56 protein-coding genes, 2 tRNA genes and 1 riboswitch (1 of these 59 running past the window's edge) are annotated in these 55,925 nt (G+C 56.5%); of the genes, 36 read left to right on the plus strand and 22 right to left on the minus strand.

Annotated features, from left to right (window positions below; all coding sequences use genetic code 11):
• Window positions 1-4: 4 nt before the first annotated feature.
• The 3 genes from IFU29_RS17635 to IFU29_RS17645 all read left to right on the plus strand — a co-directional run bounded on the left by IFU29_RS17635 (window position 5) and on the right by IFU29_RS17645 (window position 1,829).
• Window positions 5-81 (plus strand) — tRNA-Asp (locus IFU29_RS17635).
• Between the two features lie 165 nt (window positions 82-246).
• Window positions 247-1,038, plus strand: a complete 792-nt coding sequence (locus IFU29_RS17640; protein WP_191935072.1) for an endonuclease/exonuclease/phosphatase family protein — start codon at window positions 247-249, stop codon at window positions 1,036-1,038.
• Window positions 1,039-1,061: 23 nt separating this feature from the next.
• Window positions 1,062-1,829 carry a class I SAM-dependent methyltransferase gene (locus IFU29_RS17645; protein ID WP_191935073.1) on the plus strand — a complete coding sequence of 256 codons (768 nt, stop codon included), beginning with the start codon at window positions 1,062-1,064 and terminating at the stop codon, window positions 1,827-1,829.
• 58 nt (window positions 1,830-1,887) lie between these two features.
• Here IFU29_RS17645 and mltD read toward each other — a convergent pair whose 3' ends face one another.
• Both mltD and gloB read right to left on the minus strand, forming a co-directional pair.
• Window positions 1,888-3,267, minus strand: a complete 1,380-nt coding sequence (gene mltD / locus IFU29_RS17650) for a murein transglycosylase D (protein WP_191935074.1) — start codon at window positions 3,265-3,267, stop codon at window positions 1,888-1,890.
• A 71-nt stretch (window positions 3,268-3,338) separates the two neighbouring features.
• Window positions 3,339-4,094 carry a hydroxyacylglutathione hydrolase gene (gene gloB, locus IFU29_RS17655; RefSeq protein WP_191935075.1) on the minus strand — a complete coding sequence of 252 codons (756 nt, stop codon included), beginning with the start codon at window positions 4,092-4,094 and terminating at the stop codon, window positions 3,339-3,341.
• Between the two features lie 44 nt (window positions 4,095-4,138).
• Between gloB and IFU29_RS17660 the strand changes: the two genes are divergently transcribed.
• Window positions 4,139-4,861 carry a class I SAM-dependent methyltransferase gene (locus IFU29_RS17660; protein WP_191935076.1) on the plus strand — a complete coding sequence of 241 codons (723 nt, stop codon included), beginning with the start codon at window positions 4,139-4,141 and terminating at the stop codon, window positions 4,859-4,861.
• Between the two features lie 52 nt (window positions 4,862-4,913).
• Here IFU29_RS17660 and rnhA read toward each other — a convergent pair whose 3' ends face one another.
• Entirely contained in the window at window positions 4,914-5,441 is a 528-nt protein-coding gene (gene rnhA, locus IFU29_RS17665) for a ribonuclease HI (RefSeq protein ID WP_191935077.1), read from the minus strand.
• Here rnhA and dnaQ point away from each other — a divergent pair.
• On the plus strand, window positions 5,434-6,183 hold the full coding sequence (dnaQ, locus tag IFU29_RS17670; protein ID WP_191935078.1) for a DNA polymerase III subunit epsilon: 750 nt from the start codon (window positions 5,434-5,436) through the stop codon (window positions 6,181-6,183). The two genes, rnhA and dnaQ, sit on opposite strands and share 8 nt — an antisense overlap.
• Window positions 6,184-6,317: 134 nt before the next feature.
• Window positions 6,318-6,394 (plus strand) — tRNA-Asp (locus tag IFU29_RS17675).
• Window positions 6,395-6,444: 50 nt separating this feature from the next.
• Here the strand turns inward: IFU29_RS17675 and IFU29_RS17680 are convergent.
• Window positions 6,445-7,944: an NCS1 family nucleobase:cation symporter-1 gene (locus IFU29_RS17680; protein ID WP_191935079.1), complete on the minus strand. Its 1,500-nt coding sequence runs from the start codon at window positions 7,942-7,944 to the stop codon at window positions 6,445-6,447.
• A gap of 146 nt (window positions 7,945-8,090) precedes the next feature.
• Between IFU29_RS17680 and IFU29_RS17685 the strand changes: the two genes are divergently transcribed.
• From IFU29_RS17685 to IFU29_RS17700, 4 genes are all read left to right on the plus strand, one after another.
• A complete protein-coding gene (locus IFU29_RS17685) occupies window positions 8,091-8,804 on the plus strand; it encodes a GntR family transcriptional regulator (RefSeq protein ID WP_191935080.1) in 714 nt (237 codons plus the stop codon).
• A 2-nt stretch (window positions 8,805-8,806) separates the two neighbouring features.
• Window positions 8,807-9,547 carry an allantoin racemase gene (gene hpxA / locus IFU29_RS17690; protein WP_191935182.1) on the plus strand — a complete coding sequence of 247 codons (741 nt, stop codon included), beginning with the start codon at window positions 8,807-8,809 and terminating at the stop codon, window positions 9,545-9,547.
• Window positions 9,548-9,589: 42 nt separating this feature from the next.
• A complete protein-coding gene (gene puuE / locus IFU29_RS17695) occupies window positions 9,590-10,549 on the plus strand; it encodes an allantoinase PuuE (RefSeq protein WP_191935081.1) in 960 nt (319 codons plus the stop codon).
• Between the two features lie 169 nt (window positions 10,550-10,718).
• Entirely contained in the window at window positions 10,719-11,426 is a 708-nt protein-coding gene (locus IFU29_RS17700) for a helix-turn-helix transcriptional regulator (protein ID WP_191935082.1), read from the plus strand.
• A gap of 11 nt (window positions 11,427-11,437) precedes the next feature.
• Here the strand turns inward: IFU29_RS17700 and IFU29_RS17705 are convergent, their stop codons facing one another.
• From IFU29_RS17705 to IFU29_RS17725, 5 genes are all read right to left on the minus strand, one after another.
• Window positions 11,438-11,737: a helix-turn-helix domain-containing protein gene (locus tag IFU29_RS17705; RefSeq protein WP_191935183.1), complete on the minus strand. Its 300-nt coding sequence runs from the start codon at window positions 11,735-11,737 to the stop codon at window positions 11,438-11,440.
• A 137-nt stretch (window positions 11,738-11,874) separates the two neighbouring features.
• Window positions 11,875-12,258 (minus strand): oxalurate catabolism protein HpxZ, encoded by a 384-nt coding sequence (gene hpxZ, locus IFU29_RS17710; RefSeq protein WP_191935083.1) that lies wholly within the window; start codon window positions 12,256-12,258, stop codon window positions 11,875-11,877.
• The gene (locus IFU29_RS17715) at window positions 12,255-13,658 is read right to left on the minus strand and encodes an AtzE family amidohydrolase (RefSeq protein WP_191935084.1); all 1,404 of its coding nucleotides are present in this window, start codon (window positions 13,656-13,658) and stop codon (window positions 12,255-12,257) included. Before IFU29_RS17715 ends, hpxZ begins: the two co-directional genes overlap by 4 nt.
• The gene (gene hpxX, locus IFU29_RS17720) at window positions 13,655-13,843 is read right to left on the minus strand and encodes an oxalurate catabolism protein HpxX (protein ID WP_191935085.1); all 189 of its coding nucleotides are present in this window, start codon (window positions 13,841-13,843) and stop codon (window positions 13,655-13,657) included. Before hpxX ends, IFU29_RS17715 begins: the two co-directional genes overlap by 4 nt.
• A 21-nt stretch (window positions 13,844-13,864) precedes the next feature.
• Window positions 13,865-15,451 (minus strand): gamma-glutamyltransferase family protein, encoded by a 1,587-nt coding sequence (locus IFU29_RS17725; RefSeq protein ID WP_191935086.1) that lies wholly within the window; start codon window positions 15,449-15,451, stop codon window positions 13,865-13,867.
• Between the two features lie 216 nt (window positions 15,452-15,667).
• Here IFU29_RS17725 and hpxU point away from each other — a divergent pair, with 216 nt between their 5' ends.
• The 10 genes from hpxU to IFU29_RS17775 all read left to right on the plus strand — a co-directional run bounded on the left by hpxU (window position 15,668) and on the right by IFU29_RS17775 (window position 24,487).
• Window positions 15,668-16,507, plus strand: a complete 840-nt coding sequence (gene hpxU / locus IFU29_RS17730; protein WP_191935087.1) for a MurR/RpiR family transcriptional regulator HpxU — start codon at window positions 15,668-15,670, stop codon at window positions 16,505-16,507.
• A 264-nt stretch (window positions 16,508-16,771) separates the two neighbouring features.
• Window positions 16,772-17,557, plus strand: coding sequence for a transporter substrate-binding domain-containing protein (locus IFU29_RS17735; protein WP_062749265.1), 786 nt, complete (start codon window positions 16,772-16,774; stop codon window positions 17,555-17,557).
• Between the two features lie 10 nt (window positions 17,558-17,567).
• On the plus strand, window positions 17,568-18,233 hold the full coding sequence (locus IFU29_RS17740) for an amino acid ABC transporter permease (protein WP_191935088.1): 666 nt from the start codon (window positions 17,568-17,570) through the stop codon (window positions 18,231-18,233).
• The gene (locus IFU29_RS17745) at window positions 18,233-18,889 is read left to right on the plus strand and encodes an amino acid ABC transporter permease (RefSeq protein WP_062749269.1); all 657 of its coding nucleotides are present in this window, start codon (window positions 18,233-18,235) and stop codon (window positions 18,887-18,889) included. Before IFU29_RS17740 ends, IFU29_RS17745 begins: the two co-directional genes overlap by 1 nt.
• On the plus strand, window positions 18,870-19,604 hold the full coding sequence (locus IFU29_RS17750) for an amino acid ABC transporter ATP-binding protein (protein WP_191935089.1): 735 nt from the start codon (window positions 18,870-18,872) through the stop codon (window positions 19,602-19,604). The genes IFU29_RS17745 and IFU29_RS17750 overlap by 20 nt, the downstream gene beginning before the upstream one ends.
• A gap of 143 nt (window positions 19,605-19,747) precedes the next feature.
• Window positions 19,748-20,986 carry a pyridoxal-phosphate-dependent aminotransferase family protein gene (locus IFU29_RS17755; protein ID WP_191935184.1) on the plus strand — a complete coding sequence of 413 codons (1,239 nt, stop codon included), beginning with the start codon at window positions 19,748-19,750 and terminating at the stop codon, window positions 20,984-20,986.
• Entirely contained in the window at window positions 20,983-22,242 is a 1,260-nt protein-coding gene (gene hpxK, locus IFU29_RS17760) for an allantoate amidohydrolase (protein ID WP_191935090.1), read from the plus strand. Before IFU29_RS17755 ends, hpxK begins: the two co-directional genes overlap by 4 nt.
• Window positions 22,239-22,733, plus strand: a complete 495-nt coding sequence (gene uraD, locus IFU29_RS17765) for a 2-oxo-4-hydroxy-4-carboxy-5-ureidoimidazoline decarboxylase (RefSeq protein WP_191935091.1) — start codon at window positions 22,239-22,241, stop codon at window positions 22,731-22,733. Before hpxK ends, uraD begins: the two co-directional genes overlap by 4 nt.
• Window positions 22,730-23,065 (plus strand): hydroxyisourate hydrolase, encoded by a 336-nt coding sequence (gene uraH / locus IFU29_RS17770; protein WP_191935092.1) that lies wholly within the window; start codon window positions 22,730-22,732, stop codon window positions 23,063-23,065. The genes uraD and uraH overlap by 4 nt, the downstream gene beginning before the upstream one ends.
• Window positions 23,066-23,164: 99 nt before the next feature.
• A complete protein-coding gene (locus IFU29_RS17775; protein ID WP_191935093.1) occupies window positions 23,165-24,487 on the plus strand; it encodes a nucleobase:cation symporter-2 family protein in 1,323 nt (440 codons plus the stop codon).
• Window positions 24,488-24,523: 36 nt separating this feature from the next.
• On the opposite strand, the gene IFU29_RS17780 is transcribed toward IFU29_RS17775, so the two are convergent.
• Window positions 24,524-25,291, minus strand: coding sequence for an amidohydrolase (locus IFU29_RS17780; RefSeq protein ID WP_191935094.1), 768 nt, complete (start codon window positions 25,289-25,291; stop codon window positions 24,524-24,526).
• A complete protein-coding gene (locus IFU29_RS17785; protein ID WP_191935095.1) occupies window positions 25,279-26,439 on the minus strand; it encodes a pyridoxal phosphate-dependent aminotransferase in 1,161 nt (386 codons plus the stop codon). The genes IFU29_RS17780 and IFU29_RS17785 overlap by 13 nt, the downstream gene beginning before the upstream one ends.
• Window positions 26,440-26,686: 247 nt before the next feature.
• On the opposite strand from IFU29_RS17785, the gene IFU29_RS17790 reads away from it, so the two are divergent.
• The 3 genes from IFU29_RS17790 to IFU29_RS17800 are packed head-to-tail and all read left to right on the plus strand — an operon-like array spanning window position 26,687 to window position 28,526.
• Window positions 26,687-27,301, plus strand: a complete 615-nt coding sequence (locus IFU29_RS17790) for a methylthioribulose 1-phosphate dehydratase (protein ID WP_191935096.1) — start codon at window positions 26,687-26,689, stop codon at window positions 27,299-27,301.
• The gene (gene mtnC, locus IFU29_RS17795) at window positions 27,298-27,987 is read left to right on the plus strand and encodes an acireductone synthase (RefSeq protein ID WP_191935097.1); all 690 of its coding nucleotides are present in this window, start codon (window positions 27,298-27,300) and stop codon (window positions 27,985-27,987) included. Before IFU29_RS17790 ends, mtnC begins: the two co-directional genes overlap by 4 nt.
• On the plus strand, window positions 27,984-28,526 hold the full coding sequence (locus IFU29_RS17800) for a 1,2-dihydroxy-3-keto-5-methylthiopentene dioxygenase (RefSeq protein WP_062749294.1): 543 nt from the start codon (window positions 27,984-27,986) through the stop codon (window positions 28,524-28,526). The genes mtnC and IFU29_RS17800 overlap by 4 nt, the downstream gene beginning before the upstream one ends.
• Before the next feature lie 316 nt (window positions 28,527-28,842).
• Here IFU29_RS17800 and mtnA read toward each other — a convergent pair whose 3' ends face one another.
• Window positions 28,843-29,868 (minus strand): S-methyl-5-thioribose-1-phosphate isomerase, encoded by a 1,026-nt coding sequence (gene mtnA / locus IFU29_RS17805; RefSeq protein WP_191935098.1) that lies wholly within the window; start codon window positions 29,866-29,868, stop codon window positions 28,843-28,845.
• Window positions 29,869-29,982: 114 nt separating this feature from the next.
• Between mtnA and mtnK the strand changes: the two genes are divergently transcribed.
• Window positions 29,983-31,182 carry an S-methyl-5-thioribose kinase gene (mtnK, locus tag IFU29_RS17810; RefSeq protein ID WP_191935099.1) on the plus strand — a complete coding sequence of 400 codons (1,200 nt, stop codon included), beginning with the start codon at window positions 29,983-29,985 and terminating at the stop codon, window positions 31,180-31,182.
• A gap of 43 nt (window positions 31,183-31,225) precedes the next feature.
• Here the strand turns inward: mtnK and fadE are convergent, their stop codons facing one another.
• Window positions 31,226-33,670, minus strand: coding sequence for an acyl-CoA dehydrogenase FadE (gene fadE / locus IFU29_RS17815; RefSeq protein ID WP_191935100.1), 2,445 nt, complete (start codon window positions 33,668-33,670; stop codon window positions 31,226-31,228).
• Window positions 33,671-33,887: 217 nt separating this feature from the next.
• On the opposite strand from fadE, the gene lpcA reads away from it, so the two are divergent.
• Window positions 33,888-34,466 carry a D-sedoheptulose 7-phosphate isomerase gene (gene lpcA, locus IFU29_RS17820; RefSeq protein ID WP_062747955.1) on the plus strand — a complete coding sequence of 193 codons (579 nt, stop codon included), beginning with the start codon at window positions 33,888-33,890 and terminating at the stop codon, window positions 34,464-34,466.
• Between the two features lie 150 nt (window positions 34,467-34,616).
• Window positions 34,617-35,384, plus strand: coding sequence for a class II glutamine amidotransferase (locus tag IFU29_RS17825; protein WP_191935101.1), 768 nt, complete (start codon window positions 34,617-34,619; stop codon window positions 35,382-35,384).
• On the opposite strand, the gene dpaA is transcribed toward IFU29_RS17825, so the two are convergent.
• Window positions 35,355-36,089, minus strand: coding sequence for a peptidoglycan meso-diaminopimelic acid protein amidase (gene dpaA / locus IFU29_RS17830; RefSeq protein ID WP_191935102.1), 735 nt, complete (start codon window positions 36,087-36,089; stop codon window positions 35,355-35,357). The two genes, IFU29_RS17825 and dpaA, sit on opposite strands and share 30 nt — an antisense overlap.
• A 213-nt stretch (window positions 36,090-36,302) precedes the next feature.
• On the opposite strand from dpaA, the gene dinB reads away from it, so the two are divergent.
• Window positions 36,303-37,358, plus strand: coding sequence for a DNA polymerase IV (gene dinB, locus IFU29_RS17835; RefSeq protein ID WP_191935103.1), 1,056 nt, complete (start codon window positions 36,303-36,305; stop codon window positions 37,356-37,358).
• Between the two features lie 87 nt (window positions 37,359-37,445).
• On the opposite strand, the gene pepD is transcribed toward dinB, so the two are convergent.
• Window positions 37,446-38,903, minus strand: a complete 1,458-nt coding sequence (pepD, locus tag IFU29_RS17840; RefSeq protein WP_191935104.1) for a beta-Ala-His dipeptidase — start codon at window positions 38,901-38,903, stop codon at window positions 37,446-37,448.
• 264 nt (window positions 38,904-39,167) lie between these two features.
• Between pepD and gpt the strand changes: the two genes are divergently transcribed.
• From gpt to crl, 3 genes are all read left to right on the plus strand, one after another.
• The gene (gene gpt / locus IFU29_RS17845) at window positions 39,168-39,626 is read left to right on the plus strand and encodes a xanthine phosphoribosyltransferase (RefSeq protein ID WP_062747945.1); all 459 of its coding nucleotides are present in this window, start codon (window positions 39,168-39,170) and stop codon (window positions 39,624-39,626) included.
• 147 nt (window positions 39,627-39,773) lie between these two features.
• Window positions 39,774-41,024 carry an esterase FrsA gene (gene frsA / locus IFU29_RS17850; RefSeq protein ID WP_191935105.1) on the plus strand — a complete coding sequence of 417 codons (1,251 nt, stop codon included), beginning with the start codon at window positions 39,774-39,776 and terminating at the stop codon, window positions 41,022-41,024.
• A gap of 56 nt (window positions 41,025-41,080) precedes the next feature.
• Entirely contained in the window at window positions 41,081-41,482 is a 402-nt protein-coding gene (gene crl, locus IFU29_RS17855; protein ID WP_062747940.1) for a sigma factor-binding protein Crl, read from the plus strand.
• 115 nt (window positions 41,483-41,597) lie between these two features.
• Here crl and IFU29_RS17860 read toward each other — a convergent pair whose 3' ends face one another.
• Window positions 41,598-42,731: a porin gene (locus tag IFU29_RS17860; protein WP_274604301.1), complete on the minus strand. Its 1,134-nt coding sequence runs from the start codon at window positions 42,729-42,731 to the stop codon at window positions 41,598-41,600.
• Window positions 42,732-42,976: 245 nt separating this feature from the next.
• Here IFU29_RS17860 and proB point away from each other — a divergent pair, with 245 nt between their 5' ends.
• Genes proB through IFU29_RS17875 form a run of 3 tightly spaced genes read left to right on the plus strand, consistent with a single transcriptional unit; the run spans window position 42,977 to window position 45,998 of the window.
• Entirely contained in the window at window positions 42,977-44,080 is a 1,104-nt protein-coding gene (gene proB / locus IFU29_RS17865) for a glutamate 5-kinase (protein WP_191935106.1), read from the plus strand.
• A gap of 9 nt (window positions 44,081-44,089) precedes the next feature.
• Window positions 44,090-45,343 (plus strand): glutamate-5-semialdehyde dehydrogenase, encoded by a 1,254-nt coding sequence (gene proA, locus IFU29_RS17870; protein ID WP_191935107.1) that lies wholly within the window; start codon window positions 44,090-44,092, stop codon window positions 45,341-45,343.
• Window positions 45,344-45,371: 28 nt separating this feature from the next.
• Window positions 45,372-45,998, plus strand: a complete 627-nt coding sequence (locus IFU29_RS17875; protein ID WP_191935108.1) for a LysE family translocator — start codon at window positions 45,372-45,374, stop codon at window positions 45,996-45,998.
• A gap of 74 nt (window positions 45,999-46,072) precedes the next feature.
• Here the strand turns inward: IFU29_RS17875 and hisS are convergent, their stop codons facing one another.
• The 3 genes from hisS to hdcC form a co-directional block, all read right to left on the minus strand.
• Window positions 46,073-47,347: a histidine--tRNA ligase gene (hisS, locus tag IFU29_RS17880; RefSeq protein ID WP_342214488.1), complete on the minus strand. Its 1,275-nt coding sequence runs from the start codon at window positions 47,345-47,347 to the stop codon at window positions 46,073-46,075.
• Between the two features lie 90 nt (window positions 47,348-47,437).
• Window positions 47,438-48,574 carry a histidine decarboxylase gene (locus tag IFU29_RS17885; RefSeq protein WP_191935110.1) on the minus strand — a complete coding sequence of 379 codons (1,137 nt, stop codon included), beginning with the start codon at window positions 48,572-48,574 and terminating at the stop codon, window positions 47,438-47,440.
• A gap of 40 nt (window positions 48,575-48,614) precedes the next feature.
• Window positions 48,615-49,964 carry a histidine-histamine antiporter gene (gene hdcC, locus IFU29_RS17890; RefSeq protein ID WP_191935111.1) on the minus strand — a complete coding sequence of 450 codons (1,350 nt, stop codon included), beginning with the start codon at window positions 49,962-49,964 and terminating at the stop codon, window positions 48,615-48,617.
• Window positions 49,965-50,593: 629 nt separating this feature from the next.
• On the opposite strand from hdcC, the gene IFU29_RS17895 reads away from it, so the two are divergent.
• A complete protein-coding gene (locus IFU29_RS17895; RefSeq protein WP_342214487.1) occupies window positions 50,594-52,249 on the plus strand; it encodes an ATP phosphoribosyltransferase regulatory subunit in 1,656 nt (551 codons plus the stop codon).
• A gap of 12 nt (window positions 52,250-52,261) precedes the next feature.
• Here IFU29_RS17895 and IFU29_RS17900 read toward each other — a convergent pair whose 3' ends face one another.
• Complete coding sequence (locus IFU29_RS17900) at window positions 52,262-53,083, minus strand: shikimate 5-dehydrogenase (protein ID WP_191935113.1); 822 nt, start codon at window positions 53,081-53,083, stop codon at window positions 52,262-52,264.
• Between the two features lie 235 nt (window positions 53,084-53,318).
• On the opposite strand from IFU29_RS17900, the gene IFU29_RS17905 reads away from it, so the two are divergent.
• The gene (locus tag IFU29_RS17905; protein ID WP_191935114.1) at window positions 53,319-53,954 is read left to right on the plus strand and encodes an alanyl-tRNA editing protein; all 636 of its coding nucleotides are present in this window, start codon (window positions 53,319-53,321) and stop codon (window positions 53,952-53,954) included.
• Here the strand turns inward: IFU29_RS17905 and IFU29_RS17910 are convergent.
• Window positions 53,951-54,874 (minus strand): pyridoxal-phosphate dependent enzyme, encoded by a 924-nt coding sequence (locus tag IFU29_RS17910; RefSeq protein ID WP_191935115.1) that lies wholly within the window; start codon window positions 54,872-54,874, stop codon window positions 53,951-53,953. The two genes, IFU29_RS17905 and IFU29_RS17910, sit on opposite strands and share 4 nt — an antisense overlap.
• Window positions 54,871-55,584, minus strand: a complete 714-nt coding sequence (locus IFU29_RS17915; RefSeq protein WP_191935116.1) for a helix-turn-helix transcriptional regulator — start codon at window positions 55,582-55,584, stop codon at window positions 54,871-54,873. The genes IFU29_RS17910 and IFU29_RS17915 overlap by 4 nt, the downstream gene beginning before the upstream one ends.
• 125 nt (window positions 55,585-55,709) lie before the next feature.
• Window positions 55,710-55,780, plus strand: a riboswitch (Fluoride riboswitch).
• A gap of 79 nt (window positions 55,781-55,859) precedes the next feature.
• Between IFU29_RS17915 and crcB the strand changes: the two genes are divergently transcribed.
• Window positions 55,860-55,925 carry the beginning of a fluoride efflux transporter CrcB gene (gene crcB, locus IFU29_RS17920; RefSeq protein ID WP_191935117.1) on the plus strand. It continues 312 nt past the right edge of the window, so only the first 66 of its 378 coding nucleotides appear in the window; its start codon is at window positions 55,860-55,862; its stop codon lies off the right edge, out of view.

Below are 55,925 nucleotides of genomic sequence, written 5' to 3' on the forward strand. Positions count from 1 at the left end.
CGGTGGAGCGGTAGTTCAGTTGGTTAGAATACCTGCCTGTCACGCAGGGGGTCGCGGGTTCGAGCCCCGTCCGTTCCGCCACTAAAACAGGAAGCCCTGACTCATAAGAGTCAGGGTTTTTTTGTATTTGCATTTCCTTACGTACAATCCACGCCGAATTAGCGCCCGCCGATTGAAAGTCAGTGGTAAAGTCCCTATAACTGGTAGATGGTTAATCTACCCGGTTTCAAAAGTGCAGGCGGTAACGTGCAAAAAAAGACTTATGCCATGAGATATGTAGCAGGTCAGCCAGCGGAGCGCATTTTTCCTCCCGTGGCGATGCTTCATGTCGGCCAGGCATTACCGCCAGGAGCACCCCTCACCACCGAAGCTCGTTTAAAGGTGCTGGTGTGGAATATCTTCAAACAACAGCGCGCGGAATGGCTCTCAGTTCTGCAAAACTTTGGTAAAGATGCTCATCTTGTCCTGTTGCAGGAGGCACAGACTACGCCCGAGCTGGTGCGTTTCGCGACTTCAAACTATCTTGCTGCCGACCAGGTACCCGCGTTCGTTCTGCCTCAGCACCCTTCAGGGGTGATGACGCTGGCTTCTGCGCATCCGGTTTACTGCTGCCCACTGCGTGAGCGTGAGCCACTGCTCCGACTGGCTAAATCTGCGTTGGTAACCGCCTATCCTCTGCCCGGGAACCAGATGCTGATGGTGGTAAATATTCATGCGGTGAACTTCAGCCTGGGAATAGATGTGTACAGCAAGCAGCTTGGGCCTATCGGTGAGCAAATCATTCACCATAAGGGGCCGGTGATCATGGCCGGTGATTTTAACGCCTGGAGCCGCCAGCGCATCAATGCCCTGTACCGTTTTTCCCGCGAGATGGGTCTGCGTGAGGTGCGATTCACCGACGATCACCGGCGTAAAGCTTTTGGCCGTCCGCTGGATTTTGTTTTTTACCGCGGGATGGGGGTGGCAGAGGCCTCTGTGCTGGTCACCAGCGCCTCGGATCACAACCCGCTGCTGGTAGAGTTTGACGCCGGGGCCTAATTTCGCCGTAAAAAGAGCGCCTTATGATAGAAACGAAGCACCACGACAACGTTGAAAAACAGTTTGGTGAGCAGGCGGGGGCCTATCTTACCAGTACCGTGCATGCCAGCGGCCGCGATCTCGAACGGCTCGACAGCTGCCTGGCGGGTTCAGCGGGGGCCCGGGTGCTGGATTTGGGGTGTGGTGCCGGGCATGCCAGCTTTACGGCTGCCCGGCAGGTAAAAGACGTCGTGGCATACGACCTGTCAGCAAAAATGCTCGCCGTTGTCCGGGACGCCGCAGTGGAACGTGGCTGTCATAATCTGCTCACTCAGCAAGGGATGGCAGAAAATCTGCCGTTTGAAGATGCCACGTTTGATGCTGTGATTAGCCGCTACTCGGCACATCACTGGCATGATGTAGGTAGTGCGCTGCGTGAGGTCCGCCGGGTTCTGAAGCCCGGAGGAAAGGTCATTTTTATGGATGTCGCTGCTCCGGGGCACCCGGTGCTGGATATCTGGCTGCAAACCGTTGAAGCCTTACGTGACACCTCCCATGTCCAGGATTACAGCCCGGGGGACTGGATGAGGATGATGACGGAAAGTGGTCTGGTCATAGACAAGGTATCTCAGGATAAGCTTACGCTAGAGTTCAGCAGCTGGGTGGCACGGATGCGTACCCCCGAGGTTATGGTGCAGGCGATACGTGCCTATCAGCGGTCGGCATCAGATGAGGTGCAGCGCTATTTTGCGTTACAGCCCGACGGCAGTTTCTGCACTGATACCCTGTTTATTGAAGCCATACGGCCATAAAAAAAGCCCGTCAGAGACGGGCTTTTTATTGTGCCATTCATTCGGCGGGGTATGACTGCTAACTGTCTGGCGTCGCATTATCAGAAACAAACAGCGTTAGCTTATCGCCTGGCTTGATGTTTCTGGTGTTACTGGCGACGCTATTCCAGCGCACAACATCTTTGATGTTAACGCCGTGACGTTTTGCGATACTGGCCAGAGAATCACCCTTACGTACCTTATAGGTGATGCTGTCGCCGTTATCTGCCAGCCGCGTACCATTGCTGCCCAGACTTAACGTCTGTCCCGGTTTGATATTGGCACCACGCAAATTATTTGCACGCTGCAGATCTTTTACCGGTACACCAAGACGTTTTGCTATGCCTGACAGCGTATCGCCACTGCGCACCTTATAAGAGGCAGGAGAAACACTGTTCTTCGCAAGTGAAGTAGGCTGTACCGCTGCGATATCACCGCTTGCCAGTGAGTTACGCAGTTTTGCTACGTTGGATTTCGGCACCATAATGTAATGAGGACCATTAGGGGCTGTCTTTCCACGCGTATAGCCGGAGTTAAAGCTCTTCATCTTACTCAGTGACATACCCGCCATTTCAGCGGCCTGTGTCAGCTCAATTTGCTGGCTTACTTCCACTCGCGCCAGAGCGCGTGCTTCGTTAGGTGCCGGCAAACGTACGCCATAACGCTTGCTGTTTTTGAGGATTTGCCCCAGAGCCAGCATTTTAGGGACATAAACCGTCGTTTCTCGTGGCAGCGCAAGTGACCAGAAATCCGTAGGTCGACCTTTAGCCTTATTGGCTTTTATCGCTTTCATTACACGCCCTTCACCGCTGTTATACGCGGCAATGGTCAGTAACCAGTCACCGTCAAACATGCCGTTAAGGCGCTGTAACATATCCAGAGCAACTTTGGTCGATGCCACAACGTCGCGTCGTCCGTCATACCACTGGGTCTGTTTCAGACCATAATTACGTCCCGTCTGCGGCACAATCTGCCAGATGCCAGCGGCATTTGCAGATGATGTAGCGTGGGGATTAAAAGCGCTCTCCACTATGGGTAGCAGTACCAGTTCCATCGGCATTTTACGTTGCTTAATCTGCTCGACAATCCAGTACATATACGGCTCTGCCCGTAATGTTACATCGTGGAGATAGCTCTTGTTACTCAGGTACTTCTGTTTTTGTTCGCGTATCCGGTAATTATCCGGAACCTTCATCTTCAGCTCGTCGCTAATGAAATTCCACAGATCTTTGTCGTCCGCAAGCGTCGTTCCATCGTCCTGCCAGCGCGGCGACAACATCTCATCTGAGTACTGTCCATTTTCACCTTGACCTGCCGAAGACAAACTCTGTGCATGCTGTTCGGGGATGTTAGCATCGTGCCTTGACGCCTGGCATCCGACCAGCAAGACTGAGGCGAGTAATATCGCTTTAGCCTTCATGTGTGTGTCAATAGTTCGCTTAAAAGACGAGCAATAATACGTGCTCGACCCCGACAACACAACCTATAAAATCAAAAAGCGTCTTTCTTCTCGCGTAGAGCGGCAAATACCTGCCATTCATGTTGCGGAGTTGTTTCTATTCCAATTTTTCTTTGTAATTCAACATCTTTTGTCATCAGGAAAATATTTATTTTACGCTCCTGAGCCAGTTTTGTAGGCAAAGTAATGCCATTTTTTGCGCGTAACTCCTTAATTTCTCGATAGTAGCGGGCTATTTCTGCATCTTGTGGGTAAATTGCCTGTGAAAAGGTTAAATTAGATAACGTATATTCATGCGCGCAACAAACCAGAGTTTCTGCTGGTAGCTGGTTAAGCTTCTGAAAAGAATCAAACATTTGCTTTGCAGTACCTTCGAAAAGCCTTCCGCAGCCGCCAGAAAAAAGCGTATCTCCGCAGAAAAGGTAAGGGAAGCTGAAATATGAGATATGTCCTAAAGTGTGGCCGGGGGTGGCGAAAATCGTAATATCTTGACCCAAAATGGACAGGGTATCGCCATCACCAACGATATGCTTCGCACCTTTTGTGCGGGTTTCTTCCGGGCCATAAACCTCCAGATGCGGGAAGCGGGACACCAGTTCGGCTACGCCTCCCACATGATCCTGATGGTGATGGGTGAGCAAAATGGCAACCGGCTGCCACTGATTTTTCTCCATCACACGCAGTACCGGGCCCGCTTCGCCAGGGTCAACAATCAGGCAGCGACCGGCATCATCATTTAAGGTCCAGATGTAGTTATCCTGCAGGGCGGGAATACTGGTAAGATTCATTTTTGTCACTCCTGGATGCTCGAAGGGAAAGAAGATGGTAAAGCATGAAGCCTGCTAAAACACGCCAATTCCGCCAGATACCCGAGTCCTGGTCGCAGATCCCCTGCGGTGAATATTATCGTGACGCACTGTCTCACCAGCTGCGCCCCTGCCTCAGTAAACTTTATGGCTTCCATCTGCTGAAAATTGGCAGTCTGAGTGCGGAGATTGATACGGAGTGCTGCGCTATTTCCCATCAGGTGAACGTCGGGCTGGGCGGCGAGTTGTTACAGGTCAGGGCCGATCCCCTCAGTCTGCCGTTCGAGTCAAAATCGGTGGATGCCTGCCTGCTGGCGCACACGCTGGCGTGGAGCAGTGACCCGCACCGCATCCTGCGTGAGGTCGATCGGGTCCTGATCGATGATGGCTGGATGATTATCAGTGGGTTTAACCTGTTCAGCGTTCTCGGGATAGGGAAACTGATCCCCGGGGTGCATCGTCGTGTTCCCTGGAACAGCAGGATGTTTACCCAGATGCGCCTGCTGGACTGGCTGAGTCTGCTCAATTATGAAGTCATGCAGCGCACCCGTTTTCAGGTACTGCCGTGGAACCGTCAGGGTGGCAAGATGATTAGCACGCATTTACCGGCCCTCGGCTGCCTTAATCTGATCGTTGCACGTAAGCGAACGTTCCCTCTGACGCGTAACCCCGCGAAGAAAAGCGCCAGTCAGCGACAGCTGCAGGCGGTAGGGGCGACCAGCCAGTTCAGAGAAGAGCGGAAAGGGTAAGTATGAAACAAACACAGGCAGGGGCTGACCTTTTTTCCGGGTCAGCCCGCGATTACGCCCCGGCCTGATACCCGACATCATCGGCAGTCGGGTTACCTGCCGCTGAACGCGCGAGTTCATCACAGCGCTCATTTTCAGTATGACCTGCATGGCCCTTAACCCACTTCCAGACAATCTGATGATGGCTGAGGGCCTCGTCCAGTCGCTTCCACAGGTCGACATTCTTGACCGGCTTTTTATCGGCGGTTTTCCAGCCGCGCTTTTTCCAGTTATGGATCCAGGTTGTGATCCCCTGGCGTACATACTGACTGTCGGTACTGAGCACTACCGCGCAGGGCTGCGTCAGGGCTTCCAGAGCCACGATGGCCGCCATCATCTCCATGCGATTATTGGTGGTCAGATGAAAGCCAGCGCTGAAAATTTTCTCGTGTTTGCCATAGCGCATAATGGCACCGTATCCCCCGGGACCAGGGTTGCCAAGGCACGATCCGTCGGTGAAAATTTCTACCTGCTTAAGCATCTCTGGTAGACTCCCTGAAGTAAAAACGCCAAGTCTGCCATAAACGGGTCCTATGAGCACAGTAAATACAACACGTCAGATCGTTCTTGATACCGAAACCACCGGTATGAATATGATCGGTGTCCATTATGAAGGCCACCGGATTATTGAAATTGGTGCCGTCGAGGTCATCAACCGCCGCCTGACCGGCAATAACTTTCATGTTTATCTGAAACCCGATCGGCTGGTGGATCCAGAAGCGTTCGGTGTTCACGGTATTGCGGATGAATTCCTGCTGGATAAGCCCACCTTCGCGCAGGTCGCGGATGATTTCCTCGCTTATATCGATGGCGCGGAACTGGTGATCCACAACGCCTCGTTCGATATCGGCTTTATGGACTACGAGTTTGCCAAACTCCAGCGCGGCATTCCGAAAACAGAAACCTTCTGTCAGATCACCGACAGCCTGGCCATGGCGCGTAAGCTGTTTCCCGGCAAGCGTAACAGCCTGGATGCGCTCTGTTCACGCTATGAAATAGACAACAGTAAACGTACGCTGCACGGCGCACTGCTTGACTCCGAAATCCTGGCGGAAGTCTTCCTGACCATGACCGGCGGGCAGACCTCACTGACTTTCTCCATGGAAGGCGATCGTGAAGAGCAGGAAGGGGGGGAGACCATTCACCGTATCGCGCGTCCGGCATCCGGCCTGCGGGTGGTGCGCGCCACTGAACAGGAGCTGGCCGCCCACGAGTCGCGTCTGGACCTGGTGCAGAAAAAAGGCGGCAGTTGTTTATGGCGTCCGGCTGAAGCCAGCGAGTGATAAGTGATTAAAATGCGGATGAAAACCGCGTTGCGGTGAAAAAGAGAGCAGTTGAGATGTTTCCCCATAAAAAGCGTTGACGAAATTCGGGCGGGCCCGTAATATTCGCCTCGTTCCCGACGGGGAACATCGGTGGAGCGGTAGTTCAGTTGGTTAGAATACCTGCCTGTCACGCAGGGGGTCGCGGGTTCGAGCCCCGTCCGTTCCGCCAAACATTCAGAGAAAGGCCGATTCGAAAGAATCGGCCTTTTTCGTTTTACGTCAGGACTCTTTCTGCATCGCGACTTTCGCGGTATAGCCTTGTGTCGCGACATTCTCCACATCGCCACGGGCGATCCAGCGATAGCTGCCCGCACCCAGCGCCACGCCAATAAACCAGCTAAAGTTTGCCACCGCATGCAGCGAGGGGATAAAACTGATCACCAGGCCAATCGCCACCGACGGCAGCAGCGCCACAATCGCTTTTGGGTTGAAGCCGCCGCGATACCAGTATTTGCCCTTTGGGGTGGCGTCAAACAGATCATCGACGGAGATCTGGCTGCGTTTGATCAGATAGAAATCCGCCAGCAGGATGCCGAACAGTGGCCCGATAAAGGCGCCCAGCACGTCCAGGGTATAGTGGATCAGCTCGGGAGACTGGAACAGGTTCCACGGGGTCAGCAGTACCGAACCGACCGCTGCGATCATTCCACCGGTACGGAAGCTGATTTTCTGCGGGGAGCAGTTAGAAAAATCGAACGCCGGGGAAACGAAGTTCGCCACGATATTGATGCCGATGGTGGCGGTGATCATGGTCAGCAGGCCAATCGCCACCGCCAGGTCGTTGCCCACCATACTCACGGTCTCAATCGGGTCAGTGATCATGCGGCCAAACAGGGACTGAGTGCCGGAGACGATCACCACAGTGACCAGTGAAAACAGCAAAAAGTTAAATGGCAGGCCCCAACGGTTTCCGCGACGGATCTCACCCATGCTCTTACCGTAACGGGAGAAGTCGCCAAAGTTCAGCAGCGGGCCGGAGAAGTAGGAGACAACCAGCGCGGTTGCTGTCAGCATCTGCCACGCCTGCTCACCACCGGAGAGTGCTTTACTCGCCAGAGTGAAGGAAATACCGTCAAAACCGGTTTTGTATACAATCCAGCCAGCCAGCGCCACCATCACCACGTAGACTGCCGGGCCGGCAATATCTATAAAACGCTTAATCGCGTTCATGCCGTGCCAGAAGACCATTGCCTGTAGTAGCCACATAATGCCGAAGCATATCCAGCCGAGCTGTGACAGACCCAGCCAGGAGGCGTGCGTCAGGGACGACAGAGCGGGCCAGAACTTCAGCGAGACCAGCATCAGCGCATTGGCCGCCAGATAGGTCTGAATACCATACCAGGCAAACGCAATCAGCCCACGTATCACCGCCGGAATATTGGCACCAAAGACGCCAAACGCCTGGCGGCAGATCACCGCATAAGGGACGCCGGCCATCTGGCTCGGTTTCGCCACCAGATTGGCACAGACCTGCACGATGCAGATACCTACCAGCAGACAGAGCAGAACCTGCCAGCTGGCGAGGCCCAACGTAAAGAAGCTCGCCGCCACCACATAGCCGCCCATACTGTGTACATCCGACATCCAGAAAGAAAAAATATTGTACCAGCTCCAGTTCTGGTCACGTGTCGGGGCCAGATCCTCGTTGCACAGCCGCGGGCTGTAGTGTGCAGAGGCGTCGGTCGCCGCTGCCTTAGAAGAAATTTGAGTGTTTGGCATGAAACCTGCTCCTGTGAATACAGCAATCAATAAACCGGGTTAAGAGAGGTATTGCAGGATCCAGGCCAGAATAGAATTTCATGTATACAAAAATCAGTATTCCTGTGTACGATTGTTGACGGAAATGAGGATGACCGGAGTAGGGAATGAAGAGTGAAATCGGGCTGAAAACGGCCTCCGACCTGGGCGACAAGGATGAGCCTATCTACCAGGCACTGATGACAGCCATTGTCGAACATCAATTACCACCGGGCAGCAAATTACCGGAAGAGGCACTTTCTGAGGTGTTCGGCGTCAGCCGCACCGGGATTCGCAAGGTGTTACAGCGCCTCGCCGCAGTGCAAATGATCACCCTGACGCCCAAGCGTGGTGCACAGGTTGCCACGCCATCGGTAGAGGAAGCGCAGGATATTTTTCGCACCCGCAGCCTGATTGAATGCGCCAACCTGCCTGACGTGCTGAAGCACTGTCAGGCTCCCCACCTGGCCGCGCTGGAAAAGCTTAATCGCCAGGAGCAGCAGGCTCATGAACAGCACGATGGGGCCGCAGCAATCCGTCTTTCTGCGGCATTCCACATTCAGCTTCAGGCGATATCTGGCAACCAGGTGCTGACCGACATGGTGACGCGCCTGACCCAGCGTTCTTCGCTGGTGGTCGCCGCCTACGGCGCTCCGTGGCAGCAGGGTTGCCGCTGTGACGATCACGATCGGCTGGTGCGTCTGCTACGGGAAAATGCGCTGACCGGGCTGACTGACTCACTACGGCAACATTTTGATCATATTGTCGCCAGTCTGCGCTTTGAACGCAGTGGTGAAACATTGCCGGACTTCTCCCGGCTGTTTGCCTCGAAAGGAGCGTGATGATGAGTAGCAAACAGATCATCCAGGTGATCAACCCCAACACCAGCCTGGCGATGACGGAGACGATCGGTGCGGCGGCAAGGGCGGTGGCCGGGGCGAATACCGAGATTCTGGCGGTTTGCCCGAGCCAGGGCGTCCCCTCCATTGAAGGCCATTTCGATGAAGCGGTTGCCGCGATTGGCGTGCTGGAGCAGATTAAAGCCGGACGTGAACAGGGCGTGTGCGGGCACGTCATTGCTTGCTTCGGCGACCCCGGGCTGCTGGCGGCACGCGAGCTGGCGCAGGGACCGGTGGTGGGCATTGCTGAAGCAGCCATGCATATGGCCACGCTGGTGGCGACACGCTTTTCCATCGTCACCACGCTGCCACGAACATTAATTATTGCCCGTCATCTTTTGCAGCAATATGGCTTTGAACATCACTGTGCGGCGCTGCACGCTATCGACCTGCCCGTGCTGGCACTGGAAGACGGCAGCGGTCTGGCACAGGAAAAAGTGCGCCAGCGTTGTATACAGGCCAAACGTGAGGATGGCAGTGGTGCCATCGTACTCGGCTGCGGCGGTATGGCTGACCTGGCCCGGGCGCTCACGCAAGAGCTTGGGGTGCCAGTCATTGACGGCGTTACTGCGGCGGTAAAAATGGTTGAGTCGCTGGTGGCACTGGGTCTTGGTACCAGCAAGCATGGCGATCTGGACTATCCGTTGCGAAAAAATCTGTCTGGCCAGTTTGAGCGCCTAAACTAAAAGCCGGGTCCCCCTTGTTTTGCGACGTTAAGGACTGAGACGATGACTAATACTGCGGAAAAAAAAGAGTACAGCTTCAACAAGAACTATCCGCGCGATCTGCGCGGTTACGCGGGCCAGCCTCCCCATGCGGCCTGGCCGGGTAAGGCGAAGATTGCCGTGCAGTTCGTCCTCAATTACGAAGAGGGTGCAGAGAATAACGTGCTGCATGGTGATGCAGGCTCCGAGCAGTTTCTTTCCGATATTATTGGTGCCGCCAGCTATCCTGAGCGGCATATGTCGATGGACTCGCTGTATGAATACGGCTCACGTGCCGGCTTCTGGCGTATCCACAACGAATTTCAGAAGCGGGATTTGCCGCTAACCATTTTTGGCGTCGCCATGGCGCTGGCACGGCACCCGGAGATCGTCGGGGCGATTAAAGCGGCGGATTATGATGTAGTCAGCCACGGCTGGCGCTGGATCCACTATCAGGGAATGGATGCAAAAACGGAACGGCAGCATATGCAGCAGGCGCTTGATACGCTGACAGACCTGTTTGGTAAAACGCCTACCGGCTGGTACACCGGTCGTGATAGCCCTAACACGCGGCGGCTGGTGGTTGAACAGGGAGGGCTGACCTACGACAGCGACTACTATGGTGACGATCTGCCATTCTGGACTCAGGTCACCTGTCAGGACGGCACGGTAAAACCGCATTTGATTATTCCCTATACGCTTGAAACCAATGATATGCGTTTTGCCACACCACAGGGTTTTAATACCGCCGAGCAGTTTTATACCTACCTGAAAGACAGCTTTGACGTGCTTTATGCTGAAGGCGATGAAGCCCCGAAAATGTTGTCCATCGGCATGCACTGTCGCCTGCTGGGCCGTCCCGGCCGTTTCCGCGCGCTGCAACGATTCCTCGACTATATCCAGCAACACGAGCGCGTCTGGATTTGTACCCGCCAGCAGATTGCCGACCACTGGATAAAAGCGCATCCCGCCCCAACGCTGTAATCGCTGAGGCGAGGTTCCTCCTCGCCCTGTTTTTATCCCTCCCACGATAAAATGGATTTATATCGATACAAAAATAAGGCTTATCTCGTTTCGCTTGTGAAACTATCTGAAATAATGGATGAAGTTACACTAAGCCCTAATGCTTAGGTGATTTTTAAGGGATTAAGCAATGAACAAAGAAAAAAAAGACGGTGAAATTCTCAGGATCATTAAGCCACTGGTAAAGTTCTGGGAAAACAGTCGCGAACCCTGGTGGGTTAAGAACGCCGAATCACAGTTTGTTTATGCCAATAAACGACTCTGTGAGTTTCTGGGATTACCGAAGGGATATAATCCGGAAGGACGGTATGATGGTGAACTTCCTGTGGCTATCAGTGAGTTTGAAGCCCAGTTTCAGGCGCACGATCGGATGGTACAGACAGCACGCGATCGTATTACCTCCATTGTGATCCAGCAATTTAATGGTCTGGATTATCTGCAGCCTTATTATGCTGACAAAATTCCCCTGATGAATGAAAAAGGCGAGGTGCTGGGCGTTATCCCTCACTGTCGGCCGGTTGAGGCCGTGTTTATTACCCGGTTATCGAAGGTTAAAATGCCCACATCGCTGGTGTTTACACCTCCCAGTAAGCAGTTTACTGAAAAAGAGTGGGACGTCATCTTTTACACCTGTCAGTCATTCACCCCGAAAATGATTGAGAAGTCTCTCGGGGTGTCCAACCGTACAGTTGAAGATATTCTGTGTCGCATTTATAAAAAGGCTGGTGTTGGAAATAAACGTGGATTGATCGATTACTGTATTGAGCAGGGCTTTAATAATTTTATCCCTAAAAATATTTTTCAGCAGTGTGAAACGATTATGCCTTTTGAACGATAAAACCTGAACGATCAGGGGGAGTCATTACCCCCTGACGGCGCTTTTGTTTTTTTTACACCCGGCTGGCGGTGTTTTTTGGCTTTACGTGCTTCATAGCGACTGGGCCATATATCCGCTGGCTCCAGCCCCAGCAGTGAGGCAATAATCTTTTCACCTTTAGGCCAGGGCCGGGTCAGGGCATTAGCCAGCGTGCCGCCAGCCAGTCCATTTGCCCGTGACAGCGAGGCGATAGAATAACCTTTTAGTCGAATAGCACATTTTATTTCTTCACGATGCCAGTCACCCGCAGGGGGAGGGCCTCGGGTCGTCATGGTGGGGGTTAGGGGAGCTAACAGCGTCATCTTTCTCTCCTATGTGGATAAGTGAAGGGGAGTTTTATCATTCGCTGCCAGCCTGCACCACCGTGAGAATTACGGAGCATCGAAACCGGCGGGTTTACTGCGGTGGATCAGGTCATCAAACTGACCTGCGCGGCCACAATGCGCCAGCCGCAGGGGAATTTCACCCAGGTCTGCTGCTGACGTCCGATGCGGTCACTACCCTCACGGGTAAACTCGGTACTGCATACGGCGAAATCGTCGCCATAGGTGGTGATCACCGTATTTCTTAAGCGGCGATCTAACCCTGCGGAGGGGCGCGAAGCGCGAAAATCGCGGATCGCCTCAATCCCATAAAGGTTCTCCCCGGCACCCAGACGTACCGTGCGGCGATCATGCCAGAAAAGGGCATCCAGCACGGAGATATCATTGCTGACCAGCGCCGCTTCATAACGATAAAACGCGGCGGTGACTTCAGCCAGGATCGCCGGGCGATCACTATATTCACTGTTCATTTTTGTGGTTCCATTCTGGCCGGGTCGGCCTGTGTGATGCCCATCTGCTCCAGGGCTCTGGCGGCCCGCAGGCACGCGGCTTCGTTAAAGGGTGCTGCAATCAGCTGCAGGCCAATGGGCAGGCCGTGAGCAGTACGCAATGGAACTGTGGTCACCGGCAGGCCGAGAAATGAAACAGGTTGGGTCAGCATGCCCATGCTGGCGCGGATCGGCAGGTCAGTGTGGTTAATGCGCATCGTCTCCTGGCCAATGTACGTGGCGCTGGCTGGTGTCGCGGGTGCAATCAGCACATCCACCTGCTCAAAGACAGGCAGCACCTGCTGCTGGAAATGACGACGAAAACGCTGCGCCTGTACATACCAGGCCGCCGGGATCATCGCCCCGGCAAGCAGACGCTCACGCGACAGCGGTTCAAACTGTGCCGGAGAATGGCGCAGCGCGGGCAGGTAGTGATTTCCTCCCTCGGAGGCGCTAAGAATAAACGCTGCGGTTCTCGCCAGCTCCGCTTCCGGCAGCACCACTTCCTCGCGGGCATTTAGCGCGCTGGCGGCCCGTGCCACTGCGGCACGGGCATCATCATCGCACCACTGCTGAAAGTACCCTCCCAGCACGCCGCAGCGCAGGCCATCAATGCCCTGTTCCAGCTGCGGGCTGACGGTTTGCACAGGGCGATCGGCCTGGAAGCCGTCAGCAGGATCGTGACCCTGCAATAAATCATAGACGTGCGTAAGGTCGCTGACGCGGCGGGCAAGCGGGCCGATATGATCAAGGCTGGCGACAAACGGATGGCTACCGCTGCGCGACAGGCGGCCAAAAGTCGGTTTCAGACCAAAGATGCCGCAGAGTGAAGAGGGCACGCGAATCGACCCGTTGGTGTCGGTGCCGAGAGAAAAGTGTACCAGTCCTGCGGCGACGGCCGCTGCGGAGCCTCCGGACGAACCACCGGCAATACGCGCCGGATCGTGGGGGTTGCGGGTGGCACCGTAATGCGTGTTTTCCGTGGTGAACCCGTAGGCGTAAGCATCCATATTCAGCATGCCCGACAGTAACCCCCCGTGGCTGGCCAGCTTCTGTACCGCCCACGCATCCTGCTGCGCCGCCGGACGGTTGCTGAACAGGCGGGCACCGGCCAGCGTAGTGTGTCCTGCCACATCGAACAGGTTCTTGACAGCGTAAGGGATCCCGGCCAGCATCGGCAGCGGCTGGTTTTGATGTTTCAGACGATCGAGGCGATCGGCTTCCTGTAACATCCGATCCTGAGTGATAGCGGTCCAGGCATTGAGTGACGGATTATGCCGCTCAATCGCGGCCAGCGTGTGCCGGGCGATCTCGCGTGCGCTGAGATCGCCACGGGCCAGGGCCCGGGTCAGCTCGCCAATGGAAAGGGAGGCCAGATTCATGCTTTATACACTCCTGCCACTTCCAGGCGGTCATCCAGCGGAAACACCATCAGCGGCACCGCCATAACGGCAATGCGGTTGAACTGCACCTGCAGTTCAGCACGACGTGCATCGTCAAGCTCCAGCGCCAGCACCTGCTCCATCTGTGTGATATAGGCTGCCCAGTCGGGCGTCGTTGGTGTCATGCTCATCTCCTGTTTATTCTGTCAAAATCCGGCCGCACTGCCGTTGCTGCGCGGATCGAATGCCCCTTCGAGCATCCCGTTGATATGCCGAACAATGGCCCCGGCGTGGCCCACGGCTTCGCTGTAGTCAGGCAGCAGTTCGACCTCGTGTCCCAGTGCCCTGAGCGTGGCGACGGTGTCAGCGGAAAAACGGCCTTCCAGCTTGAGCGAGTCGGAAGCCTGGCCCCAGGTACGTCCCAGCAGCCAGCGGGGGGCGCTGACGGCCTGCTGCAATCCCATGCCCTGTACCACATGGCGGGTGAAAATCGCCGCCTGGGTCTGGGGCTGACCGTCTCCTCCCATGGATCCATAAACCATCGTCCGGCCGTCGTTCAGCCTGGCCGCGGCAGGGTTTAGCGTATGGAAGGGTTGCTTACCGGGCAGCAGCGCCAGCAGATGATCGGGATCGAGACTGAAGGCCGCACCGCGATTTTGCCAGGTGATGCCGGTACCGGGGAGCACCACGCCGCTGCCAAACTCGTGGTAAATGCTTTGAATAAAGGAAACTGCCAGCCCGCTGCTGTCCATGACCCCCATCCAGACCGTATCTCCCGGCCCTTTACCGCTGCCCCACGGTGCCGCCTGACTGATATCGATCTGTGCTGCCATCTGCTGCAGGCGATCGCTGTCGAGCAGCGTCTGCATCTCTTCGCGCATGTGCAGGGGATCGGTGATGTACTGGTCGCGCAGGCCAAAGGCCAGTTTGGTGGCTTCAACGATGCGATGCACGGTCTGGGCTTCGTCAGCCTCTGCCATCTGCAGGTGGTCGGTCATAGCGAGAATGGCCAGTGATACCACGCCCTGAGTGGGCGGGGTCATATTGAAGACCTCACCGTACTGGTGGCGAATACGCAGCGGTGTACGGCGTGCGGCGTGCTGACGGTTCAGGTCTTCCAGCGTCACGGGCATTCCCAGGTGTGACATTTCACTGGCCATCTGGCGAGCGAGCGGGCCGCGATAAAAGCTTTCCAGCCCCGCTTCCGCCAGATGAATCAGGGTGTTTGCCAGGTCTGGCTGGGTGAAGCGGCTGCCGCAGCGGGGGACCTCACCGTCGGGTAAAAAGGTGGCTGCGAAACCGGGCTGGTGTATCAGCTCTGCCTGTTTACTGGCGGTGGCATCGGCCTGAGAGGCGGTGACCGGGATGCCGTCGGCGGCATAGCGTATAGCATCGGCCAGCAGGCGCGGCAGGGTGCGCTGCACGCCGCCCATCTCTCGTGAGATTGTCAGTGCTTCAGCCCAGCCGCTGACGGTACCGGCCACGGTCAGCGCAGACTTCGGACCGCGATGGGGAATGGTGCTGCTGCCCTGGTAGAAATCGGGCGATGCCAGCGCGCCAGCCGCCCCGCTGGCATCAATGGCCACCGGATCGCCCTTAGGGGGGACGATCAGCCAGAAACCATCGCCTCCCAGTCCGTTCATATGGGGATACACCACCGCGATGGTCGCGGCGGCGGCCACCATCGCCTCAATGGCGTTGCCACCTTCACGCAAAATACTCAGTGCGCTCTCACTCGCCAGGTGGTGCGGCGTAACGGCCATCCCCAGAGGAGCCATATTGCTTTGATTCATTCGATTCCCGTCAATCGGATTACAGATGCGTTGACTAAAGCAATAGCCGTTCCAGTTTGTCGAGGATCAGGCTGTTACCAATTGAATATGTGTCGGCCAGCTCCGGTTTTGAGATAAAAGTTTGCTGATTTCTTTCCGCCAGCGTCCCCCGCTACAGACAGGCACGTTATTTGTATATCATTCTGAGGATGAAACAAACGTTACAGGGTCAACACCATGATGCAGCTTGATGAACGCCTGCGCAGTCAGTACGCGCAGCTTTCCCCCCAGGAACAGCGTATCGCTGATTTTGTTTTCGACCATTTCGATGATTTGATCAGCTACAACAGTGCCGATCTGGCACGCCTGAGCGGGGCGTCTAAAGCTACGGTCAGTCGCCTGTTTAAACGCCTGGGCTATGAAAAATATAAAGATATGCGCGATGAGCTGCGTACCTTGCGCCAGAGTGGGATGCCGCTGACGGACAACCGCGATGCGGTGCAGGGGAATACGCTGCTGGCACGCCATTACAAGCAGGAGATGGCCAACCTGACCCGGTGGGTTAACGGCATTGATGCCGGACATTTTGGTGAAGTCGTACAGGCGCTGGCAAACAGCAAACGCATTTTTATCATCGGGATGCGAAACGCCTATCCGGTTGCTCTGCATCTGCGCCAGCAGCTGTTACAGGCGCGGACTCAGGTTCAGGTTCTGCCGCAGCCGGGGCAGACGCTGTCGGAAGAGCTGGTGGATCTCACCCCGGAGGATCTGATGGTGGTGATGGCTTTTCGCCGCCGACCGCGCATTATCCGGCCGCTATTGCAGCAGCTACAGCATAACGGTATCCCGACGCTGGCGCTGTGCGAGCCTCAGGCGCAGGCGGTAATGACGCTGACGCGCTGGCAGCTCTGCGCCCCACTGGACAGCGTGTCGGCCTTTGACAGCTATGCGGCAGCCAACAGTCTGATCAACCTGCTGGCCAATGCGGTATTGCACGAAAGGTTAAGTGACGGACGCCAGCGTATACATCAGATTGCTGACCTCTACGGCCAGCTGGATGAGCTGGAACACCGCTAGTGGGGCACTGTTATGGTGCTTTGCATGATTTTGGGGCGCATTGCCGCGCCCCTTTTTATGGCCTTTTAACGGGCAGTCAGGTCAGGAACTGTCCTGCTTTCCCCGACTCTTTTAAGGTTAATAATCTGCTGCAGCAGGTTTTTTCTCACCCGGTATGCACCGGGCAGCAGAAATTTTTATCCCCTCTCACGCGCTGGCACATTAGTTGCAATTAAGTTCTTTAAGAATCTTTCGTTTCATGATGTATTAACCGGGGAAGTGAAGATGAAAAAAGGCTTATTTGCATTACTGGCAGGTGCCGTACTGTTTTCTCAGGCAATAGTGGCCCATGCCGACCAGCTGCAGGATATTGAAAAACGTGGCGTTATCCGCATTGCAGTCCCGCAGGACTTCCCGCCGTTTGGTTCGGTCGGCACTGATTTACAGCCGCAGGGCTACGACATTGATATGGCAAAGTACCTGGCGAAACAGATGAAACTTAAGTTGCAGCTGGTGCCGGTGACCAGCGCCAACCGCGTTCCTTATCTGCAGACGGACAAAGTGGACCTGGTGATCTCCAGCCTGGGCAAGAATCCGGAGCGCGAGAAAGTGATCGACTTCAGTCGCGCCTATGCGCCGTTCTTCCTCGGCGTGTTCGGGCCAAAAGACGGGGCGCTGAAAGAGGCTGCTGGCCTGAGTGGCAAATCCATCGGTGTCACCCGGGGGGCCGTTGAAGACATGGTGCTGACGGGGATCGCACCGAAAGACGCCCAGGTGAAGCGCTACGAAGACAATAACACCACGCTGTCGGCTTACCTTTCCGGTCAGGTGGAGTATGTTGCCACAGGCAACCTGGTGGTGGCCGCCATCGCCCGCCAGCAGGCAGATAAAGCCCCGGTCGCGAAATTTATGCTGAAAGACTCCCCGTGCTTCATCGGTATGAAGAAAAATGAGCCCGCGCTGAAAGCGAAAGTGGATGCTCTGATCGTACAGGCGATTAAGGATAAAACCCTGAACGGGCTTTCAGAGCAGTGGCTGAAGGCTCCGCTGCCCGCCGATCTCGGCGCGTAAGGGCTGACCAATGATTGGGCAACTGAATTTTCCTGCGCTGTGGCCCTTCTGGCCGGAATTACTTTCCGGCCTGTGGGTGACCATTCAGCTGACAGTAATGGCGACGGTAGGCGGCGTAGGGCTGGGCATTCTGGGGGCAGCGCTGCGCAGCGGCAGGCCTTCACTGTTCAGCCGCCTATGGGGCGTGTATGTCGAACTTATCCGCAATACGCCGTTTGTGGTGCAGCTGTTTTTTATCGTGTTTGGTCTGCCCAATCTCGGTCTGAAGCTGACCGCCGGCGAAGCGGCGCTGCTGGCCATGCTGATTAATCTCGGGGCCTACAGTACGGAAATAATCCGTGCCGGCATCCAAGTGACACCGAAAGGGCAGTGGGAGGCTGGACGCGTACTGGGCCTGACCCGCACGCAGACCTTTATCCGGGTGGTGCTGCCGCCGTCAATGAAGCGTATATATCCGGCGCTGGTCAGCCAGTGCATTATTGTGATGCTTGGCTCCTCGGTGGTATCTCAGGTCTCCTATGAGGAGCTGACCTTTGCCGCCAACCTGATCCAGTCGCGCACCTTTTTAAGTTTTGAGGTTTATCTGGTGACCACGCTGATGTATCTGGCGCTGTCGATTGCCATGCGTCAGCTGTTACTGGCCGCGGGGCGCAAGTGGTTTGGAGAGCAGCCATGATGACAACCTTTACTGACTGGGACATTCTGCGCAATCTGCTGCTGGCGGCCCGCTGGACCATCGCTCTGTCGCTGACGGCCTTTTTCGGCGGCACGCTGGTGGCAATGCCGCTGGTGATGGTGCGCCTGAGTGGGCGTCGCTGGCCAAACCGGATGATCCGCTGCTATATCGAACTGTTCCAGGGTACGCCGCTGCTGATGCAGCTCTTCCTGGCCTTCTTCGGCGTGGCGCTATTTGGCCTGGACGTGTCGCCGTGGACGGCGGCGTCGCTGGCGCTGACCTTCTACACCAGTGCTTTTCTGGTGGATATCTGGCACGGCAGCATTAAAGCCCTGCCGAAAGGGCAGTGGGAGGCGTGTCGCTGCCTCGGCCTGAGCTTTGGTCAGACGCTCTGGCGTGTGGTATTGCCACAGGCGCTGCGCGTGGGGATCGCCCCCACTGTCGGCTTTGCCGTCCAGGTGGTGAAAGGCACCGCGCTGGCTTCCATTATCGGCTTTATAGAGCTGACCAAGGCCGGCACCATTTTGAACAATGTGACGTATCAGCCTTTTAAAGTGTTCGGGTTAGTGGCCCTCGGCTATTTCCTGATGTGTTATCCGCTGTCACGCTACAGCCAGTATCTGGAGAAGAAATTCAATGCCGCTCATCACCATTAATCAGGTGCAGAAATACTATGGCGACAATCACGTACTGAAAGGCGTGGATCTCGACGTCGATATGGGTGAAGTGATCTCCATTATCGGCCGCAGCGGATCGGGGAAAAGCACCCTGCTACGCTGCATTAACGGGCTGGAAGGCTATCAGGAGGGCAGTATTAAACTCGGCGGGATGACCATTACCGATCGCGATGCCCAGGCGCGGGACATCAGCCGTTCCGTCGGGATGGTGTTCCAGAACTTCAACCTGTTCCCGCATATGACGGCGCTGGAAAACGTGATGCTGGCCCCCCGGCGGGTGCTGAAAAAGAAAGAGGCAGAATGCCGCGAACTGGCCGCCCGGATGCTGGAAAAAGTCGGTCTGGGCGACCGGATAGATTACTATCCTGCCAACCTCTCCGGCGGGCAGCAGCAGCGCGTGGCGATAGCGCGGGCGCTGGCCATGTCGCCCAAAGTGCTGCTGTGCGATGAGATCACCTCGGCGCTGGATCCGGAACTGGTGGGGGAAGTATTGAAAGTGCTGGAGCAGCTGGCAAAAGAGGGCATGACGCTGATCCTCGTAACACACGAAATGAATTTTGCCCGCGAGGTCGGTGACCGCGTGGTGTTTATGCACCAGGGGCGGGTGTGGGAGCAGGGCGACAGTAAAACCGTCTTCTCTGACCCGCAAACGAATGAATTAAAACAGTTTATCTCCTCGGTGCGTGGGCTTTAGGCTACTTTGTTTGTCATTTTGAACCTGGGCAGTGCTCAGAATCCTCACGTACGACGTGTACGCTCCGGTTCTTGCGCGCTGTCCGTGTTCAAACTGCCTGCACCAGTAACGCCTAAGGGGTTATTTCAATACAGGAATCGATGATGGATTTATCTACATTTACCCAGATTAACCCGCCGCAGCGCCTGCTGATGGGGCCGGGACCGATCAACGCCGATCCGCGCGTACTGCGTGCGATGTCCAGCCAGCTGCTGGGGCAGTACGATCCGGCGATGACGCAGTACATGAACGAAGTGATGGCGCTGTATCGCGGCGTGTTCCGTACCGAAAACCGCTGGACGATGCTGATCGACGGTACCTCACGCGCCGGAATTGAAGCGATCCTGCTGTCGGCGATCCGCCCCGGCGATAAAGTGCTGGTGCCGGTATTTGGCCGCTTCGGCCATCTGCTGTGCGAAATTGCCCGCCGCTGCCGTGCAGAAGTCCATACCATTGACGTGCCGTGGGGCGAGGTATTTACCCCGGACCAGATTGAAGACGCGATTAAAAAGGTCAGGCCACGGCTGCTGCTGACGGTGCAGGGGGATACCTCTACCACCATGCTGCAGCCGCTGGAAGAGCTGGGAGCAATCTGTAAAAAATATGGCGTGCTGTTCTATACCGATGCCACCGCTTCACTCGCCGGCAACAGGCTGGAAACTGACGCCTGGGGCCTGGATGCGGTCTCAGTCGGCATGCAGAAATGCCTGGGCGGGCCATCGGGGACCTCGCCGATTACCCTCAGCCCGGCGATGGAAGAGACGATCCGTAAGCGCAAATGCGTGGAGGCGGGGATCCGCACCGATGCTCATCAGGATGGTGATGACGAGATGATCTGGTCCAATTATTTCGATCTTGGCATGATCATGGACTACTGGGGCCCGGAGCGTCTTAACCACCACACCGAAGCGACCTCGGCGCTGTTTGGCGCGCGCGAGTGTGCCCGCCTGATCCTTGAGGAGGGGCTGGATAACGGCATCGCCCGCCACAAGCTGCACGGGGACGCGATGCTGAAAGGCATTCAGGGTATGGGGCTGGATACCTTCGGCGATCTGAGCCACAAAATGAATAACGTGCTGGGCGTGATGATCCCTCAGGGAGTGAATGGCGACCAGGTGCGCCAGCTGATGCTGGAAGATTTCGGTATTGAGATCGGTACGTCCTTCGGCCCGCTGATTGGCAAGGTATGGCGCATCGGCACGATGGGATATAACGCCCGTAAAGACTGCGTTATGCAGACCCTGAGCGCGCTGGAGTCGGTGCTGAATTATGTCGGTTTCCGCAGTACTCAGGGGGCGGCGATGCAGGCCGCCTGGGACCACTACAACGGGAGTCGCGGATGAGCGAGTGCCTGATGAATGCCACGGCCGCTGCCGCCGCTGCGGCGCGCGTCATGGCCCGCTGTGATGCACTGGCTGAAATCAGTGAAACCCCGGGTTACCTGACCCGCGTCTATCTTTCGCCGGAGCACCTGCGTGCGAATGCGATGGTCGGCAAGTGGATGAAAGCGGCTGGCATGCAGGTCTGGCAGGACAGCGTGGGCAATATCTGCGGGCGCTATGAAGGACAGCGTGAGGATGCGAAGGCGGTGCTGCTGGGTTCACATCTGGATACGGTACGCAACGCCGGGCGCTATGACGGCATGCTGGGCGTGCTGACGGCGATTGAAACGGTGCAGTATCTGCACGATCGCGGTCAGCGCCTGCCGCTGGCGGTCGAAATTATCGGCTTTGCGGACGAAGAGGGCACGCGCTTTGGTATTACCCTGCTGGGCAGCCGGGGCCTGACGGGTACCTGGCCAGCACACTGGCTCACCCATCCGGATGGCAACAGCATTACCGTCGGACAGGCGATGAAAGATATTGGCTTCAACCCCGATCTGCTATGGCAGGCGGCGCGCGACGTTGAGGATTTCGTTGCTTACCTGGAGTTACATATTGAGCAGGGCCCGTGCCTGGAGCAGGCGCAGCTGGCGCTGGGGGTCGTGACGGCAATTAACGGCGCGCGGCGCCTCAACTGTCGTTTTACCGGGGAGGCCGGACACGCCGGGACGGTGCCGATGAGCCACCGCAAAGATGCGCTGGCGGCGGCGGCAGAGTGGATGGTGTTTATCGAACAGCGCACACCGCAGCTGGATCCACAGCTGGTCGCGACGGTAGGAACCCTACAGTGCCAGCCCGGGGCGGTGAACGTCATTCCGGGAGAGGTGACGCTGACGCTGGACGTGCGCGGCCCGGAAGACCAGCTGCTGGCGGCGCTGCTGTCTGAACTGCTGGTTCAGGGAGAAGCCATTGCCCTGCGGCGTGGCCTGAGCTTCAGCGCAGAGGAGTATTACCAAATCCCGGCCACGCGCTGTGATGAAGGCTTACAGACTGCGCTGACGCAAGCCGTCGGCACCGTTCAGGGCCGCAGCCTGTCGCTGCCCAGCGGAGCCGGACACGATGCCATTGCCATCGCTGAACGCTGGCCGGTCGGGATGTTGTTTGTGCGCTGCGATCGCGGCATCAGCCACCATCCGGCGGAATCCGTGACCCCGCAGGATGTGGCTCTGGCCGTACAGGCTTACGTGCAGGCCGTGGCGGCGGTGGCCGAAAAATGAATCTGACGCAGTTCAACCAGGCCAGCGCTGACGAGGCGCAGCGTAGCATTGCGCACTGCGTGGCACTGCCTGAGTGGGCCGCGCGGCTGACGGATGCGCGGCCCTACGTCTCGCTGGCAGAGCTGCTGAAACAGGCGGACAGCGTGGCACAGCAGTGGGACAGTACCGCGCTGATGCGGGCACTTTCTGCTCACCCGCGCATTGGTGAGCGGGCAGCGGGCGGCGGAAAAGAAGCGGCCATGTCGGGTAACGAACAGGTCCTGGTGAACAGCGCCGATGCGGAACTTGCCCGGGCCTTACGCGCGGGCAATGCTGACTATGAACAGCGTTTTGGCCGGGTGTTTCTGATCCGCGCCAAAGGGCGCAGCGGCGAGCAGATCCTGGCCGAGTTACAGCGTCGCCTGAACAACGATATGCAGCAGGAGGAGCGCGAAGCGCTCGACCAGCTGCGTGAAATTACGCTTTTACGCCTGCAGGAGGCCTTCCGGTGAGCACTATTACCACGCATATTCTGGATACCGCGCGCGGGAAACCCGCCGTCGGCGTAACCATCGTCCTTGAACAGAAGGGCAGCGAAGGCTGGCAGCGACTTTCATCTGGCGTCACCAACGCCGACGGCCGGGTCAGCGATCTGACGCCCGACGGACTGGCTGCGGGCCGCTATCGCCTGACAGCCGCCATCGGCGACTATTTTGCCGCCGACGGGCGGGAAACGCTCTACGTCAACGCCCGGATCGACTTTGTCATTACCGCCCCCGGCAGCCACTACCATTTACCCTTTCTGATCACCCCGTGGTCCTGGTCCACCTATCGTGGGTCATAAACCGTACCTGTGACGGCAGCGGGTGGCCGGAAAGCCTCCCTGGGCGAACCCGCTTTTCCGGGCCGCCCGTCAACCTGCATAAAACGAAAAGGCATCATTATGAGCGTCAGGCCAGAAGATACGCGTTATCCGGCAGGCAAGGCTTTTGCCTGGGGTTTACAGCATGTGTTAACCATGTACGGCGGAATTATTGCTCCCCCACTGATTATTGGTTCAGCCGCCGGGCTGAGTGCCAGCGAGCTGGGTATCCTGGTGACGGCTGCGCTGTTTGTCAGCGGCTGCGCCACGCTGCTTCAGGCGCTGGGTATGCCCGGATTTGGTTCACGGCTGCCGCTGGTGCAGGGCGTCTCTTTTGCCGGGGTGGCTACCATGGTGACGCTGGTCACCAGTGAAGGCGGTCTGCCGGTGGTGTTCGGCGCGGTGATGGCTTCCTCGCTGCTTGGTCTGCTGATTGCCCCGCTGTTTGCGCATATCATTCGCTTTTTCCCCCCGGTGGTGACCGGGACGGTGATAGCGGTGATCGGCTTGTCGCTGATGCCGGTGGCGGCACGCTGGGCGATGGGGGGCAACCCTCATGCGGCAGGCTGGGGGTCAACCGACAATATCGGTCTGGCGGCGGTGACGCTGGTGATGGTACTGCTGTTAAATCGTCTGGGCAGTGCCGCGGTAAGACGGCTGGCGGTCCTGCTGGCAATGGCCTGTGGAACCGGTGTCGCCCTGTTCACCGGGCAGGCAAGTTTTGCCGGCGTGGCGCAGGGGGACTGGCTGGCTCTGCCGGGAGTGATGACCTTTGGCATGCCGGTATTTGATGTGGCGGCCATAGTCTCGATGACGCTGATTGTGCTGGTGCTGCTGACCGAAACCACCGCCGGACTGATAGCGATTGGCGACATTGTGGGTACGGATGTGGACGGAAAGCGCATCGCCCGTGGCCTGCGCGCCGATATGCTGACCAGCGCGCTGGCACCGCTGTTCAACTCCTTCCCACAGAGTGCCTTTGCGCAGAATATCGGGCTGGTGGCGATGACCGGGGTGAAGAGTCGCTTTGTGGTCGCGGCGGGGGGCGTCATTCTGGTGATTCTGGGTTTTTTACCGGTGCTGGGCAGAGTCGTGGCAGCCATACCGCTGCCCGTTCTCGGTGGAGCGGGTGTGGTGCTGTTTGGTACCGTGGCGGCCAGCGGCATTCGCACCCTGGCAAAGGTGGATTATAAAGACAATATGAACCTGGTCATTGTTGCCACCTCGATTGCCTTCGGCATGATCCCAATTGTCATGCCGACCTTCTACGATCAGTTTCCCGGCTGGGTGCGGACCCTTTTTCATTCCGGTATCAGCGCCGCCTGCCTGGTCTCGGTAACGCTGAATCTGCTGTTTAACCGGGTATCATCGGGACGAACGGAAAAAGCTGTGGCCCGCCCGTAGGGGCGGTCATCTGTTTCTGCCCGTCCGCCAGCGGTTTCACCAGCTGAAGCTATCCGCATCGCGCCACGCCGGGAACGTCTCGCGGTAGTCGCGCAGCGTCTCCAGCGACAGCGTGGCCTCCAGGCGTGCAGGCTGGTGCGGTTCACCTTCTGCCAGAATTTCACCCTGCGGGCTGATTATCCGGCTGTTACCGCTGTACTGATGGCCGTTTCCGTCGCTGCCCACGCGGTTGCACCCGGCGATATACGCCTGGTTTTCAATGGCGCGCGCCTGCAACAGCGTCTGCCAGTGCAGGGCGCGTGGCGCAGGCCAGTTAGCCACATACAGCGCCAGATCGTAATCATTTTGGTTGCGGGAGAACACCGGGAAGCGCAGGTCGTAACAGACCTGAGGCAGGATGCGCCAGCCGCGCCACTCAATCACCTCGCGGCGCTCCCCGGCCAGATAGTGTTCATGTTCTCCGGCCATGCGGAACAGATGGCGCTTGTCGTAGAAATGCACTTTGCCTTCCGGTTCGACAAGGAAGAAGCGGTTTACCGCCCCGTGCTCAACCTGAATGGCGGCGCTGCCCGCCACCATCGCATTTGCTGCACGGGCTTTCTCCTGCAGCCAGGCAATCACTTCAACTTCTGGCAGTGAACGGGTCGCCGCCTCCATGGCAAATCCGGTGGTGAACATTTCCGGCAGGATAATCAGGTCACGGCCCTGGATATCGGCCAGCAGGTCGTTGAAAAAGGCCAGGTTAGCCTGGCCGTCCATCCATACCAGCGGCTGCTGAAGAACAGTGATGTTTAAAGTTGACACAGGCGCTCCGCAGCAGCGTCCAGCGTGGCTTCCTGTTTGGCGAAGCACAGGCGGATCAGTTTATGAGGAAAGGCGTCGGCGCAGAACACCGACAGCGGGATGGCTGCCACGCCGACTTCTCTGGTCAGCCACTGGCAGAAGGCGACATCATCAAGATCGGAAAGGGCGCTGTAATCAGCCAGCAGGAAGTAGGTGCCTTCGCAAGGCAGGATCGTAAAGCGGCTGCCCGACAGGGCTTTCACAAAGCGGTCGCGTCGTGCCCGGTAGAATTCCGGCAGTTCCCGGTAGTGTTGCGGCTCCTGCGCCAGCATATCTGCCATCGCCAGCTGTGCCGGGGTATTCACCGAGAAGGTCAGATACTGATGTACCTTGCGTACTTCGGCGCTCAGGGCCGCCGGGGCCACGCAGTAGCCCACTTTCCAGCCGGTCATGTGAAAGGTCTTACCGAATGAAGACACGGCAATCGCGCGCGCGCGCAGTTCCGGGTGTGCCAGCACGCTGGCATGGCCGTTAGCGTCGAAGCAGATATGTTCATAGACCTCATCGCTCAGCACGTAAATCTCCTGCCGGGCAATGGCCTGCCAGAGTTGGGCGAAGTCGCTCTGCTGCCACACCGTGGCCGTCGGGTTATGCGGAGTATTCAGGATCACCAGGCGGGTACGCGCTGACAGCAAAGCGGAAAAGGCCTGCCAGTCGGGGCGAAACCCCGGGGGCTGAAGGGCGATGCGTTTCATCACGCCACCCGCGAGGGTCACGGCCGGTGCATAGCTGTCATAGCTGGGATCGAAGCAGATCACTTCATCCCCCGGACGCACCAGCGCAGTGATGGCGGCGAACAGGGATTCGGTAGCACCGGCCGTGACGGTGACTTCGGTGTTTGCATCGGGGGTGTGGCCATAAAGTTCAGCCGTTTTTTGGGCAATCGCCTCACGCAGCGGAGCCACGCCGGTCATCGGTGCATACTGGTTCGCGCCCTGGCTGACGTGATGTGCCAGGCGCTGTTGCAGATACAGCGGGCCGTCAAAGTCAGGAAACCCCTGCGACAGGTTGATGGCGTTGTACTGCTGCGCCAGTGCGCTCATCTGGGTAAAAATAGTGGTGCCCAGCGCAGGTAGCTTGCTTTCTGGGGTAAACGACGTCTGGCTCATATGACTCAACCCTTGTAGCACGTTTTTTCCCTGACTGTCTGAAGCTGCAAGGGCGGTGGTGCATTTCTCCCGGTCACTGCCTGTTGTAAGCTCCCCGGGACGCATCGATTTGCCGCCTTGCTGCAACCCCAGCGAGTGGGGGGAAATGGATGTTATTGCTGCCAATATAACACGGTGTTAGTATTTGGCAATCAAGACGCTTAGACGTCTATAATCATCCTTATCATCTTTCACACTAAGGAAAGAGATGACACAACGCTCTCAGTTAGATCAATTAGTTGATGCCTGTCACTGGATTGGCGAACGCGGCTGGGCACCGGCCACCGGCGGCAATATGTCCGTACGCCAGGACGCGCAGTTCTGCCTGCTGAGTGAGTCCGGCAAAGACAAAGGCAGCCTGACGCGCGACGACTTTATCCAGGTTGAGATCGTCAGCAATTGCGTTCCGTCCGGCCGTAAACCCTCGGCAGAAACCGGTTTGCATACGCTGATCTACCGTCTGTTTCCTGAGGCGGGTGCGGTGCTGCACACCCACACGGTGAACGCCACCGTCCTGTCCCGGGTGGAAAAAAGCGCAGCGCTGGTGTTACAGGGCTATGAAATGCAAAAGACGCTGGCCGGGCAGACTTCGCATCAGGGCAGTGTGGCGGTGGCGCTGTTCGATAACGATCAGGATATTGCCGGGCTGTCACAGCGTATTGCGCAGTTTGCTGGGCATACGCCGCTGCGTTATGGTTTCCTGCTGCGCGGCCACGGACTGACCTGCTGGGGGAAAGACGTGGCCGAAGCACGTCGTCATCTTGAAGGGCTGGAGTTTCTCTTCCAGTGTGAATTACAACGCCGCATCCTGGAGAAATCATGATCCGCGCCATCGTCACCGACATTGAAGGGACCACCAGCGATATTCGCTTTGTCCATAACGTTCTGTTTCCTTATGCGCGGCAGCATCTGCCGGACTTTATTGCGGAACATCACTCACAGCACGCTGTGGCACAGGTGCTGGACGATCTGCGTACCGAGATTAATCAGCCGCAGGCCAGCAATGATGACCTGGTCGCCGTGCTGTTCGGGTTTATGGATCAGGACCGAAAATCCACCGCGCTGAAGGCGCTGCAGGGCATGATCTGGCGCGCGGGTTACGAGAACGGCAGCTTTACCGGTCATCTCTATGCTGACGTGCTGCCGGCGTTAAAACAGTGGCAGCAGCAGGGCATCGCGCTGTATGTTTATTCATCTGGCTCCGTTGCTGCGCAGAAATTGTTATTTGGCTACAGCGACGCAGGTGATATCACTGGGCTGTTTAGCGGCTACTTTGACACCCACGTCGGCGCCAAACGTGAGAGGGAGTCTTACCGCAACATTGCCAGCCAGATTGGTTTACCTGCAGAGGAACTGCTGTTCTTATCCGATATTCATCAGGAGCTGGACGCGGCGCAGGATGCAGGCTGGAAGACCGTGCAGTTAATACGCGGCGACGCGGATGCTGAGAGCCGTCATCGCCAGGTGGCAGGTTTTGATCAGATTAACCAGGAACTGTTGAACTCATGAGCGCACTGACTATTTTTACCGATACCGAAGCGACCACCCCGGTGTGGCACAGCACTGACGCCGCCGCAATCGCTGAAAAACTGAAGGCAAAGGATGTGCGTTTTGAACGCTGGGAAGCAGACCGCGATCTGGGTGAAAACCCGGATGCGGACACCGTGATCAAAGCGTACCAGCATGCAATCGATCGTCTGGTGGCAGAAAAAGGTTATCAGAGCTGGGATGTGATCAGCATGCGTGCGGACAACCCGCAGAAAGAAGTGCTGCGCACTAAGTTCCTCTCTGAGCATACCCACGGGGAAGATGAAGTTCGTTTCTTTGTGGAAGGGGCCGGACTGTTCTGCCTGCACCTTGACGGGCATATCTATCAGATCTTATGCGAGAAGAACGATCTGATTTCAGTCCCGGCAGGCACGCCGCACTGGTTCGATATGGGCTCGTCCCCTAATTTTACTGCTATCCGTATTTTCGACAATCAGGAAGGCTGGGTGGCGAAGTTTACCGGCGATACTATCGCTGATGCTTATCCGCGCTTACCGTAATACCCGTCATTCTTCAGGCTGCAGCGGCGTTGGCTGCAGCCGCTCGCCCTGGTCACATAGTGATCTATGCTCCCAGGGACTCGCCGCTTTGCCGCCTTGCTGCAACCCGAATAATTTAGGGTATTATTTTCCGTCATTCTTCAGGCTGCAGCGGCGTTGGCTGCAGCCGCTCGCCCTGGTCACATAGTGATCTATGCTCCCAGGGGACTCGCCGCTTTGCCGCCTTGCTGCAACCCGAATAATTTAGGGTATTATTTTCCGTCATTCTTCAGGCTGCAGCGGCGTTGGCTGCAGCCGCTCGCCCTGGTGAGACCCCTTAACGACGCGGCTGAAATTCGCCCGCCTTTACCTGGGCCGGGGTGACCACGCCAGTATCCAGCACCCAGCCGCTAATCAGGGCGGCGGGTGTGACGTCAAACGCCGGGTTGTACACCTGTGCATCCTCCGGTGCCCACTGCACATCACCAAAGCTGCCGGCAACGCCCGTCACTTCGCGCCCGGCGCGCTGTTCAATCGGGATGGCATCGCCGTCCGGGCATTCGCGATCCAGCGTGGTATGCGGTGCCGCGACGTAGAACGGAATGTCGTGATATTTCGCCAGCACCGCCAGGCTGTAGGTGCCGATTTTATTCGCCACGTCACCGTTAGCGGCAATGCGATCCGCCCCCACCCAGACAGCATCAACCTCTCCCCGGGCCATCAGGCTGGCGGCCATCGAATCACAGATTAACCGGTAAGGGACGCCCAGTTCGCCTAATTCCCACGCCGTCAGGCGTCCGCCCTGTAATAGCGGTCGGGTTTCATCCACCCATACCTGGCTGACCTTGCCTTCCGTCCAGCCGCGGGCGATAACACCCAGCGCGGTGCCGACGCCTGCCGTGGCCAGCCCGCCGGTGTTGCAGTGGGTCAGCAGGCGGCTGCCGGGGGTAATCAGGGCGCTGCCGGCGGCGGCAATGCTGTCACACAGGGCTTTATCCTCATCAATCAACCGCAGTGCTTCTGCCCCCAGCGCGCTGACAAAATCATCCTGGGCCAGCGCCAGCTTCATGCGATCCAGGTTATTCATCAGATTCACCGCTGTCGGACGCGCAGCACGCAGCACCTCCAGCGCCTTCGCCAGTGCCGGTCTGGCCATGCCGTTTTCAGCCAGCAGTGCCAACAGCAGGCTGGCCGACAGGCCGATCAGCGGTGCGCCGCGGACCCGCAGCGCTTTAATATGGCTCACCAGTTCGGCAACATCCGGCGTCGGGCACCAGACTTTCTGCTGTGGCAGGGCCTGCTGGTCAAGGATCCAGAGCTGATTGTCACGAACCTGTAAACTGGTGGTGCTGAGTGTTTGCATGAGTTAAATCCCGGTTGCTTTAATGCGTCATATTGTGCCAACATGGCTGACGGATGTATAGACGTCTGAACGGCTTATTACAACGAAACATGTCTTATTTTGGGGGTCAGGTCAATGTCGCAATACCGTACGTTCACCGCAGCGGATGCCGTGGAATATGCCCGTCAGTTTGGCGGCGTGGATAATCCCCAGTCTCTGGTTGATTCGCAGGAAGTGGGCGATGGTAATCTCAACCTGGTATTTAAGATTTTTGATACTTCAGGCGTCAGCCGGGTGATCGTCAAACAGGCGCTACCTTATGTGCGCTGTGTGGGCGAATCCTGGCCCCTGACCCTTGACCGCGCAAGGCTGGAAGCCGAAGTGCTGATTGAACATGGCAAATTTTGCCCGCAGCACACGGTCAATATCCTGCATTATGACCCGGAGCTTGCGGTCATGGTTATGGAAGATCTGTCAGATCACGCTATCTGGCGGAGTGAGCTGGTGAACGGTGTTGAATATCCGCAGGCGGCAGGGCAGTTGGGGGAGTATCTGGCACAGACCCTGTTCCACACCTCCGATTTTTTCCAGCATCCGTATAAGAAAAAAGCGGACGTGATCCGTTTTACTAACCCGGAGCTGTGCGATATCACCGAAGAGCTGTTCTTCAACGAGCCATATGAAGTGCACGAGCGCAACGCGTATCCGCGTGAGCTGGAGCCGCTGGCAGAATCTTTGCGTGACGATGCTGAACTGCGGGTGGCGGTCGGGGGCCTGAAGCACCGGTTTTACTGCCATGCCGAAGCGCTGCTGCACGGAGATGTGCACAGCGGTTCAATCTTCGTGGCAGACAACCGTCTGAAGGTCATTGATGCAGAATTTGGTTTCTACGGCCCGATGGGCTTTGATATCGGCAGTGCGCTGGGCAATCTGTTGATCAGCTACTGTGCTGCACCGGGGCTGCTGCCACCGAGGGAAGCAGCAGCCGCGCGTGAAAATCGCCTTAACGACGTGCGCGACGTGTGGCGGAGCTTCAGCGATCGCTTCCTTGCCCTGGCGGCAGAAAAGAGCCGGGATCGGGCGCTGGCGGTGTCAGGCTATTCGCAGGCGTTTCTGCGTAAGGTCTGGAGCGATACCATTGGCTACTGCGGTACTGAGCTGATCCGCCGTACCGTGGGCATGTCGCAGGTGGCGGATATTAAGAAGATTGACGATGATGCGATGCGTGTTGAATGCGTGCGTCAGGCGATAACGCTGGGTCGCAGTCTGATCCTGCTGGCTGACCATATCCCGGACAGTGAAGCGCTGATTGCGCGTATCCGTCAGAACGGATAACGGCAGGGGCCGATCGTTGACGATCGGCCTCCCGGGTTAAACGCTATGCCGCTTCAATCTTTCGCGGCAAAACGTCCCCTCTGATCGGCTGGGTCGCCAGCGCATCGGCAGCAAACTCATCGACGTTAATGGAGCGCAGGCGGCTGGCTTCGGCACGGACCAGTACGTCGGCCTCTTCCTGAGTCACCCATCCTTTTTGCAGTCCTTCAGCCGCCAGCGCATCCAGGCGGGTAAATGACAGATGTTTTTTCTGCTGTTTACACAGACGATCGTGAATAACTTCAGCGGCCATCACATGCTGCAACGCCTCTTCCAGCTGGCCCGCCGGGTTATGCTCGCTTGGCGTCAGGTACTGGCCGCGCCCCAGGCGGGTGCGGGTGGCTGACGGTACCTGCAGGATCTTCGCCAGCTGGTGGTCAAGACGGTCAGACGGTGCCCGGCTGTGACGACCGGTCGGGAACACCACCAGGCGGACCAGGCCCGCAACAATGCGGTTCGGGAAGTTACGCAGCAGGTCGTCAATGGCGGTTTCCGCCTGGTTCAGTGCATCCTGAACGCCCCAGTGCAGCAGCGGCAGATCGGCTTCGTTGCGGCCCTCATCTTCATAACGCTTCAGCGCGGCCGACGCCAGATAGAGCTGGCTCAGGACATCACCCAGACGTGCGGAGATGCGCTCACGGCGCTTCAGACTGCCGCCCAGCACCGACATCGAGACATCCGACAGCAGCGCAAGGTTCGCACTGATGCGGTTCAGATGCTGGTAGTAGCGACGGGTGGCATCGCGTGTCGGGGAGGTGCTGGTCAGCCCGCCGGTGATGCCCAGCCAAAGGCTACGCATTGTATTGCAGCCCACGTGGCCGATATGGCTGAACAGTGCCTTATCAAACGCGGTAAGATCGTGATTCTGTGCGGCAGCCATCTCGGCCAGCACGTAGGGATGGCAGCGGATCGCCCCCTGACCAAAGATAATCATACTGCGGGTCAGGATGTTTGCCCCTTCCACGGTGATGGCAATGGGGGCTCCCTGATAGGCGCGGGCGAGGAAGTTACTGTTGCCCAGCATAATGCCTTTGCCTCCGGCAATATCCATCGCATCCACAATCGCCCGCTGACCGCGGTGGGTACAGTGATATTTTACAATAGCCGACAGCACCGCCGGTTTTTCGCCGAGCATGATGCCGCTGGTGATCAGCGTTGCCGCTGCATCCATCACATAGGCGTTGCCCGCAATGCGCGCCAGCGGTTCCTCAATGCCTTCCATTTTACCAATCGACAGGCGGAACTGACGGCGAATATGGGCATAGGCACCAATGGCCAGCGCAATGCTTTTCAGGCTGCCGGTCGAATTAGAGGGCAGAGTGATCCCCCGCCCTACTGACAGGCATTCAACCAGCATCCGCCAGCCCTGTCCGGCCATTTCCGGGCCGCCGATAATATAGTCGATGGGCACAAAGATATCGTTACCGCGCGTGGGGCCGTTCTGGAACGGGACGTTGAGCGGGAAGTGACGCTGACCAATTTCGACGCCCGGCGTCTGGGTGGGGATCAGCGCACAGGTAATCCCCAGCTCTTCCGTGTCGCCCAGCAGGCGATCGGGATCGGAAAGTTTAAATGCCAGGCCCAGCACGGTGGCGACAGGAGCTAAGGTGATGTAGCGTTTGTTCCAGGTGAGGCGCATTCCCAGCACCTCTTCACCCTGCCAGTTACCCATGCAGACCACCCCGGTATCCGGAATGGCACCGGCATCCGAACCCGCTTCCGGGCTGGTGAGGGCAAAGCAGGGGATCTCCTGGCCGCGTGCCAGACGGGGCAGGTAATGATCTTTCTGGGCGTCGGTACCGTAATGCTGCAACAGCTCGCCAGGCCCGAGGGAGTTAGGGACGCCCACGGTGATAGCCAGAATACCGGAAACCCCCGCCAGTTTTTGCAGCACCCGCGCCTGAGCGTAGGCTGAAAATTCCAGTCCGCCATACTCTTTCTTGATGATCATGGCGAAGAAGCGATGCTGTTTCAGATAGGCCCACAGTTCGGGGGGCAGGTCGGCCATTTCATGGGTGATCTGGAAATCGTTGGCCAGACGGCAGGCCTCTTCCACCGGACCGTCAATAAACGCCTGCTCTTCAGGCGTCAGGCGCGGCTGCGGATACGCATGCAGTTTTTTCCAGTCCGGGGTACCACGGAACAGATCGCCTTCCCACCAGGTGGTCCCGGCATCAATGGCTTCTTTCTCCGTGCGCGACATCGGTGGCATTACCTTCTGGAAGGTGGCCAGTGTCGGTTTAGAAAACAGCGCACGGCGCATCGACGGCAGCGTGAACGGTAGCAGGATCAGTGCCAGCGGTACCAGCAGCCACAACGTCCACAGCCCGGCGATGCCGAAGGCCGCCGTCCAGATAAGCAACACTGCGCTGGCAGCCATCAGGCTGACGCGGTGATAAAACAGGGCACCGATCAGCACGATCGTCGCCACAACACTGAGAACCATCATAACGTGTGCTCCGTAAGTAGTAAGAGGTCTGACCTGTTGGTTATATGTTTAGATTACCCCGACGCCAGGTGCAATCTGTTTACATAATAATTACAACCTAGCTCACAAAGCGGGGGCACGAAGCGTTAATCCTTTCGCCCCTCAGGGAGATCGCTTCCCGGCTCTCTGGCAACTTGGTAAACTCCGGCAGTAACTCTTTCCTAAAAAGGACACCCCTATGTATCAGGACATCATTCGCGCCGAGCTGAACGAAGCGGCAGACACGCTGAATAAATTTCTAAGTGAAGAGGCAAACATCGACGCGATCCAGCGTGCGGCCGTTTTGCTGGCTGATTCATTTAAAGCGGGCGGGAAGGTCCTCTCCTGCGGTAACGGCGGTTCTCACTGTGATGCAATGCACTTCGCGGAGGAACTGACGGGCCGCTATCGTGAAAACCGCCCGGGCTACCCGGCGATTGCCATTTCTGATGTCAGCCACCTGTCCTGCGTTAGTAACGACTTTGGCTACGATTTTGTGTTCTCCCGCTATATCGAAGCGGTCGGGAGCGCCGGGGATGTTCTGCTGGGGATTTCTACCTCCGGTAATTCCGCCAACATTATTAAAGCCGTAGAGGCCGCGCGTGCGAAAGGGATGAAGGTGATCACCCTGACCGGCAAAGACGGCGGAAAAATGGATGGAGTGGCAGACGTGGAGATCCGCGTGCCGCACTTCGGCTATGCCGACCGCATCCAGGAAATTCACATCAAAGTGATCCATATTCTGATGCTGCTCATCGAAAAAGAGATGGTCGCTTAATCCCCTTCATCCTTCACGCCGCAGGTGCGTTGGTTGCTCTCGTGAACCCCGGTCACTTACTCGTGTAAGCTCCCGGGGATTCACGCGTTTGCCGCCTTCCTGCAACGTGAAATCCATTGGGGATAGAATCTATTTTCACGAGGTAATCCTGTGTGCGAACTATTAGGGATGAGCGCGAATGTCCCGACGGATATCTGTTTTAGCTTTACCGGGCTGGTGCAGCGCGGGGGCGGGACGGGGCCGCATAAAGACGGCTGGGGCATTACCTTCTATGAAGGGAAAGGCTGTCGCACCTTTAAAGATCCGCAGCCCAGTTTCCAATCACCGATTGCCCGTCTGGTGCAGGACTACCCGATTAAATCCTGCTCAGTGGTGGCACATATCCGCCAGGCGAACCGGGGCGAGGTGTCGCTGGAAAATACGCATCCGTTTACCCGCGAACTGTGGGGGCGTAACTGGACTTACGCGCACAACGGGCAGCTTACAGGCTATAAAAACCTGGATACCGGTCCGTACCGTCCCGTTGGCGAAACGGACAGCGAACTGGCCTTCTGCTGGTTGCTGCATAAGCTGACCACCCGTTATCCCCGCACGCCGGGTAACTGGCCGGCGGTATTCCGCTACATTGCGGAGCTGGCGGGAGAGATGCGTGAAAAAGGGGTGTTTAACATGCTGCTGTCAGACGGGCGGTACCTGATGGCATTCTGCTCGACCAATCTTTTCTGGATCACCCGGCGTGCGCCGTTCGGCAAGGCCAAACTTCTGGATCAGGACGTGGAAATTGATTTTCAGAAGCAGACCACGCCAGATGACGTGGTCACGGTTGTTGCCACTCAGCCGCTGACGGCGAATGAAACCTGGCACAAGATTGAGCCAGGTGAGTGGGCACTATTTTGCCTGGGTGAGCGCCAGGGCTGATTCCGGTGCGCCTGGGCTGGCCATCATTGGTCGGCCCAGTACGTACTTGCCGGCGCTCACGCTGACCGACGGCGGCTGTTTCGTCTGCACGAACTGTGCATAGCCCGGCTGCAGCTGCTTCCAGAAATTGATATAGGTGGAGTAGCGGTGGCGCTGCATATTGCTTTCCGTCATGCGGAACGGATAGATGCTGACCTCAACGCGCGGCTGGCCGTTTCGTAACGCGGCTTCCACATAGTGATAAATCTCGTCCATATAGGCGTCGGTCATGGCATAGCAGCCCACGGACACGCAGTTGCCGTGGATCATCAGGTATTTACCCTGATAGCCCTGCTGACGATCGTACTCATTCGGGAACCCGACGTTAATCGCGCGATAAAAGCGGCTGTCAGGCTTGAGCTGTGAAAGCCCTACGCTGTAAAACCCTTCCGGACTTTTGAAGTCGCCCTGAACACGCTTTGGCCCGAGTCCGCCGGAAAAATTACAAATGCGGTAACTGTTCAGCAGGCGGTATTCATTACCGATCTTGCCGTAGAGTTCCAGCGTGCGCTCTTCTTTGAAGATTTGCAGGTACACGGGGGTGCCAATTAATTGTTTCTTTAACTCTTTGCTTACCGGGGCCAGGGGTGTAACCGAATCCGGTACGCTGGCAAAGACAACGGCTGGCAGAAAAATCATCGCAAACAGCAGTGCGATTTTGCCCATTCTGGTTCCCTTGAAATGTAGGGTTGGAAGCAACGCCGGAGGCGTCTGTTGACGTGCAATATCGGACAATTCCGCTATCGCTGCGTCACCTTAGCATTGTCTATTTTTTTATCAAGACAGGGAAGAACAAAAACCTTTTTTTATGCGTGTTTTGCTGTGCATTGAACTCTGGTAATTTAACTGTATACTTATCCAGTATTGTCGGAGGGGGCTATGCGTAAAATCATTCACGTGGATATGGACTGCTTTTTTGCCGCCGTGGAAATGCGCGATAACCCCAGCCTGCGCGACATTCCAATCGCCATCGGCGGCAGTGAAAAGCAGCGCGGCGTGATCAGCACGGCCAACTACCCGGCGCGAAAATATGGCGTACACAGCGCCATGTCGACGGCGATGGCGCTCAAGCTCTGCCCGCATCTGACAGTGGTGCGTGGCCGCTATGATGCCTATAAAGAAGCCAGCGCCCATATCCGTGAAATATTCTCCCGCTATACCTCTCTGATTGAACCGCTCTCGCTGGATGAAGCCTATCTGGATGTCACCGACAGCCCGCACTGCCAGGGTTCCGCTACGCTGATTGCGCGTGAAATCCGTGACACCATTCAGCAGGAGCTTAACCTCACTGCATCTGCCGGCATCGCGCCCATCAAATTTCTCGCCAAAATCGCCTCCGATATCAATAAGCCCAACGGTCAGTTTGTGATCACGCCGCCCGAGATGTCGGATTTCCTGCTTGGCCTGCCGCTGGCGAAGATCCCCGGTGTGGGAAAAGTGACGGCGCGAAAGCTGGAAGAGCTGGGGCTGACCACCTGCGCGGATGTGCAGAAAACCGACCTGGCGAGGCTACTGAAGCGTTTTGGTAAGTTTGGCCGCGTGCTTTGGGAGCGCTGTAACGGCATCGACGAACGAGAAGTGATTACCTCACGTGAACGGAAATCGCTGGGTGTTGAGCGGACGCTGTCGGAAGACATCCATCATTGGGATGACTGCCTGACGATCATCGACCTGCTATACGACGAGCTGGCGCGGCGGCTGGATAAAATCAAACCTGACCGGCAGATTGCCCGGCAGGGGGTCAAACTCAAGTTTAACGATTTCCAGCAGACGACCCAGGAACATGTCTGGCAGGTACTGAATAAGGACGATTTGATTGCGATTGCACGGAAAAGCTGGGATGAGCGTCGCGCAGGTCGCGGCGTCAGGCTGGTGGGGCTGCATGTCACGCTGCTTGATCCCCAGATGGAAAGGCAGCTGCTGTTGGGACTGTAAATATGCCACAGGAAGCGGGCGAAAAAATAGCGGCTGCAGGAAGGATCCGGGCGGATCGGCTGTTCGATCCGCCCGTCACATCCGGTATTACTTCACCGGGATCGCTTTCAGCAGTGCGGTCAGCAGCTGCCAGTAAAGCCCGACGCTGGCAATATGTACCTGCTCATCCGGCGAGTGTGGCCCGGTGATGGTCGGTCCAATCGAGACCATATCCATCTGCGGATAGGGCTCTTTAAACAGACCGCACTCCAGACCTGCGTGGATAACCTGAATGTTCGGGGTTTTATCGAACAGTTTTTCATAGGTTTCACGCACCAGCGCCATGACCGGCGAACTGGCGTCCGGCTGCCATCCCGGGTAGCTGCCTTTGGCAAGGGTTTTCGCGCCGGCCAGCTGGCCCAGTGCGGTGAGCATTTCCACCACATACTCTTTACCGCTGTCGATCAGGGAGCGGATCAGGCAGTTAATTTTTGCTTCATTGCCTTCAAATGTCACCACGCCCACGTTCAGGGAGGTTTCTACCACCCCTTTCATGACGTCAGACTGACGGATCACGCCGTTCGGGGTGCTGTTCAGCAGGGCGATAAAGCGGTCACGGCTGGTGTTGTTCAGCGCCTGAGGAGCCTGCGCCAGGTCTTCCACCACCACGGCGATATTTTTTTCTTTCAGGCCCAGCTCATTTTGCAGTGTCAGCAGATAGCCTGCCGCCAGGGACTTTAGCTTGTCGAGGCTGGCAGGCGAAACCGCCAGCGTGGCAAACGCCTCACGCGGAATCGCGTTGCGCAGCGTACCCCCGGCAAAGTCAACCAGACGCAGGTCGAGTTCTTGCGCATGCGTAAACAGGAAGCGCGCCAGCAGCTTATTCGCGTTACCCAGCCCGACATGAATATCACAGCCGGAATGTCCGCCTTTCAGGCCTTTCAGCGTCAGTTTGACCGTCTGGTAGTCTGCCGGAACCGCTTCATGGGTCAGGGGCAGGGTGCTGGTGAAGTCGATGCCTCCCGCACAGCCCATGTAGATCTCACCTTCCTCTTCGGAGTCGGTGTTGATCAGAATATCGGCCTGCAGCCAGCCGGCCTGCAAGCCGAATGCACCCGCCATACCGGTCTCTTCGGTCATGGTCAGCAGCACTTCCAGCGGGCCATGCTCCAGGCTGCTATCAGCAAGTACCGCCAGTGTAGAAGCCATGCCAATGCCATTATCGGCACCCAGCGTGGTGCCGCGTGCTTTCACCCACTCGCCATCTATCCACGGCTGAATCGGATCTTTCGTAAAGTCATGCACCGTATCGTTATTTTTCTGCGGCACCATATCCAGGTGTGCCTGCAGGGCCACGGGCTTACGGTTTTCATAACCCGGCGTAGCCGGTTTACGGATCAGGATGTTACCCACCTGGTCGCGCTCATTCCATAAACCCTGCTCCGTCGCCCAGGCGATGATATGGGCTGCTAACTCTTCTTCGTGATAAGAAGGGTGGGGAATGGAGCAGATTTTGGCAAAAATATCCCACAGCGGCTGTGGGGATAATTGAGACAATTCAGACACGATAACTCTCCTGTGTCAGCATCACCTGGCTGCCGTAATGGCAGGGGGGATGCCTTGATATCGGTTGGGAAAACTCCCGCCAGCGAATCTGACGCGATGGCAAAAGAATATCACCGATTTCTGGCTCATGCTCACGCTGCCCCAGGAAAAATGGGCTGACAGGGCGCAGCGGGCTGGTTTTTAGTGCTTCAGATCACTATAATTTCGCGCAACCGCTCCCCTTGCACAATTTTTAAGCCAATTTTACTGGCCGGGATCCTTTTAATGAGTGAAAAATACATCGTCACCTGGGACATGCTGCAAATTCATGCCCGTAAACTGGCCGAGCGCCTGCTGCCTGCCGACCAGTGGAAAGGCATTATTGCTGTTAGCCGTGGGGGGCTGGTTCCTGCCGCCTTACTGGCGCGTGAACTGTGCATCCGCCATGTTGATACCGTCTGCATCTCCAGCTACGATCACGACAATCAGCGCGAAATGACCATCCTGAAACGTGCCGAAGGCGACGGAGAAGGCTTCATCGTGATTGATGACCTGGTTGATACCGGGGGCACCGCGCAGGCAATTCGCAATATGTACCCTAAAGCGCATTTCGTGACCATTTTCGCTAAACCAGCCGGTCGGCCGCTGGTGGATGATTATGTTATTGATATCCCGCAGAACACCTGGATTGAACAGCCATGGGATATGGGCATTGCCTTTATTCCTCCGCTGGTGAAGGGCTGATACCTTTCCCCTCTCTTCAGCGCTATTTAGCCTGTTCAGATCAAACCGTGCCCGATTCTGTCGGGCACGTCTGTTTTTACCCTTCGCGTCAATCTCCTGGCTACGGTAGACTCATTTTCTACCCGTACGCCGGAGGAAATCCCTGTTATGTCGCCGAAAAATCTCAGCGAAGAACTCTTCAAGCCGCGTTTCAAACACCCGGAAACCTCATCGCTGGTCCGACGTTTGCATCACCATCGCCCGTTGAGCATTCACTCTGCGCTGGATGGTGAAACCCATGCCGGCTGGTATCGCATGATCAACCGCCTGCTGTGGACGTGGCGCGGCCTGTCACCGCAGGAAGTGAGCGAAGTGCTGGCGCGTATTGCCGTCAGCACCGTAGAGCATACCGACGACCAGCTGCTGGATACGGTGATTGGCTATCGCGGCGGTAACTGGATTTACGAATGGTCGACTCAGGCGGCGCAGTGGCAGCAAAAAGCCAGCGAGTGCGAAGACGATCTGCTGGCGGGCCAGCACTGGCTGCATGCTGCCCATCTTTACAGCGTGGCGGGTTACCCCCACCTGAAAGAGGACGAACTGGCCGAACAGGCTCAGCTGCTGGCCAGCCGGGCTTATCAAGAGGCCACTCACCGCCTGCCTGGTGAGCTGAAAGAGCTGGAGTTTGCCATCGAGGGTGGCAGCCCGGTGACCGGTTTCCTGCATATGCCTCCAGAGGTGAAAGCCCCTTATCCGACGGTGCTGCTGTGTGGCAGCCTGGATGCGTTGCAAAGTGACCATTACCGGTTGTTCCACGATTATCTTGCGCCGCGTGGCATCGCGATGCTGACGCTGGATATGCCCTCGGTGGGCTTCTCTTCCAAGTGGAAGCTGACCCAGGACTCCAGCTTCCTGCATCAGCAGGTGCTGCGCCAGCTGGAGAATGTGGCCTGGGTGGATCACACCCGGGTGGCGGCCTTCGGTTTCCGTTTTGGTGCCAATATTGCGGTCAGGCTGGCCTATCTGGAAAGCCAGCGTCTGCGGGGCGTGGCCTGCCTGGGACCGGTGGTACACAGTCTGTTAAGCAATACCAATTTGCAGGACCGCGTGCCCGAGATGTATATGGATATGCTGGCCAGCCGCCTGGGAATGTCCGGCTCCTCAGACAGTGCGCTGCGTACTGAACTGAGCCGCTTCTCGCTGAAGATTCAGGGCCTGCTGGGCCGCCGCTGTTCGACCCCGATGTTGTCAGGATACTGGGCCCACGATCCGTTCAGCCCGGAAGAAGAATCGCGCCTGATCGCGAACTCCTCGTCTGCCGGGCGGCTGTTAAAAATTAATACGTCTCCGGCGATGGCGAACTTCGATAAAGGGCTGCGCGATATTTGTGACTGGCTGGCGCAGCGGCTGGACGAGTGAGTTGCTAATATTCAATAGTTTGCTACAACTATAAGCTTAACTAAGGAGTTTAAACGATGACGTTACCGAGTGGACATCCGAAGAGTAGGCTGATTAAGCGCTTTCACTCTTTAGGTCCTTACATCCGTGAAGGCAAATGTGAAGGCGAGCGCTTCTTCTTTGACTGCCTGGCAGTTTGCGTCAATGTGAAACCTGAACCGGAGTTACGTGAATTCTGGGGCTGGTGGATGGAGCTGGAAGCACATTCAGACCATTTCACTTATGAGTATCACTTTGGGCTGTTCGATAAAGAAGGCAACTGGAAGCCGGGTGCGGTGAAGGGTAAGGATAATAATGCCCGCGTTGAAGAGACGTTACGTAACTTCCATGTGCGTTTAAAAGCACAGCTGGCGGAAATAGAGCTGGGGCTCATCCCGGCCGACGGCTTCGCTGACCAGCCGGTTAAGCTGACTGAATAACACACTCAGCGCAGAATAAGGAAAAGGCTGGATTGCTCCAGCCTTTTTTTTAGACACATAACGAGGGGTAGCGCTTAACCCGCTGCCGCAGTGGCGTGTTGCAGCGAGTGTGGCATCAGAACTGGTACATCACACCAACGGCAACGATATCGTCGGTATTCAGTCCCAGCTTATTGTCATCATTCAACAGGTTAACCTTGTAATCGACGAAGGTAGACATGTTTTTATTGAAGTAATAGGTGGCACCGATATCAACGAATTTATACAGGTCAGCATCACCAATGCCATTTTCCATATCTTTAGCTTTGGTCTGCACGTAAGCCAGTGATGGACGCAGGCCCCAGTCAAACTGGTACTGAGCGACCACTTCAAAGTTTTGCAGTTTATTCACGTAGCCTGATACTGACGACGTGGTGCCGTTTGCCGCGGTAAACGTTGCACCGCTGTTGATCGGGTTCATGTTGCGGGTTTCAGCATAGGTGCTCGCAAGATACACACCGTTTGCATCATATTTTAAACCGGTTGCCCAGGCTTCGGCTTTATCACCTGAACCAAATGCCGCGTCTTTCTGGGTTTGAATCAGGCGGTTTGAAGATGACATCGCACCATTGACTGTCAGACCATCGATGATTTGATAGGAAACGGAGGCACCGTAACCGTCTCCGTTCGAGACGTTGCCATTACGTGTAGATGATGCATCGTTTTTGCCCTGATACTGCAACGCAAATTTCAAGCCGTCTACCAGACCAAAGAAGTCGGTATTTCGGTAAGTCAGCATGCTGTTGCCGCGCGTCAGCATATAGGTGTCAGCACGGGTATAACCGGTTGCACCAAACTCCGGCATCATGTCCGTGAATGCTTCTACATCGTAAATAACGCCGTAGTTACGACCATAGTCGATCGCACCGATATCTTTCATTTTCAGACCGGCAAAGCCCAGACGGGTTTTATTGCCTGCCTGCGCATCAGCGCCGCCTTCAGAGTTGCTGGCACTGAAGTTATATTCCCACTGGCCGTATCCGGTCAGCATGTCACTGATCTGGGTCTGACCCTTAAAACCAATACGTACGTAGGATTTGTCAGCGTTGTTGCTGGCGTTGGTGTCTGCATCGCTCATGTAACGCATTGCTTTAACTTTGCCGTAGAAATCCAGCTTATTGCCGTCTTTATTATATACTTCTGCGGCTTGTGCAGCGGTGGACAGAGCCAGAGCTGCGGTTAAGATTGCCAGTGCGCTTTTCTTCATCATTTTCGATCAATCCCGAAAGAGTAAAATTTATAAACGGCCCGGAGGCTCGGTTCGAAGCACGGACTTTTTACCCTTTTCCTATTAAAGATTTATTACAGTTTTCAACACTTCTGGTTAATTCCGAACTTTTAGACGAGCGCGTGGTCAGGCCTTTTTCGCCCTTTTCCCGCGCTGGCTGTTGGCTTCGGGCACCACACCTGCTAAAACGTTTCTTTGTACTCTTTTTTACGAAATGGCAGGAAATAATGAGCAGCAGCCAGACCCTGGTGGTGAAACTGGGGACCAGCGTACTGACCGGCGGCTCACGTCGGTTGAATCGGGCACATATCGTGGAGCTGGTGCGTCAGTGCGCACAGCAGCATGCGGCGGGACACCGCATTGTCATTGTTACCTCAGGCGCAATGGCGGCCGGACGTGAGCACCTTGGCTATCCGGAACTGCCCCCGACCATCGCCTCAAAGCAGCTGCTAGCTGCGGTGGGGCAGAGTCGCCTGATCCAGCTGTGGGAGCAGCTGTTTTCGATTTATGGCATTCATATCGGTCAGATGCTGCTGACGCGTGCCGACCTGGAAGATCGTGAGCGCTTCCTTAACGCCCGCGACACCATGCGGGCGCTGCTCGACAACCATATTGTTCCTGTCATTAACGAAAATGACGCGGTGGCGACCGCGGAAATCAAAGTCGGTGATAACGATAATCTCTCGGCGCTGGCGGCGATCCTTGCCGGAGCCGATAAGCTGCTGTTGCTCACCGATCAGCAGGGGCTGTTTACCGCCGATCCGCGTAACAACCCTGACGCTGAACTGATCCGCGACGTTCACGGTATTGACGACGCGCTGCGTGCGCTGGCGGGCGACAGTGTATCCGGTCTGGGCACCGGCGGGATGGCCACCAAATTACAGGCGGCCGACGTGGCCTGCCGTGCCGGCATCGACACCATTATCGCGGCGGGTAATCTGCCGGGGGTGATCGGCGATGTGATTGCCGCCAATCCGGTCGGCACCCGTTTTCATGCTTTTGAAACGCCGCTGGAGAACCGCAAACGCTGGATCTTTGGCGCGCCCCCGGCCGGTGAGCTGGTGGTGGACGACGGAGCACTGTCGGCGATCCTCGAGCGTGGCAGCTCGCTGCTGCCTAAGGGGATCCGCGAGATCAGCGGCAACTTCTCCCGGGGGGAAGTGATCCGCATTCGCAGCCTGCAGGGCCGCGATGTTGCCCACGGCGTCTCACGCTACAACAGCGATGCCATGCGTATGATTGCCGGGCACCACTCCCAGCAAATCAGCGAAATTTTGGGTTATGAATATGGTCCGGTGGCCGTACACCGTGACGATATGATTGTTGCTTAAGGAATTCTGATGCTTGAAGAAATGGGTAAGGCTGCGAAGGCCGCGTCGTATCAACTGTCGGTACTGTCGACCACGCAAAAAAATCAGGTACTGATGACCATTGCCGATCACCTTGAGGTGCAGAGCGCCGCCATTCTGGCGGCCAACGAACTCGACCTTGCGGATGCCCGCCAGAATGGCATGAGCGCCGCGCTGCTCGACCGTCTGATGCTGGATCAGACACGCCTGAAGGGCATAGCCGATGACGTGCGTCAGGTCTGCCGCCTTGCCGATCCGGTGGGGGTGGTGATCGACGGCGGTAAGCTCGACAGCGGACTGCGTATTGAGCGTCGCCGCGTGCCGCTGGGCGTGGTGGGGGTCATCTATGAAGCACGGCCGAACGTCACCGTCGATGTGGCCAGCCTGTGCCTGAAAACCGGTAATGCGGTGATCCTGCGCGGCGGGAAAGAGACTTACCGCACTAACGCTGCCACCGTGCGGGTGATCCAGGCTGCACTGCAGCAGCACGGGCTGCCGGCCGGGGCGGTGCAGGCAATTGACAGTCCTGATCGTGAGCTGGTCAGCCAGCTGCTGAAGCTTGACCGCTACGTGGATATGCTGATCCCCCGCGGCGGTGCCGGCCTGCACAAGCTGTGCCGCGAGCAATCGACCATTCCGGTGATCACCGGCGGGATTGGCGTCTGCCATATCTATGTGGATCGCAGTTGTGAGGTAGACGCGGCGCTGAAGGTGATCGTTAATGCCAAGAAACAGCGCCCAAGCGCCTGTAATTCTGTGGAAACGCTGCTGATAGACGCGGCCATTGCCGATACCTTCCTGCCCGCACTGAGTGCCCGTATGGCCGGGGAGGGCATCACGCTTCATGCCGATCCGCGATCGCTGCCGCTGTTGCAAAACGGGCCGGCCCGCGTGAGCGCTGTAACAGAAGAGCAGTATCGCGACGAGTGGCTGGCGCTGGATCTGAACGTCAGGCTGGTGGACTCGCTGGATGAGGGGATCGCCCATATTCGTGAATACGGCACGCAGCATTCTGACGCGATCCTGACCCGCACCCTCGGCAACGCCGACCGTTTCGTCAATGAAGTGGACTCCTCTGCCGTCTATGTGAACGCCAGCACCCGCTTTACCGACGGCGGTCAGTTTGGTCTGGGGGCCGAAGTGGCGGTCAGTACGCAGAAGCTGCATGCGCGTGGCCCCATGGGGCTGGAAGCACTGACCACCTATAAGTGGGTGGCCTGGGGTGACGATACGGTGCGTGGTTAACGATAAATAGTGTAAACAGGCGGTGAATATGGTCACGCTTTCTCAGCTTTTCCCCTTTGCCGCCATTGCCCTCGGCATGGTGCTGACGCCCGGGCCGAATATGATCTATCTGATTTCGCGCTCGCTTTGCCAGGGGCGGCGGGCAGGATATATCTCACTCTGCGGCGTGGCGCTGGGCTTTATGTTTTACATGGTCTGCGCTGCGCTGGGGATCACCGCACTGCTGATGGCGGTGCCGGTGGCCTATGATGTGCTGCGTTTTGCCGGGGCAGCCTATCTGTTGTGGATGGCGTGGCAGGCCCTGTTCGGTGGAAAATCGCCGTTTCAGCTGCGCGATCTGCCGCCCGACAGCCCGCGTAAGCTGTTCACGATGGGGTTGCTGACCAATCTGCTCAATCCTAAAACGGCGGTGATCTATCTGACGCTGCTGCCACAGTTTATCCACCCGGCGCAGGGCAACGTGCTGGCACAATCCCTGACGCTGGGCTTTACCCAGATCCTCACCAGTATGCTGGTCAACAGCCTGATCGTTTTCGCTGCGGGCACCATTGCCACCTTCCTGGCCAGCCGTCCCGGCTGGCAAAAGGCCCAGCGCTGGTTGATGGGGACGGTACTGGCCGGGCTGGCGGTAAAAATGGTGGTAGACAAGCGTTAACCCAAATGCTTGCCGGTGGGGAAAGTACGGGCCTGAGTGCGCCCTTTGCTGGGCCAAACCACCGGGCAGACTGTTCAGCGTGAGGGCGATTTTCCGGCTGCGCTGATGCTCTTCCAGATTTCTTCCAGTCTCAGCGTTTCATGACGATTGTTCACCAGATCCCACAGGCCGAGACGGCGATCGGCATTCAGGGTGACAATAAAACGGCAGCCGCTTTTCAGGGCGTGGCTGTGCTGACGTTTCAGTCTTGCCCCGCTGAAATCACTGAATATTTTCTGCGCAGGAAGCTGCTGACGTAAAGTATTTGCCAGCAGGAGGGCATCAATGTTCTGCTGCGGATCTTCGTAGGTCACCACAATATCGGGATAGTTAGTGATATTGCTGTCACCGCCGGTGGTTTGCAGCAGCAGCAGCAGGCGTTCAATACCGATGGCAAATCCCGAAGCGGGCAGCTTTTTGTCACTGAACAGTTCGACCAGACCATCATAGCGTCCACCGCCGCAGACCGTTCCCTGCGATCCCAGTTCGTCCGTAATCCACTCGAAAACGGTGCGGGTATAGTAGTCCAGCCCTCTGACCAGCCGTGGATTGACGCGGTAAGCGATGCCCGCGTTGTCCAGCAGGGTGCGCAACGTGTCGAAATGCTGCCGTGACGCATCGCCGAGGAAGTCCAGCAGCTGCGGGGCCCCTTCGATCATCTCCTGCATCGCCGGATTTTTGCTGTCGAGGATCCGCAAGGGATTACTCTCCAGGCGGCGCAGGCTGTCCTCATCCAGCAGGGCATGATGCTGGTTAAACCATCTGACCAGCGCCTGACGGTGCTCTTTGCGCTCGGGCAGGGTGCCCAGTGAGTTGATCTCCAGACGAATAAAGCGGTCAACGTTTAACGCTTTAAAAATATCCCAGGCCATGTAAATCAGCTCTGCGTCAATATCGGCTCCCGGCATGCCGAAGGTCTCAACGCCAAACTGGGTAAACTGCCGCAAACGGCCCTTTTGCGGCCGCTCATAGCGGAACATCGGGCCCTGATACCACAGCCGCTGCGTGGTGTTATAGCACATGTTGTTTTCCACCACGGCGCGGACGCAGCCGCTGGTGCCTTCGGGCCTCAGCGTAATGTGTTCCCCGCTTTTGTCCTGGAAGTTATACATCTCTTTCGACACGATATCAGTCGACTCGCCGACGGCGCGTTCGAAAAGCGAGACTGGTTCCAGAATCGGCAAACGAACTTCCTGATAACCATACCGGTGGGCGATAGTGCGGACTTTACTCTCCAGCCACTGCCACACCGGGGTTTCCTCCGGCAGAATGCTGCGCATTCCCCGGATGGACTGAATTTTACTCATGATAAATCCTTATCCTGTGTATCGCGTGCTACCTGCCCGCCGCTGCCGGACGGGCAAGGTTCACCCCGGCAGCGGCGGGCAGGCAGCCATTTTTTACGCGGCGCTCATCAGATTGTCAGCAATCACATCGTCGATCAGCTCATCGATTTTACTGGTGTCGAGATGGTGGGCCGTGGTGATCAGGTGGGCCACCTCGCCAGAAGTGGCAAGGCAGTGTTTCTTCCAGACGGCCTCAGACGGGCAGGGGAAAACTACGGTAATCGAGTTCTTATTACACCAGGCATTGATGCCTGCTTCCTGCAGGCGACTGACGGCGTACTGGGCCATCTTCAGGCTGTGTGCGATCCGGCGTTTCCAGTCGGCATGGCTGTGGCTGCGGATTGCCTCCCACATCATCATTGGGGTGTGGCCGTTACGGGAGCCGGTGATGGTTTTATCGTGGCCGGAAATGTAGTCAATCTCAACGGAGATCCGATCCACATTAGATTTTTTCGCCACGACAATGCCGCAGGGGATAGGTGATCCAATCATCTTATGGCCGGAGACGCCGATCGAGTCAATGCCGTCTGCAAAGGTAAAACCCTGCGGATCATCGACAAACGGCAGGATCATGCCGCTGAGTGCGGCATCGGCGTGCAGGTAGTAGTCTTCACGTTTGAAGCCCGCTTCTTTCAGGCGCTGCTGGATAAGGCCAATATCATCAATGGCGCCGCGAACGGTAGTACCAATATTGGCGAAAATAATCGGATGCTGCTCTTTATCCAGCGTGATTTTTTTAATTAAATCGTCGTAATCCACTTCACCATTCGGCAGCGATTCCACCAGCCGTGACTTGATGCGCAGCAATTTAACAATTTTGGCCACCGAGTAGTGGGTATCCTTTGAATAATAGAGTGTGCCATCAGGGAAAATTTCACGGCCAAGATAGCAGCCAAACATATTGCCTTCCGTACCGCCGTTCGTTACATAGCCCCAGCTTTTTTCGAACGGAATTTTGAACAGGTGAGCAAAGTATTCCATCACTTCTTTTTCAAAATCGAAGGAGTTCAACAGATAATTACAATATTCACTCCAGTCCCCACAGTTATTGATTGAAAAGCGCATAAAGCGTTCGAGGTTGGTGTAGTTGAAATCCGCTGACTCAGGATACCCGATATTAAAATATTGGTTTTTTACACAGTACGACCAGAAAGCATCCAGCTTGTTTTGATCTTCAATAGATAACGTCATTTGCTATTCCTTCTTTCGGTTAACGGATAAAGTAACGTTTTTATTTTTCATCCAGATAAAGTATGTCGACGCCTTTTTTGCTGCGTCCTGCGGCAACGAAGCAGAAAAGGGGAATGGTAATCATGATCATGACGACGCCCCAGAACATGGAGTCCGTACCGGATCCGAGCATGGCGAAGATGCTGTAGATCATCCCGATAACAACCATCACGCTGTAAAAAATAAAGCTGCGTCCACGGTTCATCTTTTTGGATACCATAATAATAGGCAGGGAGATCAGGGCGTACATATAAGGCAGCAGTGAGGCAAAAACCGACATCAGAATGACGGTCTGGAACTGTTTAGCCAGGTTGGGGGAGGCCGTCATCAGTAATACCAGCGTCATCAGTACCCCGGTAAAAATCAGGCTTTTCATTGGGACGTCATTTTTATTTACGTCAGAGAATAATTTCGGGAAAAGACCCTGTTGAGCCCCTGCGCGGGGTCCTTCCGACTGTAAAATTAACCAGCCAGATATGGAGCCGAAACAGGCAATAATACTCAGCGCAGAGGCGATGTTTCCGGCGGTTTTACCGAACATATAGCGGGCAGCATCGGCGAAAGGCGCAGCGGAGTTCACCAGTTCGTTATGCGGTACCAGCCCCATAATCACGGTACAACTGCCAACGTAGCAGACGGAGGCGATAAGCAGGCCATATACCGTGGCGCGGGGAACGGTGTATTCCGGCTTTTCCACCTGACCACTGGATACCACCGCAGATTCAACGCCCAGAAAACCCCAGAGCGCGATGGATGCCGCTGTGATAATGGCAGAGGTGTCGCTTTTACCCGTTCCGTTATAGACCTGAGAGAACAGGGTGGGATCGAACCAGAACCAGCCGACGACGCCAATCCCCAGCACCACCACCAGCATGCAGCTGGCCGTAAAGGATTGTGCCCGTCCGGCGACGCGCGCGCCGAAGCTGGCCAGCACAATAAACCCCCACAGGATGACAATTGCCACGACGCTGCCGATTGACGGGTTTTTCAGTTCAGGGAAGAAATAGCTGAGATAACCGACCCCGGCCACCAGTAATGCCACGTTACCGACCCAGGCGCTGATCCAGTAGCAAACAGTGGTCTGAAAGCCGATAAAAGGGCCGAAAGCATCACTGGCGTAAGCGACAATGCCTCCGGTACGTGGAGTAATCAGACTCGTCTTAGAAAAAACCAGTGCTAAGGCAATAACACCTATTATGGTGAAGAGCCATCCCCACAGCGAAATATAACCAACCCCGGCAAGGTTAGTCGGAAGCATAAATACCCCTGACCCCATCATATTTGACGCGGTCACCAGCGTTAGTGCTACGACGCCCATCTTATGTGCTTTAGCCGCACTCATGGTTCCCATATTGAATGTCCTGTAGTCGTTGCCATAAAAAAGTGATAACCAGGGGGATATCACCGAGATGCAGTGATTCTAAGAAAGCAGGTGCGGGATTTTTAGAGGATGAAGGGAATAAAAGGCACGTTATGTATTTTGCGGCTGAAAAATAGCGCGAATTTTATACAAAATATAACTTAATGACTCCGTCCCATTTTTTATTTACTTTATTTTGTCGTGGGTGGGTAACTTGTCTCATTTTTTTATTTATTAATTAACATTAATTTCACATGACGAGAGTGTGTTTAATTTACAGTTGTTATATTGACAGTTGGGCGCTGTTTCATGCACCCTTTGATAACAGCTTATTAAAATAAATGGCGACAGAAATTTAATATTCATTTTATTTTTATAAATGTCAGGGTGATATGTCGAGAAAAGAGCGTATTTATATTCAGGGGCTGCCGCAGCTTATACAGCTAAAAGGGCATAATCATGATTTTATCTTTATAGATGAGAAAGATTGTGATGTTTTTCTTAATAGTCTTGATCGGGCGTTAGCACTCTATTCCTGCGCGCTGCATGCTTACTCCCTCCATGTAAAAGAATTTTTTCTGCTATTAACCCCCGGGAGTAAAGAGGATCTTAGCCGACTGGTGCAGCATATCGGACGCAGCTATGTCCGCTATTTTAATCAAAAATATCATCGCAGTGGCGCGCTATGGGAAGGGCGCTACAACAGCTGCCTGATTGAACCGGGCGCTTATTTCCTCCTGGTCCAGCAGTTTGTTGACAGTGCGGGATCAGATAAGTCGGCCTTATCAAACGGCAGTAGCTACCCGCATTACACTGGTGGGGAGCCCATCGCCCGCCTTACTGCCCATGAAGAATATGCAAAACTCGGGAAAACCCACGCCGATCGGGCGGCACAGTACCGTCGCTTTATGCAGATCCCGCTCAGTGCAGCGGTGTCCGAAAAAATTAAACACAGCCTCAGTCAGAACTGTGTGCTGGGAACGCCGCAATATTGCCAGCAGCTGGAGATGTTTCTCCACCGCCGGGTCAGACCGCGCCAGTGTGGCCGGCCCAGAAAGTATTATCACAGTCAGGTAATGGATTGGGTGTGGCTTGAAAGTCAGGCGTCTCAGCTGCTGCAGCGTTACTGCTATCAGGAAATACGCCTGCCTCTGCTGGAAAGAGAGGGGGAATTAAAACGCATTCCTGATTTTGCCCAGGGGGACGCGGGGGCGTGTCGGATTACCGCAGGGCACCCGACTTTATTGCGTCGTGAGGGAACGCTGGGATGCCTGCATGCCATAGAAGCGCACCGGGATTTACAGTCAACCAGCAAGCTCTGGTATCTGGGGACCATGTTTCGCCTGCGGAAAGATGAGCACGCCCCTGTTGAACAGTATCAGCAGCTCGGCGTAGAGGCCTTTGGTTATCCCCGGGTTGATATCGAGCTGGAACAGTTCATCATGCAGTATGATTTTTTTAAATCCCTGCGGCTGGACAGCCATATAGAATTGAAAATCAATACGCTGGGAAGCGCCAGGGAGTTTGCCGCGTTTCGCCAGGCGTTACGTCAGTACTATCAGCCCTTTATTTCTTTCTTCCGTGCGCAGTGGATAGACTGGCTGGCTGACAGGCCGGAAAAGCTGCTGCAGTCCTCCGACAGCCTGCTGGCGACGTTGCAAACCCGGGCGCCAGAACCTGGCCGCTTTATCTCGGTATCCTCCCAGGAACGCTTTACCGTTTTAACGGATTCACTGACCCGGGCAGGCATCCCATTTGTGGTGGATAAAACGCTTTATCCGGCCAATGCCTACTGCCATACCCTTTTTGAGTGGCACAGCGACCGGCTGGAGGAGGGAAGCCTGCTGTGTCGCGGCGGCCGCTACGATGGCTGCGCCAGTGAACTCCTCGGGCGGGAGATTTTCGCCTTTGGTTTCGCCTTTATGCTGGAGCCACTGATGCGTCTTCAGCAGTTAACACGTAAAAGCAGGCTGCAGCCGCGAATGACTGATGTGGTGATTATCTCATGTTCATCGACGGGGAGGGCGTATGCGCTGGCGCTCGGACGCAGGCTGAGAGCCGCCTTCCCACAGTTGAGCATCGTCAACGACTGTTCTGAGATGCGTATCACCGCGTCGAAACGTAACGCCGAGCGGCAGGGAGGGCGGTTTATTATTATTGTGCCGGAGGACGCATCCGGTGGAGAGCTGGAAATCTACGATAATGATCGCCACCTGAAGCAGTCCGGCAGTGCCAGTACTCTGATCGGTATGTTAAGTCAGAGTCTCAATCTGTAAGCCACCCGGATCTTATCCCTGGCGCGCGTGCTCTGCCGCCTGACGGAACAGCGCATCATCCGGGCGCACCCCGGTATACAGTGCAAACTGCTCGACGGCCTGAATGGCAAACACTTCAGAACCGACGATCGTGGTTTTGTTCCGGGCGCGGGCATAGCGCACCAGCGGCGTCAGTTCAGGCAGGGCGACCACCTCGAAGACCACGCTGGCAGCGTCCACGGTGGCCTGATCAAACGACAGCGCATCAGCATCCGCACCACCAGCCATGCCGGTAGGGGTGGCATTGATCAGCAGTCCGGGCTGTAATCCATCAAGGCTGGCACGCCATTCAAAACCGTATAGTGCAGCGAGCTCACGGCCCCGGGTCTCATTACGTGCAACGATCACTCCCTGACTGAATCCGCTGTCTTTTAAGGCACAGGCAACGGCTTTAGCCATACCGCCGCTACCGCGCAGTGCGAATGTCAGCCCGGTATTGACCTGATACTGCTTCAGCAGGCTGACGATGGCGATATAGTCAGTGTTATACGCCTTCAGATAGCCATCCGTATTGACGATAGTGTTCACCGAGCTGATGGCGCTGGCAGAGGCATCCAGTTCGTCCAGCAGGGGGATACACTGCTCTTTAAACGGCATAGAGATAGCGCAGCCACGAATACCCAGCGCCCGCACGCCGCCGATCGCCGCTGTCAGATCCTCAGTCGTAAAGGCTTTATAGAGGTAATCAAGATCGAGAGCGTCGTACAGATAATTATGGAAACGGGTGCCAAAGTTGCCTGGGCGCGCCGCCAGTGACATACAGACCTGCGTGTCTTTGTTCAGATATCTGGTCATAGCATCGTCTCTGAAAGAAAGGGGGCTACCAGCATGGACTAAAAATGACGGGATTAAAAACGGCAGAATGGGCGGATGCCTTTCCCCTTTTCCGGCGTTGGGCGAGAAAAAACTAAATTTATTAAATTTGTTGATAAAAATCCGTTAAACACAGTTTTATTCAACATTTTGTTTAATTTATCCCAAGTGAATGCTAATTTACAGCCTCTGTTCCCCTGTTGAGTGAGTCCGAGCCATGACGGAAAAAGCCTATTACCACAGCGACAGCCTTGCAATGACCGCCGAGGTCCTGCGCTGTGAACCGGATGACAGCGATCATTACCGGGTTATTCTCTCTTCCACACTGTTTCATCCTCAGGGCGGCGGCCAGCCCGCCGATCGGGGGACGCTGGGCGGCGCAGAGGTGGTGAAAGTCAGTCAGGAAGAGGGAGAGGTGGTCCACCTGCTGGCAACGCCGTTACCTGTCGGGCCGGTGACTCTCCTCGTCGACGGAGAGGTGCGTAAACGTCACACCCGGATGCATTCTGCGGGGCATCTGATCGGCGTCGCCGGTGAACAGTTTGGCTGGCATGCCACCAAAGGCGATCACCGCCCCGGTGCCGGACGGATAGTTTTCGCCCCCGGAATAGCGCCGGAGCCGGTGGAGAGAGACGCGCTGGAGCAGCTGACGCGTGCGCTGGTGGCAGCGGACCTTCCCCGGGTTCTGAGTGAGCAGGCAGGACTGCGCAAAGTCACCTGGGGCTCACTTCCCGCCTTTGCCTGCGGCGGCACACATGTGCTGACCACCGCGCAGGTTGGCCGGGTGCATATCACCGGCGTTAAAGAGAAGAAAGGGCAACTGTCCGTCCAGTACGAAGTGGAAGGCGACTAGCCACGCAGTGCGGTCGCGGCCGTTTGCAGCTGTTCGATGCTGCTGGTCGCCCCGCCGCAGACAATCACCAGCAAATTTTGATACGCGACGAGCTGCGGATGTGCCTCGTAGAGCACCGCCAGACTTGCCCCGCAGGCCGGTTCCACCAGTATGCGGTGATCGTCAAGAAAGCGCAGGCAGGCGTTGACTGCCGCCCGATCCGATACCCGCAGACTGTGTACCGGATGTTCGCTGGCGCAGCGCAGTGCCTGGTCACAGACCCGTTTTGCGCCCAGCGATGAGGCGATGCTGTGAATACCGTCCAGTTCGACCGGGTGTCCGGCTGCCATTGCCGCGTGAAAAGAGGCGGCCCCTTCGGTTTCCACCGCCAGCACGGGTACATCCTGCCAGCCGTTACGCTGCAGCCCTGCCACCACACCGGCCAGCAGGCCGCCGCCGCCCACCGACAGTACCACGGCATCAGGCCGGACGCCGCTCTGCGCCACTTCATCAATCATGGTGGCATGCCCCTGCCACAGCAGCGGATCGTCAAAGGGGTGCAGAAACGCATCCTGCGTAGTCAACAGTGACAGCGCGTGCTGATTCGCTTCCTGCCAGGAGCTGCCGTGGACAATCACCTCCGCCAGCTCCTGTTGCAGCAGCTGCTGCGCCCACAGGGAGGTGGTTTCCGGCACCACTACGGTGACGGGGACGCCCAGATGCCGTCCTGCCCAGGCCACGGCCAGCCCGGCATTGCCCCCCGATGAGGAGACAAAGCGACGCGCCCCGCGGTGCTGCCATGTTTCACACGCCAGACCGATGCCGCGAATTTTGAATGACCCCGGCGGCTGTAACGCCTCCATTTTCAGCAGCACGTTGCGGCCGGTCAGCAGGCTCAGCGGGCGGGAGGTGAGGAGTGGGGTGGCAATATGCAGGCTCATGACGGACTCCCGGGCTGCTGTTCATCACGGATTTCATCCAGATAGTTGTAAATGGTATAGCGGGTAACGCCGAGGGCAGCTGCGGCTTTTTCAATACCGCCTTTCACAATAAACATGCCGCGTTCCTGCATTTTTCGTACGGCCGCCAGCTTGGCCTGTTTACGTGAATGGCGCAGGTCGCTGTTCAGCTCGCTGAGTGAGTCAGCGATAATATCGGCCATCAGCTGCGCCATATCGGCCCCCTCCTCAGCCGCAGCTGGCGGGCTGTCTGTGCTGTTCAGCAGGCTGTCGAGGCAGCGCCTGGCCGCCAGCAGCTCACTGTTATCGGTATTTATACAAAGTGCAGCAAACGCCCGCCCGCTACTGTCGCGGTACAGCGCCGTTGCGCTGCGTAGCGTCTGCCCCTGCCTGCCGCGGGTGGGGTAGTCCGGGATCACCGTAGGGGTAGTGTCATCCACCGGGGATGTCTCGTTAATTAACGCCCGCAGGCCCTGATCTTCAGCGGGGACAGCCAGTACCGGGCTGCCTTCTTTCCGGCCGGTAACGTGGCCGTTGGCAATGGCCAGCACGGATTGTTCCGGGTGCTCCAGGTCGTGCAGGACAATTTCTGTATTGCGGCCGACGACGCTGCCCAGTGCCGTCACGGCAGCGTGCAGGGTTTGCAGGATCAGGGCGCGCTCATGGCGGATATCAGGAGAAGGGGCGGACATAATATCTCGGTGGTAAAGGGGACTGAGTGAGCAGAATATCAACGCATTGTATGGTTATCAACAAAGTGTTGATTTATTGGCGGCAAGCAGCGGCTTGCAAAATTGCCAGCCGCTGATTATCTTAATGGCCATAAGGTGATGGTGTTCCACCTTTCCCAACCGCCCGACTGTCCGGGCTGATGACGCCTGATAACCCTGACGCTTTGACGAGGTCGGTGTTTTCAGGCTGTGCTAAATCTGCCTGCTGGCACCTTCCTCTTTACCCTGAGGATCTTATGCTGAAACCTTTACTGGCCGTCATGATCGGCGGCTGCGCGGGCTGTGTCATTCGCTGGCTGCTG

The organism is Erwinia persicina, assembly GCF_014838825.1.
GTDB classification, from domain to species: domain Bacteria; phylum Pseudomonadota; class Gammaproteobacteria; order Enterobacterales; family Enterobacteriaceae; genus Erwinia; species Erwinia persicina_A.

Excerpts from the sequence above, each read along its gene's own strand:
- IFU29_RS17645 (WP_191935073.1), top strand. The coding sequence starts at position 1,062 with ATGATAGAAACGAAGCACCACGACAACGTTGAAAAACAGTTTGGTGAG.
- mltD (WP_191935074.1), bottom strand. The coding sequence starts at position 3,267 with ATGAAGGCTAAAGCGATATTACTCGCCTCAGTCTTGCTGGTCGGATGC.
- gloB (WP_191935075.1), bottom strand. The coding sequence starts at position 4,094 with ATGAATCTTACCAGTATTCCCGCCCTGCAGGATAACTACATCTGGACC.
- IFU29_RS17660 (WP_191935076.1), top strand. The coding sequence starts at position 4,139 with ATGAAGCCTGCTAAAACACGCCAATTCCGCCAGATACCCGAGTCCTGG.
- dnaQ (WP_191935078.1), top strand. The coding sequence starts at position 5,434 with ATGAGCACAGTAAATACAACACGTCAGATCGTTCTTGATACCGAAACC.
- IFU29_RS17680 (WP_191935079.1), bottom strand. The coding sequence starts at position 7,944 with ATGCCAAACACTCAAATTTCTTCTAAGGCAGCGGCGACCGACGCCTCT.
- IFU29_RS17685 (WP_191935080.1), top strand. The coding sequence starts at position 8,091 with ATGAAGAGTGAAATCGGGCTGAAAACGGCCTCCGACCTGGGCGACAAG.
- hpxA (WP_191935182.1), top strand. The coding sequence starts at position 8,807 with ATGAGTAGCAAACAGATCATCCAGGTGATCAACCCCAACACCAGCCTG.
- puuE (WP_191935081.1), top strand. The coding sequence starts at position 9,590 with ATGACTAATACTGCGGAAAAAAAAGAGTACAGCTTCAACAAGAACTAT.
- IFU29_RS17700 (WP_191935082.1), top strand. The coding sequence starts at position 10,719 with ATGAACAAAGAAAAAAAAGACGGTGAAATTCTCAGGATCATTAAGCCA.
- IFU29_RS17705 (WP_191935183.1), bottom strand. The coding sequence starts at position 11,737 with ATGACGACCCGAGGCCCTCCCCCTGCGGGTGACTGGCATCGTGAAGAA.
- hpxZ (WP_191935083.1), bottom strand. The coding sequence starts at position 12,258 with ATGAACAGTGAATATAGTGATCGCCCGGCGATCCTGGCTGAAGTCACC.
- IFU29_RS17715 (WP_191935084.1), bottom strand. The coding sequence starts at position 13,658 with ATGAATCTGGCCTCCCTTTCCATTGGCGAGCTGACCCGGGCCCTGGCC.
- hpxX (WP_191935085.1), bottom strand. The coding sequence starts at position 13,843 with ATGACACCAACGACGCCCGACTGGGCAGCCTATATCACACAGATGGAG.
- IFU29_RS17725 (WP_191935086.1), bottom strand. The coding sequence starts at position 15,451 with ATGAATCAAAGCAATATGGCTCCTCTGGGGATGGCCGTTACGCCGCAC.
- hpxU (WP_191935087.1), top strand. The coding sequence starts at position 15,668 with ATGATGCAGCTTGATGAACGCCTGCGCAGTCAGTACGCGCAGCTTTCC.
- IFU29_RS17735 (WP_062749265.1), top strand. The coding sequence starts at position 16,772 with ATGAAAAAAGGCTTATTTGCATTACTGGCAGGTGCCGTACTGTTTTCT.
- IFU29_RS17740 (WP_191935088.1), top strand. The coding sequence starts at position 17,568 with ATGATTGGGCAACTGAATTTTCCTGCGCTGTGGCCCTTCTGGCCGGAA.
- IFU29_RS17745 (WP_062749269.1), top strand. The coding sequence starts at position 18,233 with ATGACAACCTTTACTGACTGGGACATTCTGCGCAATCTGCTGCTGGCG.
- IFU29_RS17750 (WP_191935089.1), top strand. The coding sequence starts at position 18,870 with ATGCCGCTCATCACCATTAATCAGGTGCAGAAATACTATGGCGACAAT.
- IFU29_RS17755 (WP_191935184.1), top strand. The coding sequence starts at position 19,748 with ATGGATTTATCTACATTTACCCAGATTAACCCGCCGCAGCGCCTGCTG.
- hpxK (WP_191935090.1), top strand. The coding sequence starts at position 20,983 with ATGAGCGAGTGCCTGATGAATGCCACGGCCGCTGCCGCCGCTGCGGCG.
- uraD (WP_191935091.1), top strand. The coding sequence starts at position 22,239 with ATGAATCTGACGCAGTTCAACCAGGCCAGCGCTGACGAGGCGCAGCGT.
- IFU29_RS17775 (WP_191935093.1), top strand. The coding sequence starts at position 23,165 with ATGAGCGTCAGGCCAGAAGATACGCGTTATCCGGCAGGCAAGGCTTTT.
- IFU29_RS17785 (WP_191935095.1), bottom strand. The coding sequence starts at position 26,439 with ATGAGCCAGACGTCGTTTACCCCAGAAAGCAAGCTACCTGCGCTGGGC.
- IFU29_RS17790 (WP_191935096.1), top strand. The coding sequence starts at position 26,687 with ATGACACAACGCTCTCAGTTAGATCAATTAGTTGATGCCTGTCACTGG.
- mtnC (WP_191935097.1), top strand. The coding sequence starts at position 27,298 with ATGATCCGCGCCATCGTCACCGACATTGAAGGGACCACCAGCGATATT.
- IFU29_RS17800 (WP_062749294.1), top strand. The coding sequence starts at position 27,984 with ATGAGCGCACTGACTATTTTTACCGATACCGAAGCGACCACCCCGGTG.
- mtnA (WP_191935098.1), bottom strand. The coding sequence starts at position 29,868 with ATGCAAACACTCAGCACCACCAGTTTACAGGTTCGTGACAATCAGCTC.
- mtnK (WP_191935099.1), top strand. The coding sequence starts at position 29,983 with ATGTCGCAATACCGTACGTTCACCGCAGCGGATGCCGTGGAATATGCC.
- fadE (WP_191935100.1), bottom strand. The coding sequence starts at position 33,670 with ATGATGGTTCTCAGTGTTGTGGCGACGATCGTGCTGATCGGTGCCCTG.
- lpcA (WP_062747955.1), top strand. The coding sequence starts at position 33,888 with ATGTATCAGGACATCATTCGCGCCGAGCTGAACGAAGCGGCAGACACG.
- dpaA (WP_191935102.1), bottom strand. The coding sequence starts at position 36,089 with ATGGGCAAAATCGCACTGCTGTTTGCGATGATTTTTCTGCCAGCCGTT.
- dinB (WP_191935103.1), top strand. The coding sequence starts at position 36,303 with ATGCGTAAAATCATTCACGTGGATATGGACTGCTTTTTTGCCGCCGTG.
- gpt (WP_062747945.1), top strand. The coding sequence starts at position 39,168 with ATGAGTGAAAAATACATCGTCACCTGGGACATGCTGCAAATTCATGCC.
- frsA (WP_191935105.1), top strand. The coding sequence starts at position 39,774 with ATGTCGCCGAAAAATCTCAGCGAAGAACTCTTCAAGCCGCGTTTCAAA.
- crl (WP_062747940.1), top strand. The coding sequence starts at position 41,081 with ATGACGTTACCGAGTGGACATCCGAAGAGTAGGCTGATTAAGCGCTTT.
- IFU29_RS17860 (WP_274604301.1), bottom strand. The coding sequence starts at position 42,731 with ATGATGAAGAAAAGCGCACTGGCAATCTTAACCGCAGCTCTGGCTCTG.
- proB (WP_191935106.1), top strand. The coding sequence starts at position 42,977 with ATGAGCAGCAGCCAGACCCTGGTGGTGAAACTGGGGACCAGCGTACTG.
- proA (WP_191935107.1), top strand. The coding sequence starts at position 44,090 with ATGCTTGAAGAAATGGGTAAGGCTGCGAAGGCCGCGTCGTATCAACTG.
- IFU29_RS17875 (WP_191935108.1), top strand. The coding sequence starts at position 45,372 with ATGGTCACGCTTTCTCAGCTTTTCCCCTTTGCCGCCATTGCCCTCGGC.
- IFU29_RS17885 (WP_191935110.1), bottom strand. The coding sequence starts at position 48,574 with ATGACGTTATCTATTGAAGATCAAAACAAGCTGGATGCTTTCTGGTCG.
- hdcC (WP_191935111.1), bottom strand. The coding sequence starts at position 49,964 with ATGGGAACCATGAGTGCGGCTAAAGCACATAAGATGGGCGTCGTAGCA.
- IFU29_RS17900 (WP_191935113.1), bottom strand. The coding sequence starts at position 53,083 with ATGACCAGATATCTGAACAAAGACACGCAGGTCTGTATGTCACTGGCG.
- IFU29_RS17905 (WP_191935114.1), top strand. The coding sequence starts at position 53,319 with ATGACGGAAAAAGCCTATTACCACAGCGACAGCCTTGCAATGACCGCC.
- IFU29_RS17910 (WP_191935115.1), bottom strand. The coding sequence starts at position 54,874 with ATGAGCCTGCATATTGCCACCCCACTCCTCACCTCCCGCCCGCTGAGC.
- IFU29_RS17915 (WP_191935116.1), bottom strand. The coding sequence starts at position 55,584 with ATGTCCGCCCCTTCTCCTGATATCCGCCATGAGCGCGCCCTGATCCTG.